55 protein-coding genes and 1 tRNA gene (2 of these 56 running past the window's edge) are annotated in these 56303 nt (G+C 57.2%); 30 read left to right on the forward strand and 26 right to left on the reverse strand.

Features of this window, described 5'->3' with window-relative positions; all coding sequences use genetic code 11:
- On the reverse strand, positions 1-1666 hold the 5' portion of the coding sequence (locus tag QMP16_RS01415) for a glycosyltransferase (RefSeq protein WP_282150954.1). 203 nt of this gene lie to the left of the window's left edge; the window shows 1666 of its 1869 coding nt (coding positions 1-1666); the start codon lies at positions 1664-1666; its stop codon lies beyond the left edge, outside the window.
- An 80-nt stretch (positions 1667-1746) separates the two neighbouring features.
- Positions 1747-2913, reverse strand: coding sequence for a glutamine-hydrolyzing carbamoyl-phosphate synthase small subunit (gene carA / locus QMP16_RS01420; RefSeq protein ID WP_282150955.1), 1167 nt, complete (start codon positions 2911-2913; stop codon positions 1747-1749).
- Positions 2914-3096: 183 nt separating this feature from the next.
- Here carA and QMP16_RS01425 point away from each other — a divergent pair, with 183 nt between their 5' ends.
- Complete coding sequence (locus tag QMP16_RS01425; protein WP_108859105.1) at positions 3097-3582, forward strand: GatB/YqeY domain-containing protein; 486 nt, start codon at positions 3097-3099, stop codon at positions 3580-3582.
- 21 nt (positions 3583-3603) lie between these two features.
- Here QMP16_RS01425 and QMP16_RS01430 read toward each other — a convergent pair whose 3' ends face one another.
- The 4 genes from QMP16_RS01430 to ctaD all read right to left on the reverse strand — a co-directional run bounded on the left by QMP16_RS01430 (position 3604) and on the right by ctaD (position 7697).
- A complete protein-coding gene (locus tag QMP16_RS01430; RefSeq protein ID WP_282118866.1) occupies positions 3604-4098 on the reverse strand; it encodes a DUF2244 domain-containing protein in 495 nt (164 codons plus the stop codon).
- Between the two features lie 44 nt (positions 4099-4142).
- Positions 4143-4742, reverse strand: a complete 600-nt coding sequence (locus tag QMP16_RS01435; protein WP_058273903.1) for a 2-hydroxychromene-2-carboxylate isomerase — start codon at positions 4740-4742, stop codon at positions 4143-4145.
- A gap of 105 nt (positions 4743-4847) precedes the next feature.
- Positions 4848-5876: a bestrophin family protein gene (locus QMP16_RS01440; protein WP_282150956.1), complete on the reverse strand. Its 1029-nt coding sequence runs from the start codon at positions 5874-5876 to the stop codon at positions 4848-4850.
- 147 nt (positions 5877-6023) lie between these two features.
- Complete coding sequence (ctaD, locus tag QMP16_RS01445) at positions 6024-7697, reverse strand: cytochrome c oxidase subunit I (protein WP_058277640.1); 1674 nt, start codon at positions 7695-7697, stop codon at positions 6024-6026.
- 289 nt (positions 7698-7986) lie between these two features.
- Here ctaD and QMP16_RS01450 point away from each other — a divergent pair, with 289 nt between their 5' ends.
- Positions 7987-8406, forward strand: coding sequence for an HIT family protein (locus QMP16_RS01450; protein ID WP_282150957.1), 420 nt, complete (start codon positions 7987-7989; stop codon positions 8404-8406).
- An 11-nt stretch (positions 8407-8417) separates the two neighbouring features.
- Here the strand turns inward: QMP16_RS01450 and QMP16_RS01455 are convergent, their stop codons facing one another.
- Entirely contained in the window at positions 8418-8843 is a 426-nt protein-coding gene (locus tag QMP16_RS01455; RefSeq protein WP_282150958.1) for a MerR family transcriptional regulator, read from the reverse strand.
- Positions 8844-8927: 84 nt separating this feature from the next.
- Between QMP16_RS01455 and QMP16_RS01460 the strand changes: the two genes are divergently transcribed.
- Positions 8928-9875 carry a cation diffusion facilitator family transporter gene (locus tag QMP16_RS01460; protein ID WP_282150959.1) on the forward strand — a complete coding sequence of 316 codons (948 nt, stop codon included), beginning with the start codon at positions 8928-8930 and terminating at the stop codon, positions 9873-9875.
- Positions 9876-10173: 298 nt separating this feature from the next.
- On the opposite strand, the gene lipB is transcribed toward QMP16_RS01460, so the two are convergent.
- Both lipB and QMP16_RS01470 read right to left on the reverse strand, forming a co-directional pair.
- Positions 10174-10833, reverse strand: a complete 660-nt coding sequence (lipB, locus tag QMP16_RS01465; protein ID WP_282150960.1) for a lipoyl(octanoyl) transferase LipB — start codon at positions 10831-10833, stop codon at positions 10174-10176.
- Between the two features lie 39 nt (positions 10834-10872).
- Positions 10873-11532 (reverse strand): DsbA family oxidoreductase, encoded by a 660-nt coding sequence (locus tag QMP16_RS01470; protein ID WP_282150961.1) that lies wholly within the window; start codon positions 11530-11532, stop codon positions 10873-10875.
- Between the two features lie 144 nt (positions 11533-11676).
- On the opposite strand from QMP16_RS01470, the gene QMP16_RS01475 reads away from it, so the two are divergent.
- The 6 genes from QMP16_RS01475 to QMP16_RS01500 all read left to right on the forward strand — a co-directional run bounded on the left by QMP16_RS01475 (position 11677) and on the right by QMP16_RS01500 (position 17960).
- Positions 11677-11763, forward strand: a tRNA-Leu gene (locus QMP16_RS01475).
- A 146-nt stretch (positions 11764-11909) separates the two neighbouring features.
- A complete protein-coding gene (locus QMP16_RS01480; protein WP_282118697.1) occupies positions 11910-12893 on the forward strand; it encodes a glycosyltransferase family 2 protein in 984 nt (327 codons plus the stop codon).
- A 5-nt stretch (positions 12894-12898) separates the two neighbouring features.
- Complete coding sequence (locus QMP16_RS01485) at positions 12899-13843, forward strand: hypothetical protein (protein ID WP_282150962.1); 945 nt, start codon at positions 12899-12901, stop codon at positions 13841-13843.
- Entirely contained in the window at positions 13840-15837 is a 1998-nt protein-coding gene (locus QMP16_RS01490; protein WP_282150963.1) for a hypothetical protein, read from the forward strand. The genes QMP16_RS01485 and QMP16_RS01490 overlap by 4 nt, the downstream gene beginning before the upstream one ends.
- Positions 15838-15946: 109 nt before the next feature.
- Positions 15947-16945: a glycosyltransferase family 2 protein gene (locus tag QMP16_RS01495; protein ID WP_282150964.1), complete on the forward strand. Its 999-nt coding sequence runs from the start codon at positions 15947-15949 to the stop codon at positions 16943-16945.
- A 31-nt stretch (positions 16946-16976) separates the two neighbouring features.
- The gene (locus tag QMP16_RS01500; protein ID WP_282150965.1) at positions 16977-17960 is read left to right on the forward strand and encodes a hypothetical protein; all 984 of its coding nucleotides are present in this window, start codon (positions 16977-16979) and stop codon (positions 17958-17960) included.
- Positions 17961-17963: 3 nt separating this feature from the next.
- On the opposite strand, the gene QMP16_RS01505 is transcribed toward QMP16_RS01500, so the two are convergent.
- Positions 17964-18269, reverse strand: a complete 306-nt coding sequence (locus QMP16_RS01505; RefSeq protein ID WP_282150966.1) for a DUF6476 family protein — start codon at positions 18267-18269, stop codon at positions 17964-17966.
- On the opposite strand from QMP16_RS01505, the gene QMP16_RS01510 reads away from it, so the two are divergent.
- Together QMP16_RS01510 and rpoH are read left to right on the forward strand one after the other, a co-directional pair.
- On the forward strand, positions 18268-19302 hold the full coding sequence (locus QMP16_RS01510; RefSeq protein ID WP_282150967.1) for an RluA family pseudouridine synthase: 1035 nt from the start codon (positions 18268-18270) through the stop codon (positions 19300-19302). The genes QMP16_RS01505 and QMP16_RS01510 overlap by 2 nt on opposite strands.
- A 146-nt stretch (positions 19303-19448) precedes the next feature.
- On the forward strand, positions 19449-20345 hold the full coding sequence (rpoH, locus tag QMP16_RS01515) for an RNA polymerase sigma factor RpoH (RefSeq protein WP_058273882.1): 897 nt from the start codon (positions 19449-19451) through the stop codon (positions 20343-20345).
- A 41-nt stretch (positions 20346-20386) separates the two neighbouring features.
- On the opposite strand, the gene QMP16_RS01520 is transcribed toward rpoH, so the two are convergent.
- Positions 20387-21457, reverse strand: coding sequence for a fasciclin domain-containing protein (locus tag QMP16_RS01520; RefSeq protein ID WP_282150968.1), 1071 nt, complete (start codon positions 21455-21457; stop codon positions 20387-20389).
- A 224-nt stretch (positions 21458-21681) separates the two neighbouring features.
- On the opposite strand from QMP16_RS01520, the gene QMP16_RS01525 reads away from it, so the two are divergent.
- The 3 genes from QMP16_RS01525 to QMP16_RS01535 all read left to right on the forward strand — a co-directional run bounded on the left by QMP16_RS01525 (position 21682) and on the right by QMP16_RS01535 (position 23895).
- On the forward strand, positions 21682-22656 hold the full coding sequence (locus tag QMP16_RS01525) for a Gfo/Idh/MocA family protein (protein WP_282150969.1): 975 nt from the start codon (positions 21682-21684) through the stop codon (positions 22654-22656).
- A 68-nt stretch (positions 22657-22724) separates the two neighbouring features.
- Positions 22725-22994 (forward strand): DksA/TraR family C4-type zinc finger protein, encoded by a 270-nt coding sequence (locus QMP16_RS01530; protein ID WP_108858884.1) that lies wholly within the window; start codon positions 22725-22727, stop codon positions 22992-22994.
- Positions 22995-23007: 13 nt separating this feature from the next.
- Positions 23008-23895, forward strand: coding sequence for a DMT family transporter (locus QMP16_RS01535; RefSeq protein WP_282150970.1), 888 nt, complete (start codon positions 23008-23010; stop codon positions 23893-23895).
- On the opposite strand, the gene QMP16_RS01540 is transcribed toward QMP16_RS01535, so the two are convergent.
- The 3 genes from QMP16_RS01540 to QMP16_RS01550 form a co-directional block, all read right to left on the reverse strand.
- Entirely contained in the window at positions 23896-25716 is a 1821-nt protein-coding gene (locus QMP16_RS01540) for a M3 family oligoendopeptidase (RefSeq protein WP_282150971.1), read from the reverse strand.
- Between the two features lie 74 nt (positions 25717-25790).
- Complete coding sequence (locus QMP16_RS01545; RefSeq protein WP_282150972.1) at positions 25791-26768, reverse strand: alpha/beta hydrolase; 978 nt, start codon at positions 26766-26768, stop codon at positions 25791-25793.
- A complete protein-coding gene (locus QMP16_RS01550) occupies positions 26768-27058 on the reverse strand; it encodes an SCP2 sterol-binding domain-containing protein (protein WP_058273875.1) in 291 nt (96 codons plus the stop codon). Before QMP16_RS01550 ends, QMP16_RS01545 begins: the two co-directional genes overlap by 1 nt.
- Before the next feature lie 69 nt (positions 27059-27127).
- Between QMP16_RS01550 and QMP16_RS01555 the strand changes: the two genes are divergently transcribed.
- From QMP16_RS01555 to QMP16_RS01580, 6 genes are all read left to right on the forward strand, one after another.
- Positions 27128-27697, forward strand: a complete 570-nt coding sequence (locus QMP16_RS01555; RefSeq protein ID WP_233494683.1) for a tetratricopeptide repeat protein — start codon at positions 27128-27130, stop codon at positions 27695-27697.
- 22 nt (positions 27698-27719) lie between these two features.
- Positions 27720-30551: a helicase-related protein gene (locus QMP16_RS01560; RefSeq protein WP_282150973.1), complete on the forward strand. Its 2832-nt coding sequence runs from the start codon at positions 27720-27722 to the stop codon at positions 30549-30551.
- 6 nt (positions 30552-30557) lie between these two features.
- The gene (locus QMP16_RS01565) at positions 30558-30923 is read left to right on the forward strand and encodes an RNA-binding S4 domain-containing protein (protein ID WP_109312058.1); all 366 of its coding nucleotides are present in this window, start codon (positions 30558-30560) and stop codon (positions 30921-30923) included.
- Between the two features lie 66 nt (positions 30924-30989).
- On the forward strand, positions 30990-31328 hold the full coding sequence (fdxA, locus tag QMP16_RS01570; protein WP_058273871.1) for a ferredoxin FdxA: 339 nt from the start codon (positions 30990-30992) through the stop codon (positions 31326-31328).
- 285 nt (positions 31329-31613) lie between these two features.
- Positions 31614-32132: a CarD family transcriptional regulator gene (locus QMP16_RS01575; protein ID WP_058277666.1), complete on the forward strand. Its 519-nt coding sequence runs from the start codon at positions 31614-31616 to the stop codon at positions 32130-32132.
- Positions 32133-32248: 116 nt separating this feature from the next.
- Positions 32249-33016 carry a potassium channel family protein gene (locus QMP16_RS01580; protein WP_058277667.1) on the forward strand — a complete coding sequence of 256 codons (768 nt, stop codon included), beginning with the start codon at positions 32249-32251 and terminating at the stop codon, positions 33014-33016.
- On the opposite strand, the gene cobS is transcribed toward QMP16_RS01580, so the two are convergent.
- Positions 33013-33777 (reverse strand): adenosylcobinamide-GDP ribazoletransferase, encoded by a 765-nt coding sequence (gene cobS / locus QMP16_RS01585; protein WP_282150974.1) that lies wholly within the window; start codon positions 33775-33777, stop codon positions 33013-33015. The genes QMP16_RS01580 and cobS overlap by 4 nt on opposite strands.
- A gap of 79 nt (positions 33778-33856) precedes the next feature.
- On the opposite strand from cobS, the gene cobT reads away from it, so the two are divergent.
- The gene (cobT, locus tag QMP16_RS01590) at positions 33857-34870 is read left to right on the forward strand and encodes a nicotinate-nucleotide--dimethylbenzimidazole phosphoribosyltransferase (RefSeq protein WP_282150975.1); all 1014 of its coding nucleotides are present in this window, start codon (positions 33857-33859) and stop codon (positions 34868-34870) included.
- A gap of 28 nt (positions 34871-34898) precedes the next feature.
- On the opposite strand, the gene QMP16_RS01595 is transcribed toward cobT, so the two are convergent.
- The gene (locus QMP16_RS01595) at positions 34899-36779 is read right to left on the reverse strand and encodes a monovalent cation:proton antiporter-2 (CPA2) family protein (protein WP_282150976.1); all 1881 of its coding nucleotides are present in this window, start codon (positions 36777-36779) and stop codon (positions 34899-34901) included.
- 19 nt (positions 36780-36798) lie between these two features.
- On the reverse strand, positions 36799-37254 hold the full coding sequence (locus QMP16_RS01600) for an Lrp/AsnC family transcriptional regulator (RefSeq protein ID WP_058273865.1): 456 nt from the start codon (positions 37252-37254) through the stop codon (positions 36799-36801).
- 146 nt (positions 37255-37400) lie between these two features.
- On the opposite strand from QMP16_RS01600, the gene hppD reads away from it, so the two are divergent.
- Entirely contained in the window at positions 37401-38498 is a 1098-nt protein-coding gene (gene hppD / locus QMP16_RS01605) for a 4-hydroxyphenylpyruvate dioxygenase (protein WP_282150977.1), read from the forward strand.
- A gap of 66 nt (positions 38499-38564) precedes the next feature.
- Here the strand turns inward: hppD and QMP16_RS01610 are convergent, their stop codons facing one another.
- On the reverse strand, positions 38565-40721 hold the full coding sequence (locus QMP16_RS01610) for a hypothetical protein (protein WP_282150978.1): 2157 nt from the start codon (positions 40719-40721) through the stop codon (positions 38565-38567).
- Between the two features lie 164 nt (positions 40722-40885).
- On the opposite strand from QMP16_RS01610, the gene QMP16_RS01615 reads away from it, so the two are divergent.
- Complete coding sequence (locus QMP16_RS01615) at positions 40886-41581, forward strand: SIMPL domain-containing protein (protein WP_282150979.1); 696 nt, start codon at positions 40886-40888, stop codon at positions 41579-41581.
- Positions 41582-41583: 2 nt separating this feature from the next.
- Here the strand turns inward: QMP16_RS01615 and QMP16_RS01620 are convergent, their stop codons facing one another.
- The 3 genes from QMP16_RS01620 to QMP16_RS01630 all read right to left on the reverse strand — a co-directional run bounded on the left by QMP16_RS01620 (position 41584) and on the right by QMP16_RS01630 (position 44658).
- The gene (locus QMP16_RS01620; RefSeq protein WP_282150980.1) at positions 41584-42294 is read right to left on the reverse strand and encodes a GNAT family N-acetyltransferase; all 711 of its coding nucleotides are present in this window, start codon (positions 42292-42294) and stop codon (positions 41584-41586) included.
- 3 nt (positions 42295-42297) lie between these two features.
- Entirely contained in the window at positions 42298-43590 is a 1293-nt protein-coding gene (locus tag QMP16_RS01625) for an O-acetylhomoserine aminocarboxypropyltransferase/cysteine synthase family protein (protein WP_282150981.1), read from the reverse strand.
- Between the two features lie 72 nt (positions 43591-43662).
- Positions 43663-44658: a hypothetical protein gene (locus tag QMP16_RS01630; RefSeq protein WP_282151569.1), complete on the reverse strand. Its 996-nt coding sequence runs from the start codon at positions 44656-44658 to the stop codon at positions 43663-43665.
- A gap of 167 nt (positions 44659-44825) precedes the next feature.
- Here QMP16_RS01630 and QMP16_RS01635 point away from each other — a divergent pair, with 167 nt between their 5' ends.
- From QMP16_RS01635 to preA, 4 genes are all read left to right on the forward strand, one after another.
- On the forward strand, positions 44826-45458 hold the full coding sequence (locus QMP16_RS01635) for a cupin domain-containing protein (protein ID WP_282150982.1): 633 nt from the start codon (positions 44826-44828) through the stop codon (positions 45456-45458).
- A 159-nt stretch (positions 45459-45617) separates the two neighbouring features.
- Positions 45618-46952 (forward strand): NAD(P)-dependent oxidoreductase, encoded by a 1335-nt coding sequence (locus QMP16_RS01640; RefSeq protein WP_282150983.1) that lies wholly within the window; start codon positions 45618-45620, stop codon positions 46950-46952.
- A 46-nt stretch (positions 46953-46998) separates the two neighbouring features.
- Positions 46999-47835 carry a class I SAM-dependent methyltransferase gene (locus QMP16_RS01645; RefSeq protein ID WP_282150984.1) on the forward strand — a complete coding sequence of 279 codons (837 nt, stop codon included), beginning with the start codon at positions 46999-47001 and terminating at the stop codon, positions 47833-47835.
- 18 nt (positions 47836-47853) lie between these two features.
- Positions 47854-49158, forward strand: a complete 1305-nt coding sequence (preA, locus tag QMP16_RS01650) for an NAD-dependent dihydropyrimidine dehydrogenase subunit PreA (protein ID WP_058277679.1) — start codon at positions 47854-47856, stop codon at positions 49156-49158.
- Between the two features lie 102 nt (positions 49159-49260).
- On the opposite strand, the gene QMP16_RS01655 is transcribed toward preA, so the two are convergent.
- From QMP16_RS01655 to QMP16_RS01675, 5 genes are all read right to left on the reverse strand, one after another.
- Complete coding sequence (locus QMP16_RS01655) at positions 49261-50520, reverse strand: TRAP transporter large permease (protein WP_282150985.1); 1260 nt, start codon at positions 50518-50520, stop codon at positions 49261-49263.
- Positions 50517-51050, reverse strand: a complete 534-nt coding sequence (locus tag QMP16_RS01660; RefSeq protein ID WP_282150986.1) for a TRAP transporter small permease — start codon at positions 51048-51050, stop codon at positions 50517-50519. Before QMP16_RS01660 ends, QMP16_RS01655 begins: the two co-directional genes overlap by 4 nt.
- Before the next feature lie 63 nt (positions 51051-51113).
- Complete coding sequence (locus tag QMP16_RS01665) at positions 51114-52088, reverse strand: TRAP transporter substrate-binding protein (protein WP_058273853.1); 975 nt, start codon at positions 52086-52088, stop codon at positions 51114-51116.
- A 24-nt stretch (positions 52089-52112) separates the two neighbouring features.
- Positions 52113-52655, reverse strand: a complete 543-nt coding sequence (locus QMP16_RS01670) for a 3-hydroxyanthranilate 3,4-dioxygenase (RefSeq protein ID WP_282150987.1) — start codon at positions 52653-52655, stop codon at positions 52113-52115.
- 95 nt (positions 52656-52750) lie between these two features.
- A complete protein-coding gene (locus tag QMP16_RS01675; RefSeq protein WP_282150988.1) occupies positions 52751-53704 on the reverse strand; it encodes a dihydrodipicolinate synthase family protein in 954 nt (317 codons plus the stop codon).
- Between the two features lie 158 nt (positions 53705-53862).
- Between QMP16_RS01675 and QMP16_RS01680 the strand changes: the two genes are divergently transcribed.
- From QMP16_RS01680 to QMP16_RS01690, 3 genes are all read left to right on the forward strand, one after another.
- Positions 53863-54636 (forward strand): aspartate dehydrogenase, encoded by a 774-nt coding sequence (locus QMP16_RS01680; RefSeq protein WP_282150989.1) that lies wholly within the window; start codon positions 53863-53865, stop codon positions 54634-54636.
- A gap of 2 nt (positions 54637-54638) precedes the next feature.
- Positions 54639-55583: a LysR substrate-binding domain-containing protein gene (locus QMP16_RS01685; RefSeq protein ID WP_282151570.1), complete on the forward strand. Its 945-nt coding sequence runs from the start codon at positions 54639-54641 to the stop codon at positions 55581-55583.
- Between the two features lie 103 nt (positions 55584-55686).
- Positions 55687-56303 carry the start of an NAD-dependent succinate-semialdehyde dehydrogenase gene (locus QMP16_RS01690; RefSeq protein ID WP_282150990.1) on the forward strand. The gene runs 814 nt beyond the window's last position, so only the first 617 of its 1431 coding nucleotides appear in the window; it begins with the start codon at positions 55687-55689; the stop codon falls past the right edge of the window.

The following is a 56303-nucleotide window of genomic DNA, read 5'->3' on the forward strand; positions in this document are numbered from 1 at the left end:
CGGCCACCAGAAACAGGCTGATGAGTGCGTAGAAGGCCCAATCAGACAAAAGCGGATCGAACGGGCCAGGCAAGCCCAGTGTCGCCAACCAGAACAGCCATAGGACCGGTGCCAGTAGAAACTGGCCAATAGTGCCCAAGAAGAACGCCTGAACGCCAAGAAATCGCTTGAACCCGATGTCACCCAGCAGACGCCGCGGCGCACGCATGTGCACCAGATAGGTCACCATGAACCCCTTCAGCCAGCGCGAGCGCTGTTTGACCCAGGGCCAGGCGCGAAAGTTTGCCTCTTCATAGGTGGTGGTATCAACCATCTCGGTTCGATAGCCCGCGCGGCTGAGGCGCACACCCAGATCCGCATCCTCGGTTACGTTGTGAGCATCCCAGCCGCCAAGCTCCAGCAGCTTGTCCCTGCGGAAAAAGAATGTTGTGCCCCCAAGCGGGACGACCAGACCTAGATTCGCAATGCCTTGCAGGATGATCCGAAACCAGCTGTTGTATTCGATGGTAAAGCAGCGTGACCGCCAATTTGTGCGCGGGTTGTAATAATCCAGAACACCTTGCAGGCAGACGACATCTTCGCCAGCCCGCGCAAAATGCCGGACCACGCGTTCGATCTGATCCGGCTGCGGGGCGTCCTCGGCATCCCACACACCCAGAATGTCCCCACGACAAAAATCCAGCGCGTAGTTCATCGCTCGGGGCTTTGTCGTCAGTCCGTTCAGTTCCGGGACTTCCACTGTTCTGATCCAGCTGGGTAGATCCACTCGGCTTAATGTAGTGCGCGTGACCTCATCTGAGGCCTCCAGCACCAGAATGATGTCCAACAACGCCTTTGGGTAGCTCAGGCGTTGCAGCCGCTTTATTAAAGCGCCTGCTATTTCTCGTTCTTTGTAAAGGGGCACCATCATCGATACGCGTGGCAATCGCAGTGGGACAGGCTCGGGCGCTGGGCACACTTGGCGGCATCTCATAAGATATGAGACCAAGCCCGCCATGCGCAAAACCATGAACAAAAGCAGTGAAACTGTGGCCGTGGTCAAAAGAGCAGCCAGACCAACCAGAGGAAAGGCTGAAAAACAGAAAAGAAGTCCCGCAATGGCCGCGATCGGACCCGCGCGCTTTGTCGGCGTCCATGATCGACAGCTCTGATCCTTGTCGACCCGGGTTTCCGCGCCTTTTGCCAAAGTGTCGGAAAACGCGCTGGCAATCGCATGATCAATCTGACTAGCCGATGCAAGTACTGGTGCAATCGTGTGTTCGGTGTGGGACAGGGCGGCGCGCACCGCGGCAAAGCGGTTCGGATCCGCGGTCGCGATCAGCAGGATTGGGCCGATGCGTTGCCATGGGATTACATTATGCTTCAGCCAGAACTCGGCCGGTTTGATGTCACATAAAGTCGGGGAAGGGGGCGTGTCTTTCAGATCGGCAATTTGCAAGTTGGTCTGCTCGGACAAAGCATCCATGACTTCCTGACGGCTGATCCAGCCCTCTCCGACAAGGATCTCGCCCAGCGGGGCCTGTTGTCTGGACTGTAGATGCAGCGCCATTTCCAGCTGCGCGGTGGTGATGCAACCACGTTCGACCAAGCAGGTGCCCAGGGGTTTCCGCGACCGATTAGAAATCGGCGCGGCGCGCGTGAATTGCTGCAGGTTATGTTCAACCATAAAAAACCCCTGACACGGTGACCCGCGTCAGGGTGGCTCAATCAAGGTTAACAGCGCGTTAACACTATACGATGAAGTGGTTAAGCCTGTGCTTTCTTGTCTGCCATAGCTTCGGCAAAGCGTTCGAACAGATAGTAGCTGTCCTGTGGGCCGGGCGAGGCTTCGGGGTGGTGCTGCACTGAATAGACAGGGCGATCGGTCATGCGGATGCCGCAGTTGGACCCATCAAACAACGAGCGGTGGGTTTCCACAACGCCGTCAGGCAGGGACTGGGCGTCCACCGCGAAGCCATGGTTCATCGAAGTGATCTCGACCTTGCCGGTATCCAGGTCTTTGACCGGATGGTTGGCCCCGTGGTGGCCGTGGTTCATCTTGACGGTATGGCCGCCCAAAGCCAGCGCCAGCATCTGGTGGCCCAGACAAATGCCAAAAACGGGCAGGTCGGTGGCGTTCAGAACGTCTTTGATCATCGGCACGGCGTATTCACCGGTGGCTGCCGGGTCTCCGGGGCCGTTAGACAGGAACACGCCATCGGGATTATGAGCCAGCACCTCGGCGGCCGTCGCCGTTGCAGGCAGAACCGTGACGTCGCAACCAGCCGAGGCGAGGCAACGCAGGATATTGCGCTTTGCTCCAAAGTCCACGGCAACAACTTTATGCACCGGAGCTTCCTGACGTTTGTACCCGTCCGGCCAGGCCCACCGCATTTCGTCCCAGCGATAGCTTTGGGCGCAGGTGACCTCTTTGGCCAGATCCATGCCTTCCAAACCGGCAAAGCCACGCGCGGCAGCAACCAGGGCCTCGATGTCAAAGTTACCGTCGGGATCATGCGCCAACGCGACATGAGGTGCGCCTTGCTGGCGGATGGCGCGGGTCAGGCGGCGGGTGTCCACACCGCCGATGGCAATGCGGCCACGGCGGGCCAGCCAGGTTTTCAATTCTTCGGCCGAGCGCCAGTTCGATGGCTCGGTCGGGTCCCATTTGACCACCATCCCGGCGGCAACCGGATCGCCGGTCTCGTCATCCTCGGGGTTCACGCCGACATTGCCGATATGAGGGAAGGTGAAGGTCACAATCTGTCCCGCATAAGAGGGGTCGGTCATGATTTCCTGATATCCGGTCATGGCGGTGTTAAAGCACAGTTCAGCCACGGTTTGGCCGGTGGCGCCGAAGCCCATTCCGTAGAACAATGTACCGTCGGCCAATGCCAGACATGCGGTGGGCTTGGACGGGGCGTTCTGGGCCATGGCGCGACTCTCCTGCAAGGTAAACCGGCGCATACCTAAGGGGGTTGTACGCTCGGGTCAAGTCTGTTCAATTTTTAGGCTATTGTTTAAAATCAATAAGTTAACCATATGAACCCCCTGTTGTATCGCGCTTTTTGTTTCGATATGGTCGGGGTTCCTTTGCCATGGGGATGGACAGAACATATGGATATGCGATCAAGGGTGAACACTGCCCTGAAGCAAGCAATGAAAGACAAGGATGCCGAGCGTCTGTCGACGCTGCGCCTGATTAATGCTGCGATCAAGGACCGTGACATCGCCTCGCGCGCGTCTGACAATGAAGAAGCCAAAGGCTGCGGCGACGCAGAGGTGCTTGAAATTCTTGGCAAAATGACCAAGCAGCGCAAAGAAAGCGCCCGCGCTTATGAAGAGGGCAGCCGGTTGGATCTTGCCGAACGGGAACTGCGCGAGGTCGAGGTCATCGAGGAATTCTTGCCCAAGCAATTGGACGATGACGAGGTGAGCAAGGCCATTCAGACCGCAATCACGGCCACCGGCGCCGGGTCGATCCGCGACATGGGCAAAGTGATGGGTGAGCTGAAAACCCGTTACACCGGCCAGATGGATTTCGGCAAGGTTGGCCCGATGGTCAAAGATCAGCTCTGCGCTGCGCCAGGCGGCAGCTGCTAGGCATTATTGTTTGCTAAGATGCTAAGGCTGCGCGACAGGTTCGCGCAGTTTTTTTGTGAGCTCATCAAACAGCGAAATCCGCTCTTCCTCAGACAGAAAGGCACCAATTTCAACTTCGCGGCCGTCACCGGTCAGTGTTACATAATTCGGGACCGGGCCGCCGCGCTCATGCATTTCGGGACGCGCCCAATAGCGGTTGCAGGACCACTCCTGCTGCCCCCGTTGTGGGTGATGCTGCACCAGACGGGCCTGCGAGCCGGTCAAGGTCAACACCTCGAAAACGCTGCGTGCACGGTAATTGGACTGGATCGCGAACCACAGTCCCAGAACGGTCAACAGCATGAATGGCAGCAAACCCCACAGCAAAACCGACCCAAGAACAGCCATCAGGGGAATCAAGCCAAACAGGAAGACCGCCAACACCACACGCATCGCCCAGCGTGGGGGCAGAGAGTTATGCGGCCACAGGCGCAACTCTTGCTCGGAACTTGAGGTTTGATTCCATCGATACGGCATGGTGCAAAAATAGCGCAACACCTGCCGGTGTCTAACAGGAAAGATCAGATGACGTGCCCAACTCTGGCCCACGACAACGCGTCGTCCAGCCGGTCATCGCCCCAGAAAACCTCGCCGCGAACGACCAGGCTGGGGGCGCCAAAAACGCCCAGCTTTGTGGCCTGTTCGGTTTCGGTTTCAAGGGCCGAGATCGTGTCCGGGCTGCGGGCACGGGCAAGGGTCAGGCGTGGGTCCTGCTGACACCGATGCAGCGCTTCTGACAGCGCCGTTTCGCTGCCCGCCTCAATCCCTTCTTCGAACCAGATGCGGTACAGGTTTTGGGTAAAGGACTTGCCCCAGCCATCCGACATACCCAGCACAGCGACCTGATTGGCCAGCGCAAGATCCGAGATCGGGTAGGGTGCAGGAAGCGTCGCGTGCAGGTGGTACTTTGCGGCGCGCCGCTCGATATCACGCCACATATATGCGGATTTGGCCGGTTTGCCCGCAAAGGGAATGTTCTGTTGTTCGGACATCACGGTGCGCACATTGAACGGTCGCCAATTGACGGTCGCGTCATGCTCATCACACCAATCATCCAGGCGCATGATCGTCAGGAAGCTGTATGTGCTGCCGATGGAAAACCAAAAATCTATTTCGGGCATCTGATGGCTCCGATCCCAGGGTTTCTGGATACATGATACCCTAATTTGGGCAGATTATCGAACGCACCCTGAAATGGCGTTGGGAACGCGCCAAATCGAGTCGCTCTAAAACAGAACTTTTTTGATGGGTTGCGCGGGTTGAGGGGCAATACCGCAGTCGGTCATCTGCCGCAGGTCGATCTCGATGCTGCGACACAGGGCCGAGATCGGAACATCGGTCACATCCCCTTCGAATGGATCCTCCATCGAGGCGCTGACGCGTTCGGTGACAAAGAAGATCCAGCAGACCAGCGCCCCAACCGGCGCGAATGTCAGCCAGTCGAAGATAACAAGCTGCCATACAGAGATATCTGCTCCGGGGATAATTGATCGCTCGTCGTTGAACGCCAGTGGCAGCATGAAGATGAAGATCCAACTGAAGACGCGACCGACTTCGGCAACCTGTCTTGGGAAAGGTGTGTTTTTGATCCGCTCACACTGGCCTTGCGTCGTCGTAAACCGGGCGAGGCGGTCCATCAGGGCGACGTGCCAATAGGGGGCAATGCCACGGCTGCGCGCCAGCTCAGCAAGCTTTTCGCCCTGAAGAAACATCAGATAGGCGGCGCGATTGCTCTTGCCTTCAAGCCTGGGCAAGTCGCTTTCCAATTGGCGTTCACGCCAGCATTCGGGCTTTTGATGCAGCTCGGTGCGGTCTGAAATAGGTTTGTGTCCAAACATCCATGGACGTCGGCTGCGTCCTGTCGGCGAGGGCTGGCGCAGCTGAAAGGCAAGCATATTGAGCCATGCGATGTGACGTTCGATCAGTTCGTCGCGCAGCGCGGGATCAATCGGTGTGCCGTCGGGCAGCACCAGGTTGCTAATAGTGTTGCCCCAGTCCCTGCTGGCATTGACGATCTCGCCCCAGATGCAGCGCGCTTCGGACCAGCGCGCAAAGGCCGATGTGTTTTTGAAGCCCAGAAAGAACGCCACTGCCAGCCCGAGCATGGTGACGGGCGGGCTGGGGTTCGAGATCAGCTCGATTGTCGTGAGCTCGTCCGCGAGTACGACCAGCAGCGTCCATGTCAGCACGATACAGATAAAGCCAAAGGAGCCTTTGACCATCTGTCGTACAGTAATTCCGTCGTGAAGGATCATGACCGACCGGGTCCTGCGCAATTGGCGATTGCAGATCAGTCTAACGGCTTATTCTCGGGCAAGTCTATGCTAGCGCTGTTTAATTCTTGAGGTCCGAAAGTGAAAAGCCCCGCATCTGCGGGGCTTTGTCAGTCTATGTTGCCGGGATTAGTGGGCGTGGCCTTTATCCCAGTCTTCCTGCTTTGGCAGCTGCTCGAACGTGTGCTCGGGCGGCGGGGTCGGCAGGGTCCATTCCAGCGTATCCGCGTATTCGTTCCAGGGGTTCGGTCGGGTCTCACGCTTGCCACGCAGCAGGGCGTAGATCACGATGCCGAAGAACAGCAGGAACGAGGCGAACGAGATGAACGCGCCAATCGACGATACATAGTTCCACTGGGCGAATGCCTCGGGGTAGTCGATGTAGCGGCGCGGCATGCCCTGACGGCCCAGGAAGTGCTGCGGGAAAAAGGTCAGGTTTGCGCCAATGAAGAACATCCAGAAGTGAACCTTGCCCCAGAATTCCGAGTACTGGCGACCTGTCATCTTGGAGAAGTAGAAGTACATTCCCGCAAAGATCGCAAACACGGCACCCAAGCTCATCACGTAATGGAAGTGCGCAACCACGTAATAGGTGTCGTGATACGCACGGTCCACACCGGCCTGGGACAGAACCACACCGGTCACACCGCCAACGGTGAACAGGAACAGGAAGCCGAAGGCAAACAGCATCGGTGTCTTGAACTCGATCGAACCGCCCCACATGGTCGCGATCCACGAGAAGACCTTAACCCCGGTTGGCACCGCAATGACCATCGTGGCCAGCATGAAGTACGCCTGCTGACGCAGTGACAGGCCAACGGTGTACATGTGGTGCGCCCACACGACAAAGCCCAGCACGCCGATCGCGATGATCGCCCAAACCATCGGCAGGTAACCGAAGACGGGCTTGCGCGAGAACGTCGCGATGACGTGGCTGATGATGCCGAAACCGGGCAGGATCACGATATACACTTCCGGGTGGCCAAAGAACCACAGGATGTGCTGATACAGAATCGGATCGCCGCCACCGGCGGGATCAAAGAAGGTGAAGCCAAAGTTGCGATCCATCAGCAACATGGTGATCGCACCCGCCAGAACCGGCAGGGACAACAGAATCAGCCACGAGGTGACAAAGATCGACCAGCTGAACAGCGGCACCTTGAACAGGGTCATGCCCGGGGCACGCATGTTCAGGAAGGTGGTGATCATGTTGATCGCGCCGAGGATCGAGGAGGCGCCCGATACGTGCACGGCAAAGATCGCAAGGTCCATGGACATGCCGCCTTCGGTTGTCGACAGCGGCGGGTACAGAACCCAGCCTACGCCCGAACCGAGCTGATCGTTACCACCGGGGCTCAGCAACGAGGCCACACCCAGCGACGTACCAGCGACATAAAGCCAGAAAGACAGGTTGTTCATCCGCGGGAAGGCCATGTCCGGTGCACCGATCTGCAACGGCATGAAATAGTTGCCAAATCCGCCGAAAAGCGCTGGGATGACCACGAAGAACATCATCAGAACACCGTGATAGGTGATCATAACGTTCCACAGGTGTCCGTTAGGGGTGCAGAGCTCGGCTCCGCTACCGAACAGTCGGAAGCCTTCCAGGCACATATGCTGCACCCCGGGTTCCATCAATTCGATCCGCATGACAACAGTCATCAGAACTGAAATCAGACCGGCAAGTGCCGAGACGACCAGGTATAGAATCCCGATGTCCTTGTGGTTGGTCGACATGAACCAGCGCTGGAAAAATGTGCGCTGGTCTTCATGGTCGTGACCATGAATGGCTGCGTCTGCCATTATAGGTGCCTCCTGTTGCAACTGCACCGCGCAGTTGGACCTCTCCAACGCGCGGGATTCCTGCTGGTTTTAGATTGCGGGGGGACGACCTTCAATGGTCGAGTTTGATCTGGATCAAGATTAATTGTCGCGGGCAGGAGGGCGACCCGCGAAATTTTCACCAAATTCTGCATTCATCTGGGTATCAGCGCTCCGAATTCAAGGGGGCGGCTGGGAATTGCGTTCCCCGCTTGACCCGGGGCGGGGTGCGCCGCAGAACTGTCGGCAACACGTCAATCGGAGAATTGAAATGACCGCCTATGATCCCGAGAATATTTTTGCCAAGATTTTGCGCGCAGAGATACCTTCGAGCCGAGTATACGAAGATGACGATACGGTGGCCTTCATGGATATCATGCCGCGCTCGGACGGGCATCTGCTGGTGATCCCCAAAACCCCTTGCCGCAACATTCTGGACGCAACGCCTGCACAACTGGCGGCTGTGACCGCAACGGTCCAGAAGATGGCCAAGGCTGTCGTAGCAGCGTTCGATGCGGACGGGGTCACGATCCAGCAATTCAACGAGGCCGCCGGCGGGCAGGAGGTTTTCCACCTGCATTTCCATATTCTGCCGCGCCATGATGGTGTTGCTGTACGGGCGCCGGGAACGATGGGCGATTTCGACCTGATCGCGCAGCATGCCGAAAAGATCAAAGCCGCGCTGAGTTGACTGGGAGGCAGTTACTTCGAGTGCACGTGTGGCCCCGCACACTCACTGTGATCGCCAAATGCGTGAAGCACGGCGCAGACATGGTCGTGCTTGCCATCGCAGGCTTTGGAAATTCGGGTCAGTTCCGCCTCAAGGCTGCGCAGGCGGGAAATACGGTCCCGTAGGTCGGCCAGCTGCCTTTCGGCAATTTCATGCGCTTGGTTAAGGTCGCCGCCAGACGCGCCTTCCAGGGACAGTAAACCCTCGACATCGGTCAGCGGTAAACCAAGATCGCGGCAATGGCGAATAAAAAGCAGCCGTTTCAATGCAGTGTCGTCGTACCGGCGCTGATTACCCGCTGTTCGATCCGGGCGCGGCAACAGCCCCTTGTCTTCGTAAAACCGGATGGTCGGAACCTTGACCCGCGTGTGACGCGACAGATACCCAATTGAATACATCTTTTTTCCTCAGGGCTCTTGAACCTCTAGTCACTAGAGGAATTACATGCAATGTGCAGCCGTAACAAGGGACACACATTTCAGATGGCACATGATCATTCTCATAAGGGGAACAGCCACGCGCACCATCACATAGACCCGGAGGCAGGGGACGCGCGCGTTGCTTGGGCCATTGCCGTCAACATGTTCCTGACGCTGGCACAGGTTATTGGGGGCATTTTTTCAGGGTCGCTGGCGTTGATCGCCGACGCCCTGCACAATTTCTCTGACGCTATCGCGTTGGTCATCGCCTTTTTTGCCCGCAAAATCGCCCGCAGACCTGCCGATCCACGCATGAGCTTCGGCTATGGCCGGGCCGAGGTCGTCGCCGCGCTTGTCAACTATACCACTCTGGTCGTGCTGTCGGTGTACTTGTTCTACGAAGGCGTGATGCGGTTTTTTGAGCCTGAGCCGGTTAACGGCTGGATGGTCGTCTGGATCGCGGCACTGGCTTTGATTGTGGATCTTGTCACGGCTGCGCTGACTTACTCAATGGCCAAGGATAGCATGAACATCCGGGCGGCCTTTCTGCACAACGTGGCGGACGCCTTGGGATCGGTGGCTGTGATCATTGCCGGTACCGCGGTGATCCTGTTCAACTGGACATGGGTAGACCCCGCCGTCACGATACTGATTTCGCTCTACATACTGTGGCATGTCAAAAGTGAAATTGGCGAAACGATCCGCGTTCTGATGATGGCAGCGCCCCCCGAACTGGACCCGGAAGAGGTCGCCTCGGCCATCGAGGACATACCGGGTGTGTCCGAGGTTCACCATGTCCACTTGTGGAGCATGCAGGAGCGAGTGCCTGCGTTGACGGCCCACCTGGTCGTGGACGCGGCGGCCTGGGCCGATGCGGAAGGGGTGAGGGCCAGCGTCAGACAATCGCTCCGCGACCGGTTTGCCATTGGTCACGCCACGCTTGAGCTTGAGCAGATCGACCGCGCGTGTGTCGGGTCGTCACGTTTTGGGCATACAGAAGAGAAACTATAGAGTGGGATGTGAATTGCCGCTCCGATTTGGGGTCGGAACGGCAGACTCGTTAACAAATACCTTTCCGATTACTCAGGATGACCCAAGATCACCGGTTAACACACCACTCACTCTAAGAACGGTAAGTCTATATTACCCTCAAACACGCGGGATGTATCTATTTGAGTGAGTTTTTCACCCATTTGCCCTATTGGTACGGTAGCCATTGGGAAATTTCGGCTCAGTATGGAAACAGCGGGGTCAAAATTTGCGGGATTGTTAACGGCGCATTGATTCTGATTGATTCGCGGGTATCGATTCAGGCCCTGTCGAGGTCAAAAAAAATCTCTGAAAAGGTTTTCCGCAGGGCCGTGTCCACGTCCACCAGGGTGACCGGCAACCCCAGATCGACAAGCGACGTAACCCCATGTTCGGTGATGCCGCAGGGGACGATGCCTGAAAAATGCTCAAGGTCAGGTTCGACATTGATCGAGATGCCGTGGAAACTGACCCATTTGCGCAAGCGCAATCCGATCGCCGCCACTTTATCCTCGGCAGGTTGGCCCGAAGCGGTCAGTGGTTCGTCATTGCGCCGCACCCAAACACCGACGCGACCGTCACGGATTTCACCATGCACGTTGAACTCGGCAAGCGCTGCGATCACCCATTCTTCCAGTTGCTTGACGAAACGGCGCACATCCTTACCGCGTTTGTTCAGGTCCAGCATCACATAGGCCACGCGCTGGCCGGGGCCATGATAGGTGTATTCACCTCCACGCTTGGCCTCAAAGACCGGAAAGCGATCCGGGTCGGTCAGGTCTTCGATCCGGGCTGAGGTGCCGGCGGTGTAAAGCGGCGGATGCTCCAGCAGCCACACACACTCATCCGCTTCTCCGGCCGCAATTGCAGCCACACGCGCCTCCATGAAGGCGACGGCGTCATTGTAATCGGTCAGCCCGTCTGTGATCTTCCATTCCATAAGTGCTCCTTACCGCCGGGGCAGGGCGAATAAAAGAGGTCACGCAGCCTCGGTCAGGCACCGCTGCAACAGGTCCGAATAAGTTTCGGCCCCTTGCGCACCGGTCGCCAGGTACTTGCCCTCAAACACCATTGACGGGACACCTGAAACACCACGGCTGGTCCAGAACTGTTGCTTTTCGCGAACCGGCGCAATGTGATCGCCCGAAGTCAGAGCCGCACGGGCAGCGCCCCGGTCCAGACCCGCCGCTTGGGCCGCATCAAGCAGGACCTCGGACTGGGATACGTCCTTTTGATTGGTAAAGTAAGCCTCGAACAGGGCCATCTTCAACGGATGCTGGCGGCCTTGCGTTTCGGCCCAGTCCAACAGTTGATGTGCTGCAAAAGTGTTCACCATCCGGCTGTCGTCATTGAAGTTGAACGTAAAGCCAAGCTCGGCGCCGATCTGGGTCAGCCGATCGCGGGCCTGCTGGCTCTGCTCAGCCGTTGAGCCATACTTCTCAATGATATGTTTGCGCAGGTTCTGGCCCTCTGGCGGCATATTGGGGTTCAGCTCAAAAGGATGCCATCTGAGATTAGCCAGCACGTTTTGTTCTTTCAAAGCCAGGTCCAGTTGGTGAAACCCCACGATGCACCAGGGGCACACAACGTCTGAGACGATATCAATCTGGACAATTGGGCGGGGATCTTGCGCGGTCATGGGCGGGCTCCGGGGAAGGGGGGAATAAACTCTGTCTGCAGTACAGATAAGGATGGCACCACGGAATTCAAATCGGCTTGTTTTTTGCCTCTTCACATCCTGTTCGCCACCGTCTATATGCCCCTCAACCAAGTCATTGGCAGTGCGGTCGTGGCGGAATTGGTAGACGCGCAGCGTTGAGGTCGCTGTGGGGTAACACCCGTGGAAGTTCGAGTCTTCTCGACCGCACCATTATACTCCCGAAACACACGAATTTCAGCGCCTTTGTCGTGTAGAGTTGCACCAGTTTGCATTGGAATGACCACTTCACTATTTCCTGTCTCGCCCACGTGGATTGGGATGTGTATGAGTGGGCAAGACTTTTTGGGAAGGATAATATGTCTCAGTCCATCACCGTGTTCACAACGATGAAGAACGAAGGCCCGTATATGCTGGAATGGGTTGCGTTTCACAAAACACTGGGCGTCGACCATTTTGTGATTTTCACCAACGACTGTGATGACGGAACGGACAAAATTGCTGCAAGGTTGCAAGAGCTTGGCTTGGCCACTCATGTCAGCAATGAAGTGAAAGAAGGAGGCAATCCCCAGCACCAGATGCTGCGCCGCGCGCGCCGCCAACCCAAGGTCAAAGAGGCCGACTGGCTGCTGTGTCTGGATGTAGATGAGTTTTGGAATATCCGCTGCGGCGACAACGGATTTCATGACCTTATTGCCGAGGTCGAGCAAAAAGCAGGGCAGCCGGCCGATGCGATATCTTTTGCGTGGAAGTTGTTTGGAAGTTCGGGAAACATCAGCTTCGAAGACAGACCGGTGACCGAGGTTTTCTCGATGGGGGATCAAGAGTTCTCCTATCATTCAAGCCGCGCTTTTGGGCTGAAAACGCTGTTCCGAAATAATGGCAAGTTCACCCGGTTTGGTCCGCATCGCCCAAAGGGCTTTGACGAAGAGGTAGCGCCTGACATCGCTTGGTCAGATGCTGGCGGAAAGCTGTTTCCAGCCGATAAAGTCGGTTGGCGGGCGTGGCGCGGGTTCGACCATTCCTTGGGACGCATCCACCACTATTCAGTCCGGTCCATGGACGGGTTTCTGGTCAAGCGCGACCGGGGACGCACAAACCACATCAAGGTGGATCAGGGACAAGCCTACTGGCAGGACATGAATGCCAACAAAGAGGCCGATCAATCCATCTTGCCTGCCGCACGCCGCGCCGCACCTCTGCTGGCCGATCTGAAGGCGGATGAAGAGTTGAACGAATTGCACGCGCAGGCCTGCGACTGGCACCGAGCCAAGGTGTCCGAAATCAAGATGCGCCCGGAATGGGTAGAGTTTCGCGTCTGGCTCGCCGATAACCTGATTTGATCATTATGGCCGAAGACCTATCGAAAGAGCAGCTGAAACCGGAACACCCTGATCGCAAGACAGGGTATGAGCGTATCCTGACGGATCCCGCTCCGCCTTGGTTTGTCGAGCTGTACCCTGGCGGCGACGGCACTGGGTACTTTCAAAAGCTGGAACGCCACTCGATCCTGTTCCATCAGCGCTACCCGAAGCGTCTGGTAGTCAGCTTCGACAATATCGCCAACGCCAATGACCTGTCCTTCGCGCGCGAGCCGTGGGGCTGGAAATTCTTTCGGGACGAAGGGTGGTCCCACATGGGCGTCTTCGCGCGCACCAAGGCATGGTATCGCGACCCCGAGATCATTTCTTATTTTGAAAACAAGGTCGCCGAGGGGTTCTTTGACCGGTTCGATCAGGTGGTTTTTGCAGGCGCATCGATGGGCGGTTTTGGGGCACTGACCTTTTCGGCGCATGTACCCGGCGCGCATGTGATCGCGTTCAACCCTCAGACAACATTGGATGAACGGCTGGTGCCTTGGGAAACCCGCTATAGGTTCGGCCGCGTACAGGATTGGGATCTGCCGATGAGCGATGCGGCTCAAACTGTTCTGACAGCTGGTAAGGCTTACGTCTTTTACGACCCATTCTTTGATCTGGACCGGCAGCAGGTTCAGCGTCTGCAGGGCGACAACGTGATGTTGCTCAAGACCTGGTTTTCAAACCATTTCGCGGCGCCCATGCTGCGCAAGCTGGATATCCTCAAGCCAGTGATGCTGGGGGCGATGGACGGCTCACTGGATACGGTTGGGTATTACAAGATGATGCGCGCCCGACGTCGCCTGCCTATGTATATTCGGGGGATTGAGGCCATCGGCGCCGAGCGGCACCCTGACTTGGCGGCAAAAGCCCGGCAGCGGTTCCGCCGACTGCGCCGGCAGGCCATGGCCGAGAAGGAAAGGGACGCCTCGTGACCGCCGCCAAAGGCGTGTTTGTCGGTCAGCGCAAGGACCGCATGGGCGCGCGGTTGCTGATGATGCTGACCTGCATCCGGCTGGCCGAAGATTTCGGCACGACCTACCGGGTGAATTGGTTCCCGCAGGGCGCGGACGCGCCCGAACTTGACCACCCACAAGAGTTGTTCGCGCAGGATTGGATGTATGAACATTTCCTTACTCCTAAGGAGTTCGGAGCTCTTTCGCAGAATGCCTTGCCGATCTGGTCCTTCCAAAACGACACCTCGCCCGACCGTCTGATTGCGCATCTCAACGCCGGACGGTCGGTGCTGGTAGAGGAAGGTTTCGAGGTGCTGGCCTTCCCGTGGGAGGACGTCGAGACCATCCGGCCAAGGTATCGCGACTTCATTCACCGGGTCGGGTTCACGGAAGAAATACGCGAAATTATGGATCGCGCGGATGCCAGGCTGTCAGGGCAGGGTGTATCTGCCTATCACATCCGCCGCGGTGATATTTTGAATGGGTTGCCGTGGAAGCACACGACCTGGCCCGCAAAGATCGAACCCGAAGAACTGTATGAGGCGCATCTGGCGAAGAATGCCGATAAAGCGGCCATAATGTTCTCGGACCAGCCGGAACTGATTGCCCGGTTTCAGTCAAAGTTTCCGCACCTGCTGCAGATGCCAGACATTGCCGATGTGTCCGGGATGACACGGGCGAAACGCGATTTTCTAGAGCTCTATACGATGTCGCGTGCTGATCAGGTGATTGCACCGGTCATCTCAGCCTTTTCCATGGCAGCAGCCCGAATATCGGGACAGCAGCGAAAAGTGTTTCGGGATGTTCTGACAGAAGAAGAGATTTCTCAGGCGAATGAGAGCGCAATTCGGCGCCTACAGGCTGGGTTTGATGGCTTTTTGAACACGTCCGAGGCCGCGCATATTTATGGCAAGGTTCTGTTCCATATGAACCGGCTGCATTCAGACGATCGAACCGAAGAGGCCAGCGATATCGCTTCAAGGTTGCTGGACGAGGGGGCGGACAACGCGTTTCTGCCGCTTCTTCAAGCGCTCAACTTGTTTTACGCAAACAAGTGGGATGAATCTGCAGAGATGGTCGAGACGGCTTTGTTGGACCCCCATACATGGCCCGAAGACTATGCGGTTTGTGGTGCCTTGAAGGCAGCAGCGTTGGGGGAAAAGAGAAAGCGTTGGCAAGCAGCCCAGGCATTCAGCCGTGCATTTTGGGCCAAACCGATCCGACCTGACGTGTTGGTGTTTGGGTCGCGCGTTGTCTACCGGGATCAGATATCATTGCGGCTGTTTCCACCTACCGACTGGTCGCTGCAAAAGGTTATCCGCAGGCCCTGGTTCAATTTCAACTCCCATGTCGCACAGCGCAAAGTGTTGGTGAGATTGCCGTGCAATTTCGACTTTCTTCTGTTGGATTGGTCGATCCTTTCTCTGGATCAAAAAGCCCGCAGGCTTTTGGAAAACAAACCCCGTTTGAAGCAGCTGCATGACGGTCTTATTCGGATGACCGATATGCCTGACGAGGATCCGCGCGTACGGAGTTTTAGCGCCAAACTGGGGGCACGTATTGGGAGTATTTCCAATGCTGAGGCCATTGATATCACACGTAAGGTTCTGTCGGATGTGCCCGACAATCCACTCTATCACAAACGATTGGCCGAACTGTACCAAGCAGAAGGCGAGGGAACAGCATCGCGGATAACCATGGCGGATGCCTTGGCCTGCGATCCGGGTAACGCCTTTTTAATCTTTGCTATGGGACAGATGCTGGAAATGAACGGTGCCGTTGAACAGGGCCAGAGGCAGATCATTCAGGCCGCAGAGATCGACGACGACACCGCCGCTATTCAGGGCGAGGCCGGGCGAATATTGTTACAACAGGGCAAAAAGGAAGCTGCCCGTGCGTTTCTTCAAAAAGCCCGAGATTTGTGCCCGACGTACAAGCGGTTCTCAAACCAACTTAAACGGGCGGGCGGGTGAATTGCGTGGATTTCCCCTTGGTAGTTCCACCAATTCAACGTAATTTACGGGCAAATTCCGAATGATCCCGATAAGTTCCGGGCAAGAACAACGAACAGGGCAGTCAAGTATGGCCGATCAGGACCCACGATATATCAGTGTCACCCCGATGAAGAACGAAGGCCCGTTTGTGCTAGAGTGGGTGGCCCATAACCGTGCGATTGGTATCGACCAGATGGTTGTGATGACCAATGACTGCACCGATGGCACCGATGCCTTGCTGCAACGGTTGGATGAAAAGGGCATTCTGATCCACGTCGACAACAACTCGCGTCGCAAGACCAGTCCCCAAAAACGTGCCTATAGGACTTTTTTGAAGATGGAAGTCGCACGCTCGCAGGATTGGGTCGTGGTGATCGACGCCGACGAACATATCAATGTCAAGACCGGTGATCACACGCTGCGGGCTTTGACCGATGCCATCCCGGATGCCAAGACGATCTCAATGACGTGGCGGTTGTTTGGAAACGCAGGCGTTGTGCGGTATGAAGACCGGTTCTTGTCGGATCAGTTCCGACAGGCTGCCCGTGAACAGACTTACCGGCCGCCGCAGGCATGGGGCTTCAAGACAATGTTTCAGCGAGAGATTTGGGATGGGTTGGGTGTTCACCGCCCCAAAAAGCCGACCGTTGAAACCATCGAAGAATGTCATTGGTACAACGGATCAGGCCAACTGATGCCTGAACGATACTATGAAAAAAGCTGGCGATCAGCCCGTGACTCGGTCGGGTATGAGTTCGTGCAGGTCAACCATTACGCACTGAAGTCCTGCGAAAGCTATCTGGTCAAAAAGATGCGCGGTCGGGCCCACCATTTGGGGGAAAGCCTTGGTCTGGAATACTGGAACATGATGAACCAGAACGCCGAGACGAATACCTCGATAGACGTGGTTTTGGATCGCAAACGTGGTTTCTATTACGAAATGCTCTCTGACCCCGAGGTTGCGCGCCTTCATCATGCGTCTTGCGATCTGCACCGCCAACAGATCGCGCAATTGTGTGACCTGCCCGAGATGCAGGACCTCATGCAGCAGATGACCGCAGGTTTCACGGCCAGCCAGCAGGCATGACGCAGCACAGTTCGGGGACAGGAGCTAGGTAATGCTTTGGCTGCACATGGGGATGCCCAAAACCGGCACGACTGCCTTGCAGGGATTTCTGCGCCGGAAACATTCGGTCATGAACGAGATCGGCCTGCATTATATGGAAACCGGCCGACGCCGGCTGGATGGCGGCACACGTCTGGCGATAAGTCACAACATCGTCGCCTTTCACATCAACCAGAGCGCTGATCCGATGGACCCGTTTCGGTCTGCCATGACCACTGAATACGACGCGCATGCGGATCAGACCTGTGTTGTTTCTTCCGAGATGTTCTATGGCTGCAATCTGAACCGGCTGGCCGAGGTTTTTGCTGATATCCCCTCGCGTGCATTGACGATCACTTACTATTGCCGCCGGTATTCCGATTTCTTCGAGGCTGATTACAAACAGCGGGCCAAGGCAGGACGGCTGTCCAACGGCGGGACAGAATACATCCGCCAGCAACTTGATCTTATCCGCAATCACCCGGAACGGTTGAGCTTTTCTGCCAAGCTGGCCGAAATCCGCACTGCCTTTCCCGGCGTCACCGTTGCTCCGCTTTTGTATGAACGCTCAGGCATGGTGCGGGGCAACGTCGTTGATGATTTCCTGTCGCGGATCGGTACGCCATTGGCTGAGGAAGTTTCAGCAGGAGCCGTGTCCAACCCCTCGCAATCCCGCGCGGCGAGCGAAGCTTTTGGTGTCATCTCCCGTGCGCTGGGGCGTAAGAAGAGCCGCCAGTTACGCCGGATATTTGTCGATGATCCTGTCATGGTGCGCCGCAATGATGTGCTGGAACCCGATGAGCGCGCTTGGCTAGACGAATTCGTGGCCAAGCAGGATACCGCCTTTCAGCAAGAGTTCTTTCCCGACCGGCCCGAACTGTTCACCCCGACAACGCTAAGCGATGAGGACAAGACGTTCCGCCGGGATACGCCCGAAGAGTATGAGGCTTTGCGTAAAGCTTCTGAGATTGTGTTTCGGTTGGCTTTGGACGTCTGATCGTTATTCCTGAACGACGATTTCCTGACGCTGTTTTCCGGTCGTCTTGTCAAAAATTAGGATGCGGTTGTCATCGGTCACGACCGCGTACCAGTTGCTGCCGATGGTCACGGCCTGAGCTTTGGCCCCGTCCGGCAGTTCGATTTGATCGGGCAGGGTAGGGGTTCTGTCCGATAGTCGGATGACAATCAGTGCGAATGTCACTAGAACCCCGCCAATCATCACCGCGGTCAGCAGCATGACCATGCGCCGCAGCAAGCGAAGTTGCGGTGTTTCCTGCGGTACTTGGGGTTCGGAAGGGACAGTCATGGGCACCCGCCAGATTGAATTTCAGATCGCGGCCGATCCGCCGCCACGCCTTGATAAGGCGCTTTCACGGGATGTACCAGCGGATGAAAACCTGTCGCGCACTCGCCTGACCCGTCTTATCGAAAACGGCGAGGTGACCATCGACGGTGTCGAAGTTCGGGACCCAAAGGCCAAGGTGGCCGAAGGCGCCTTGGTGTCGATCTCCGTCGCCGAAGCAGAAGAGAGCCACATAGGTCCCGAAGATATCCCGCTGAATGTCGTCTATGAGGACGCGGACCTGATCGTCATCAACAAACCGGCAGGCATGGTTGTTCACCCCGCGCCGGGCTCGCCCAACGGAACACTGGTCAATGCCTTGCTGCATCATTGCGGTAAGGACCTGTCGGGCGTTGGGGGCGTCAAACGCCCCGGCATCGTGCACCGCATCGACAAAGAGACCAGCGGCTTGCTGGTGGTCGCCAAGTCTGACGCGGCCCATCACGGGCTGGCGGCGCAGTTCGAGGCGCATAGCGTCGAACGCTATTACCGCGCGATTTGCTACGGCGTACCGGATGCGAATGATCCGCGACTGCGCGGAATCAAGGGTGTCAGCTTTGAACCGGGCAATATCATGCGCCTGACAACGCAATTGGCGCGGCACAAAAATGACCGGCAGAAACAAGCGGTTCTGTTCCATGGTGGTCGGCATGCGGTAACTCGGGCGCGGCTGGTCGAGACATTTGGCAACCCGGCAGGCATCGCGCTGATTGAATGTTGGCTGGAAACCGGCAGGACGCACCAAATTCGTGTTCATATGGCCCATGCCGGGCATGGGCTGGTTGGCGATCCGGTATATGGGGGTAAACGCAAGCTTGCGGCAAAAGCCTTCAATCTGGCCGCTGCTGAGGCTGTGCGCAGTTTTCCGCGACAGGCGCTGCATGCCGCAGTTTTGGGCTTTGAGCACCCTGTGACAGGCGAGAACCTTCGGTTTGAGGCCGATTTGCCAAAAGATATGGAATTTCTGATTGAACAACTGCGCGCACCGCTGACATAATACGCAAACATACGTGAGTAACGCGTTCTTAGCTTTCCTTTATCAATCGTTAATTTCAAACTGTTAACGGTACCTCTTGAATGGATCGGGACTTATTCCCATATCCCATGTTAACGAAGTAAACATTTGTCGGAGGGACATGAATCATGGCAAATTACGCAAATCTCCCCGCGCCGACGCCCGAGGGCGGCCTGAACCGCTATATGCAGGAAATTCGCAAATTTCCGCTGCTTGAGCCGGAAGAAGAGTACATGCTCGCCAAGCGTTGGGTCGAAGAGCAAGACACTGAAGCTGCACATAAAATGGTCACGTCGCATCTGCGATTGGCGGCCAAGATTGCTATGGGCTATCGCGGCTATGGCCTGCCACAAGCCGAGGTGATTTCCGAGGCCAATGTGGGCCTGATGCAGGCGGTCAAAAAGTTTGATCCGGAAAAAGGTTTCCGTTTGGCGACCTATGCAATGTGGTGGATTCGTGCCTCGATCCAGGAATACGTTCTTCGGTCGTGGTCGATGGTCAAGCTGGGCACTACATCGGCGCAGAAAAAGCTGTTCTTTAACCTTCGCAAGGCCAAGGCCCGTATTGGTGCGCTGGAAGAAGGCGACCTGCGTCCTGAAAACGTCAAGCGGATCGCTACTGATCTGGGCGTGACCGAAGCTGAAGTCATCAGCATGAACCGCCGGATGTCTGGTGGTGATGCCTCGCTGAACGCGACCGTCGGGTCCGAGGGCGAAGGCACCATGCAATGGCAGGACTGGCTTGAGGACGAAGATGCCGATCAGGCGGGCGATTACGAAGCCCGCGACGAGCTTGACGCCCGCCGCGAGCTTCTGGCGGCTGCGCTGGATGTCCTGAATGACCGGGAAAAGGACATCCTGACTCAGCGCCGTCTGATGGATCAGCCCGTCACGCTGGAAGAGCTCAGCACGCAGTACAATGTCAGCCGCGAGCGCATTCGACAGATCGAGGTTCGTGCCTTCGAGAAGCTGCAGAAAAAGATGCGCGAACTCGCCCGTGAAAAGGGCATGCTGGGTACTGTCTGACCCAATTGGTTCAGCCCGCCACAATGGCGGGCTGATTTTCTTTAGACGAAGATAAAGCTGTCTTCGGTCAGATGTCCGGCCCCAACGCCCGCCAGGACAATACTGTCCCCGTCACCTAGATCGATCGTGGTCAGGAAGAAGCCACCCGATATATCATCTTCGATATCTTCGAACCCGGCGATGCCTTCGTAGCCGGACAAGTCAATCTTGTCCTTGCCGACCCGGAAGTCGACGATCCAATCATCGCCATCCCCGTTTTCAATGACAAACATGTCTTTGCCACGTCCACCGAACATGATGTCATCATCGGCTCCACCGTCGATCACATCGGCCCCTCTGCCGCCGAATATCGTATCTTCGCCTTCATCACCGCGCAGAATGTCTTTGCCACGACCGCCAAAGATCACGTCGTGTCCAGCGCCTCCAAGCGCGACATCATTGCCTCGGCCAGTATTGATGACATCATTTCCGCCACCACCATGAACGAAGTCCTGACCGCGCCCGGTAAAGTAGAACTCGTCCGAGTCGTCGCCGAGGATGAAATCGGTGTTCTTCTGACCCAGAATGTCCGTAACCGATACAGGCAGAAGGACTCCGTTTAGGGCGTGAATGATCCCGTTTGTGGCTTCAATATCGGTTTGGATGATACCCGGATCGGCGATGCCGTCATCCGCATCGCCCAGACTTGGTGGGGCGCTTTGAAGGTTCAATTCAACTGACGAACCCTGCAACGTTTCGATCTGCGCGCCGTCGCCCAAGCCGGCAACGGCAGCCAGGTCGAATTCCCCGTTCACCACGTGGTATTTCAGAACCTCTGTCAGCAGGGGGATGGGATCCCCTCCGCCCAACAGGGTAAGCGCCTTGACGATGTGCCCCAACGCGCCTGCTTCGTCCGAACCTGCATAGCCCAATGCCTGGGCAAGTCCGATAAAGGCGGCGTCGGTCGGGGCGAATACCGTAAGGCTGGCCTCGGGGTCATCCAGTACCCCAGCAAGGCCGGCGGCAACAACGGCCTCGCGCAGGATGTCAAAATCTCCGTTGTTGTCATCGAACGAGCCGACGGCTCCGCTCATCAACACGGTTCCGGTAATTGTCTCTGTCGGTGTTGGCATGTCTGGCAATCTCCCACCCAGTTGGTCACAACATCAATCCCGGGTGCTTTGAACGGACAATGCCGACTACCCGGTGACATAGTTGCTACGGCGCAGACAATGAAACGGATCAAGAAATTCTCAGGTTTGCGTGCGTTAATGGGCGGAAAACACCACGAACCCCCTGACTTTAAAGCGATTCCCTGATAGAGACGGCACAAGCTAACAAAGGATGAGGCGGCGGTATGCAGCAACCTGTTCAATGGGGCGTTCTGGGCGCCGCAAAATTCGCACGACAGTTCATGTCGCCGGCAATTCACGCGGCGGACGGGGCCCGGTTGGCAGGTCTTGCCACGTCGGACGCAGCCAAGGCTGAGCCGTTCCAGCAGTACTGCCCTGATCTGACGGTTTATGGCAGCTATGACGCCCTTTTGGCCGATCCCAAAATCGACGCGGTCTATATCCCGCTGCCCAACCATCTGCATGTCGAATGGAGCCTCAAGGCACTGGATGCCGGTAAGCATGTTCTGTGTGAAAAGCCCATAACCATGTCCGCGCCCGAGTTTGATGCGCTGATCGAAAAGAGGGATCAGACCGGTTTGCTGGCGGCCGAAGCGTACATGATCGTGCACCACCCGCAGTGGCAATTCGTACGGCAACTGATCGCGGATGGGGCGATCGGAAAGCTTGTGCATGTGACCGGGGCGTTCAGCTTTGACAATCGGGCGGACACCGGCAACATCCGAAACCGGGCCGAAACCGGCGGCGGTGGGCTGCGCGATATCGGCGTCTACGTGATTGGCAGCGCCCGGTTCGCCACTGGGCAAGAACCAGTTTCGGTGCAATCCGCGATCCGCTGGGAAGATGGCATTGATGCCTTCACCGAGATACGCGCGCAATTCCCCGATTTTACCTATTCCAGCTACGTCTCGATCCGGATGCACCCGCATCAGGAAATGGTGTTCCATGGCGAGGGTGGCGTGATCCGCCTGACCGCGCCTTTCAATGCGCGTGTTTTTGGTGAGGCACGGGTGGAACTACACCGTCCGGGTCTTGAGGTTCAGGTCACGCGGTTCCCGGGCGACGATCACTACAAGCTTCAGGTCGAGGCATTTTGCCGGTCGGTTCGTGATGGGGCTGACTATCCATGCCCGCTGGAATTCTCGAAGGGTACGCAGGCAATGATTGACCAAGTGTTTGAGGGCGCGGTCGCCCTCTGACTTGCCACGACTTGCCACGCCGCGCTTGGCTGGACTAGTCTGTTCGTCACCTGATCAGGAGGGAGACCATGGCAGGCGGTTGGGCGCGTGATGGCGCGGTGAGCGAACAGATTGAAGCGTCCATTACGGACGAACTGGCCCGGATGCAGGCGCAAAAGCGGCCTGTCGGGGAAAGCCGGACCCATTGCGCCGAATGTGAAGAGCCGATTCCAGAAAAGCGGCGAGCTGCCATTCCCGGTGTTAAACTCTGCCTGGATTGCCAGCAGGATCGGGACGGGGCCTTCAAGGGCCGTTCCGGCATCAATCGGCGCGGTTCTAAAGACAGTCAGTTGAAGTAAGCGGGGCACAAGGATGCCCGACACCAAAGAGAAGCAGCCACTCTTGCAAAACGGGCTGGTTCTTGGATTTCTTGCGGCTTTCCTGTGGGGCACGCACAGCGTCATAGTCCGCTACCTGACCAGCGATCTGGGAGGGCTGCAAATTGCGGTAACGCGCCTGTTCATCGCAGCCATCGCCATCTATTGCATGCTGCGCGTGATGCGGGTCGCTGTTTCAATCCGGTTGAATGACTGGAACTTTCGGCTGGCCGTTCTGTCCACTGTGGTCAACTACATCCTGTTCCACATCGGGCTTGAACATACCGGTGCAGCCAATGCCATGGTTCTTGAGAACACGGCGCCATTCTTTGTGCTGATCTTTTTGTATTTCTTTGCCGACACGCCCGTTACGCGCACAGACATACTTGCTACGGGGTTGGCGATTTTCGGCGTCTTCCTAACGGTTTATCAGGATTTCCAAGGCGGTGGAGAGCCCCTGTTCGGGGACCTGCTTGAAATCGGCGCAGGGCTAAGCTGGGCGGTTTTCCTAATCTCGAGCAGCCGGGCGATGCGAAATTCTGAAACGACCGGAGAACGTCTGAACTTCCTATTTGGGATATTCTTGTGCTCGGGTGTGCTTTTGGTCCCGCTGGCCGCATTTTCACTGCAAATACCAACAGCCAACGATGTCGTGTTCCTGACTTTGTTGGGAGTGCTGCCGACCGCTTTGGCCTACTACCTGTGGTACGAGGCCGCCGCGCGGGTCTCGACGTTGACCGCGACCTTGATGTTCGCCGCATCCGTGGTGTTCACGTTCATCAACTCAGCCCTGTTTTTGGGGGCCGCAATCACGCCGGTCGCGGCCCTAGGGGCTGTGTTGATTGTGGTCGCCATTTTCCTGACGACCAAAAGCCAGAAGTGACTAGTTTTCCATCGCTTCCAGCTCGTCGATAAAGCCGGAAATCATCGACAGACCCTTGTCCCAGAATTTGGGATCGCTTGCATCCAATCCGAACGGTGCCAGCAGTTCCTTGTGGTGTTTGGACCCACCAGCGCGCAACATTTCGAAATACTTGTCTTCGAACCCGTCCGCACCGCTTTCGTAGACCGAGTATAGCGCGTTCACCAAACCGTCACCGAACGCATAGGCGTAGACGTAGAACGGTGAATGGACGAAGTGCGGGATATAAGCCCAGAAGGTCTCGTACCCATCCATGAATTCAAATGCGGGCCCAAGGCTTTCGGCCTGAACGCTCATCCACAAAGCGTTGATGTCATCCGGGGTCAGCTCGCCCTCGCGTCGGGCCGCATGCAGCTTGCATTCAAAGTCGTAAAAGGCGATTTGGCGGACGACCGTGTTGATCATGTCTTCGACCTTTCCGGCCAGCAGCACCTTGCGCTGTTCGGGGGTTTCGGCCTTGTCCAGCATCTTGCGGAAGGTCAGCATTTCTCCGAACACGGACGCCGTTTCGGCCAGCGTAAGCGGCGTTGACGACAGCATCTCGCCCTGATCAGCAGCCAGCACCTGATGGACACCGTGGCCAAGCTCATGAGCCAGTGTCATCACGTCGCGCGGCTTGCCCAGATAGTTAAGCATCACATAAGGGTGCACCTCGGTGACGGTTGGATGCGCAAACGCGCCCGGAGCTTTACCGGGCTTCACGGCCGCGTCGATCCAACCCTTTGAGAAAAACGGAGCCGCGATTTCACCCATTCGGGGATCGAAGGCAGTATAGGCGTCCATGACCGTCTTCTCGGCTTCATCCCAGTCAACAATGCGCGTGTCTTCCATCGGCAGGGGTGCGTTGCGGTCCCAAACCTGCATTACGTCCAGGCCCAGCCATTTGCGTTTCAGCTCGTAGTAGCGATGGCTGAGCTTGGGGTAGGCGGCCACGACCGCCTCGCGCAGAGCCTCAACGACCTCGGGTTCCACGTCATTGGACAGGTGGCGACCGGTTTGCGCGGTCGGCATGTTGCGCCAGCGGTCGACAATTTCCTTTTCCTTGGCCTGTGTGTTGTGGACACGAGCGAAGGTTTTGACGTTGTCCTGAAACACAGCGGCCAACTCGCGCGCGGCTGCTTCGCGTTTGGCACGGTCCTGCTCTGTCAGAAAGTTCAGGGTGCCTTCAATGTTCAGTTCTTCGCCATCAACAGTGAAGGACAACCCGGCAATGGTTTCGTCAAAAAGACGCTCCCACGCGTCGCCAACAACGCCGAGGTCGTGCAGGAATTTCTCAAGCTCGTCAGACAGTTGGTAGGGTTTCATCGCGCGGATGCGGCGGAAGACTGGCTCGTACCGCGCCAGATCGGCATTCACATCGAAATGCGCCTTCAGGACATCATCGTCGATGCGGTTGATCTCAAGCGTGAAGAACACCAGCGGGGTGGTGAAGATGGTGATCTTTTCCTGCATGTCGGACAGGAACTTGGCACGCTCGGCATCTGTGGTCAGCTGATAGTACCGCAAACCTGCAAACGACATGATGCGCCCGGCGATTGAATTGATTTTCTCATTGCGCTCGACGCAATTCAACAGACCCGTCGCATCCAGATCGGCCAGCTTGCCCTCGTAATCTTCGGCAAACGAGGCGCATTCCTTTTCCAGCCAGTCCAGATCGCGGGAAAGTTCGGTTGCTTCCTCTGACGAGTAAAGATCGGTCAGATCCCATTCCGGCAGATTGCCCAGATTGTCAGCACCGCCGATTGCATTTGCGTCACGGACGGGAAAGGGAAGGTCGCGCATGGATCACCTCGAAAATAGCTTTGGCCAACATCTAGGCGCGCGAGGCGGGGATCACAAGCGGTGCGTGATCGGACTTAGGATGACAGAACCGGTTCCGGCACCGCGTCAGTTTGCGCGGCTTTGAAATGAGCGGCCAGCTGGTCAAAGACCGGCCCGCGCACATCGGGCGCCTCCATCAGAACTTCGTGCTCACCGTCGGGGATTTCGACCAGAGTGCCACTGGGCCAGTTCGCCATGCGGGTGCGGATAGCCTTGCGATCGACAATCTGTTCATGGCTGCCCAGAAAGGTCAGGCATGGCGTATCCGGAGCGGCCTGGTCCATCAACCAGGCGCATTCATCCAAGGCTTCGCGCAGCCAGATGGTCGAAGGCGCACCAAGCGCCAGTTCGGGCTGTGAAGCCAGTTGATCCTTCATCATCTGGAACATGTCCGGATCGCGGGTCAGTACATTCCCCTCGAACGGTTGGGAGGCCACATAGCTTTCCAAGGACGTCGTCGGCGGGGTTCTTTCCCCCAATCCTATCCGTGGTCCCCAATAGGCGGTCAGACGGCTGAGCGGTTTCATGATCGGGGTAAAGAAAATGCCCCACATCGGCCCGGTAAAGGCACAGGCGGCAAAGCAGTTCTTTTCCAAAGCCGCGCGCATACCAATAGCCCCGCCCATGGAATGTCCGATCACGAACCAAGGCTTCGGCAGGTTCAGTTCGGTTGCCAGGTCCAGCGTGGCCTGAACGTCTTGTTGATAGTCCGTGAACTGCTCGACATGCCCGACGCGCGGGTCATCCAGTAACCGGTCGGCCAGGCCCTGACCGCGCCAGTCGACAGCCAGAAACGCAAAGCCGCGATCCGTAAACTCGGCCGCGCAATTGCCGTACTTTTCGATATATTCGGTGCGGCCGGGAAACATCATTACCGTGCCGCAGGTATCGCCTTCGGGCAGCCAGTGGCCCACCCGAATGCGTGTGTTGTCCGCTGTGTTCAGCCAATGAGCCTGACCACCGGCGGGGACGCCGGCCATGTCTGCAAAGAAAGGGGCCGGCGACAGGTCCATCAGGCCAGTGCCGATGCCAGTTGCATGGCAACGCCCATGTCACCGTCCACGGTCAGCTTGCCTGACATGAACGCGCCGGTGGGGTTCAATTCACCGCTGAGTATTTGTTCGAACGTGTCCGCATCGGCGTTCATGGTGACGTCTGTTTCTTCGTCACTGACTCGCGCGCCGCTTGCGTCCAGAACGATTGAGCCCAGATCTGCGATGGCAAATTTTGCCGACGCGGTAAAATCGCCGCCCGACAGTTTTTCGTTCAATGCGGCTGCCGCTTTTTCCAGAGTGTCGCTCATGTTTCTCCTCACTATGTTTGTGCGCCGGGAATGGACATCCGCGGGCGCAGCGCTACACTGAACGTTGTTATGAGCATTGCAAGCACCAATCTCAAAGGTATCGTCGCGGCAACAGCGCTTCTAGTCACGTTTTCCATTCCTTCTTTCGCCCAAACGGCGGATTCCAAGGATGAGGAACAACTATTGCTGCAACTGTCGGAGGCAACCCCCGAACAGGCGATGAACATAGATCGTCAACTCAAGGCGCTGTGGGCGCAGTCTGGATCGGCTTCAGCAGACCTGTTGCTTGAGCGCGGGCGCGAGGCATTGGAGGACGGCGACTCGCTGGCCGCGATCCAGCATCTGACTGCGCTGACTGATCACGCGCCGCAATTCGCCGAAGCCTGGCACGTGCGGGCATCGGCCTTTTTCGGGATCGAACGTTTCGGTATGGCTGCGGCTGATCTGGAATACGCCCTGACGCTGAACCCGAACAACTACGAGGCTATCTACGGATTGGGGCTGATTTTTGAGATCGTCGATCGACCCGACAAAGCGCTGGACGCTTATGAGCGTGCTTTAGCTATACATCCCCATCACGAAGAAGTAACCAATGCCGTGAATCGACTGAAGCCCCGGGTCGAGGGCTCGGCCCTCTAACAAGCTGGGGCAGGGGGCAAAGGTGAGCGGGTCATCCCGAATCGTGGCCGTACTGGGCCCGACCAACACAGGCAAAACCCATTACGCGATTGAGCGGATGCTGGGGCACCGGACAGGTGTGATCGGCCTGCCGCTGCGTCTGCTGGCGCGCGAAGTCTATGACAAGATCGTCGCGATCCGCGGACCGTCGGTCGTTGCCCTTGTAACGGGTGAAGAGCGGATCGTTCCGCCGCGTGCTAAGTATTGGGTCTGCACTGTTGAGGCGATGCCGGAAGGCATGGGCGCAGATTTCGTAGCCATCGACGAAATCCAGCTGTGTGCAGATCCCGAGCGTGGACATGTTTTCACCGACCGTCTGCTGCGTTCGCGCGGAACGAGTGAGACGTTGTTTCTGGGCTCTGACACTTTGCGCGGTCCGATTGCGGCGCTGGTGCCCGAAGTGCAGTTCATTCGCCGTGAACGAATGTCTCAGCTGGTTTATTCCGGCTCGAAAAAGATAAGCCGCATGCCCGCACGTAGTGCCATTGTCGGGTTTTCGATCGATAACGTCTACGCCATTGCCGAGCTGCTGCGCCGCCAAAAGGGCGGTGCCGCCGTCGTTATGGGCGCGCTCAGCCCGCGCACACGGAATGCGCAGGTCGAGCTGTATCAGAATGGTGAGGTGGACTACCTCGTTGCAACTGACGCCATTGGGATGGGTTTGAATCTTGATGTGAACCACGTGGCGTTTTCGTCGCTGACCAAATTCGACGGTCGCAGGATGCGCCACCTGGCCCCCAATGAACTGGCCCAGATCGCAGGCCGGGCAGGGCGCGGGATGTCCGATGGTACATTTGGCGTGACGGGTGAGGCCCCTCCGCTGGACGACGGGGTCGCGCAGGCGATCATGGACAGCCGGTTCACGCCGATGAAAAAGCTGAATTGGCGGAATGCCGCTTTGCGGTTTGGCTCGGTTGAGGCCCTCATCGACTCGTTGGAAGTCAGTCCAGACAGCGAACATCTGATCAAGGCCCGCCCCGCAGACGACCTGAACGCTCTGAAATCGCTGTCTCAGGAGGCCGAGGTCATCGCCCGCGCCAGCGATGGGCCGTCCGTCCGATTGCTGTGGGATGTGTGTCGAATCCCCGATTTTCGCGGTATCAGCCACGCAGAACACGCCAGCCTGCTTGAGGTGATCTATGGTCATCTGCATGAACGCGGCGCTATCCCTGACGAGTTCATGGCGCGGCAAATCCGCCGCATCGACAAAACAGATGGGGATATTGATGCACTGTCCAAAAGGTTGGCATATATTCGCACCTGGACATATGTTGCGCAACGAAACGGATGGGTGCGTGACGAATCACATTGGCGCGCGGAAACGCGCATTGTAGAAGACAGGCTGTCGGACGCTCTGCATGATCGTTTGACTCAGAGATTTGTGGACCGGCGCACGTCAGTGTTGTTGCGCCGGCTCAAACAGAAGGAGGCCCTTTTGGCCGAAGTAAATGATAAGGGTGAAGTGACCGTCGAAGGAGAATTCGTCGGTCGTCTGGAAGGGTTCCGGTTTACCCCGGACAAAAGCGCACAGGGAACCGAGGCGAAAGCTCTCAAATCGGCCTCTCTGCAAGCGCTCGCACCGCAATTCCATCTGCGTGCAGACCGCTTCTATAACGCGCCCGATACCGAAATTGATTTTACCGATCAGGGTGGCCTGATGTGGGGCGAGTATGCTGTTGGCAAGTTGGTTGCCGGGGCAGAACCTCTCAAGCCGATGGTCGAGGTTTTTGTGGATGAGGCCGCAGGCCCGGATGTCGAACAGAAAGTGCAGCGCCGTTTGCAGCACTTCATCGACCGCAAGGTTGCGGCGTTGTTCGAGCCGCTGCTGAACCTGTCGCGCGACGAAGAGCTGTCAGGCCTGGCCAAAGGGTTCGCCTTCCGCATGGTTGAAGGGCTGGGCGTTCTGCCCCGCGCAGGTGTTGCGCAAGAGGTCAAAGATCTGGATCAGGACGCCCGTGGAGCCCTGCGCAAGCACGGCATCCGGTTTGGTCAGTTCACAATCTTCATGCCGCTGCTGCTGAAACCCGCGCCTACGCGTCTGCGCCTGGTTCTTTGGGCGCTGGCCGGTGGATTGCAGGAATTCCCTGACGCGCCGCCTCCGGGTCTGGTCACTGTTCCAGTCGCCAAAGGTGCGCCCGAGGGCTACGATACCATGTGCGGTTACCGCGATGCCGGCGAGCGTTCGATCCGCATCGACATGCTGGAACGTCTGGCAGACATGCTGCGTGCCGAAGACAGCCGGGGTGGTTTCGAGGCCAAGCCCGATATGCTGTCGATCACAGGCATGACGCTTGAGCAGTTCGCGGATCTGATGCAAGGGCTGGGCTATAAGGCCGAGCGCGGTGAGCGTGAAAAAGTGAAAGCCGCACCGGTCGAAGCCGAAAAGCCCGCGACTGACGTGGCGGAACAGCCTGCTGCCGAAGAAACCCCGGCGCCCGAGGCAGAAGCCGAAGAGGTCGTCGCGACCGCCGAGGCGCCAGCCGAGGCCACCGAAAGCACCGAGGCGGTAGCCGAGGCTCCGGCAACCGAACCCGCCTCAGATGAGACCGAAGTTGAGGTGTTCTACACTTTCACCTGGGGTCGCCAGCGTCCAGCCAATCGCGCTCCGCGTCGTGAACAGCGGCAAGGGCAGGGGCCGGGCAAAGGCAAACCGCGCGGTAAACCGCAGGATGGTCGCGGCAAGCCGCAAGGTAAGAAGGGTGGCAAACCGCAAGGTGGCAAGACGTTCTCATCCCGTCCGCCCCGGAAGGAAAAGGCGATCGATCCCGATAACCCGTTTGCAGCAGCGCTTATGGGTTTGAAGGACGGCAACTGATCTGCGATGGCCGAGGCCAAGCTGCGGATCGACAAGTGGTTGTGGCAGGCGCGGTTCTTCAAGACCCGCAGCCTGGCCGCCAAACAGGTCAGTGGCGGCCATGTCCGATTGAATGGAAACCGGGTTCTGAAACCGGCGCAGGCCGTCGGACCCGGTGACGTTCTGACCTTCCCCCAAGGCCGTATCGTGCGCGTAGTACGCGTCGAAGCACTGGGGGAAAGGCGTGGTCCGGCGACCGAGGCACAAACGTTGTACTTCGATATGACGGAAAAGAAGGACGTGCCTCCTAAGAATCCGGGATTTGAGGGAAAGGGTCGTCCAACAAAGAAAGATAGGCGCGCGCTTGATCTTTCTCGCCCCCGGGATGGTTGATCCTACCTTGAAGAGAAGGCCAGACTGAATTAGCTAGACGCCCAAACCGAGAATGGGAATCCCACAATGACCTATGTCGTCACCGAAAACTGCATTGGCTGCAAATACACCGACTGCGTCGAAGTGTGTCCGGTGGATTGTTTTTACGAAGGTGAGAACACATTGGTCATTCACCCGGACGAATGCATCGACTGTGGTGTGTGTGAACCCGAATGCCCTGCGGACGCCATTCGTCCCGACACTGAGCCTGGAATGGAACAGTGGGTCGAGTTCAACCGAAAATTCTCGGAACAGTGGCCCGTTATCGTGACCAAGAAAGACCCCTTGCCTGAAGCGGAAGAGCGTGACGGCGAAGAGGGCAAAATGGAGAAGTATTTCTCCGAAGCACCCGGCGAAGGCGGTTAAGCGATTCGGTAACTGAACCGGGTGGTTTGAATAGCGGTCTTCTGCTGTATCGATTTGAAAAGTCTGGGGTTTCTTCACCATTGTGGGGGGCGGACTTTCGGGTGTCGCAATTTTGTGATATACTCAGAAACTGAATGATGAATGAGATGGGGATGACTCCGTAAGTATGTACGCTTTGGAGTTCTGATTTTTTGACAAACTTACCGCCTGACTGGGCCAGATAGTGGCACGGTTTGGGGTCTTTTGTTGTCTCTGCCTCTCTCTCGTAACCAAGGATGAACCTGTATGTCTAAGTCGAAAAAGCTTGAGTTCCGCCCGAACGATTATGTTGTCTACCCCGCCCATGGTGTGGGCCAGATCATCTCGATCGAAGAGCAGGAAGTCGCGGGATACTCGCTCGAGCTGTTCGTCATTTCTTTTGAAAAAGACAAGATGACCCTGCGGGTGCCGACCAACAAGGTTACCGAATCCGGCCTGCGGTCCCTTAGCTCTCCTGACGTTATCAGCCAGGCGATGAGAACCCTGAAGGGTAAGGCCAAGGTGAAACGTGCAATGTGGTCGCGCCGGGCGCAGGAATATGAACAAAAGATCAATTCCGGTGATCTGATCTCGATCGCCGAGGTTGTGCGCGACCTGCACCGCACTGATGACCAGCGCGAGCAGAGTTATTCTGAACGTCAGCTCTACGAAGCTGCGCTGGAACGTCTGACCCGCGAAGTCGCGGCTGTGTCTGGCGCAGGTGAAGTGTCGGCGGCCAAGCAGATTGATGAGGTTCTGACCTCGCGCGCGGCCGCGGCTGCCTGATCGCTTCCCCAGTCAATTTTCTGGCCGCTCCCGAAAGGGGGCGGCTTTTTTGCGTTGATGGCTTGGTGAAAGCGCCGTTTACGGCTAATTTTCCTGCAAGAAGAGGCGCGTAGACAGTGAACCTAAAACAGACAGTTAAATATCTATATATCGGCCACGACCCCATTTCCGTCTGGTTTCGCTATGGCTTGATCTTGTTTGACGCGATCACCATCGTTTTCTTTGTCGCTACGGCAAATGGTGAACACGGCACGGGATTCACCGTTGCCAGCCTGATCATTGGGTTCTTCATTGTGCTGGATTTCTCGGCGCGGATGTGGATTTCGAAGGATCGTTGGAAGCTGCTGCGCCAAGTCTACACGATGGCCGACATTGTTGTGATCGTCTCGCTGTTTCTTGACCTGTTTCTACCGTGGAATCTGGCGTTCCTGCGTATCTTACGAGCGCTACGCCTGATCCATTCCTATCACCTGCTAAGGGATCTGCGGCGGGACAGCGATTTTTTCCGGACGCATGAGGACGCAGTGATCGCGGCGATTAACCTGTTGGTGTTCGTGTTCGCCACGTCCACCGCAGTTCTGGTCTTCTTCATCCCGGAAAACAGCCCGCACGCCTATATCGATGCGCTTTACTTCACCATGGCAACCCTGACGACCACCGGGTTCGGGGACATCACGCTGGCGACCCCGGGGGGCAAACTGTTTTCGGTCTTCATCATGATCGTCGGCGTGGCGTTGTTCGTCCGGTTGGCGCAGGCGATTTTCATGCCGCAGAAAGTGCGTCACAAATGCTCAAACTGTGGCCTGTATCGTCACGATCCAGACGCAGTTCACTGCAAGCATTGCGGCGAAACCCTGAGGATCGAAACAGGCGGGACGACTTAGATCGCTGCAACCAATGCCAATAGGAACGCAAGCTCTGCCAGTTGTTGCGAGGCGCCAAGGACGTCCCCCGTTTGTCCATTGATTTTGGCCTTGGCGACGAGTGCCAGGATTCCAACAATCAGCGCTGAAAAAACCGTTGCCATCAGTGTGCTTGGTCCAATCAGCAGCAGCGATAAGATGACTGCAAGGCCAAAGCCTGTCGCCGCAGTTTCGGCCTTTGGGCCGCCGACCGAATGGCTCAACCCGCTGTTTCTGGCGTTGGGTAAGGCTGCCATGAGGATAGGCATGACTGCGCGTGAGACGATGCAGGCCGCCAGAATACCCGCAAATGCGTTGGCCGACAGAAGCGCCGCGATCAGCGCGACGCGCAGCAGTTGGGTAAAGATCAGAGTTAGAACGCCGTAAGCACCAATATGGCTGTCCTTCATGATTTCCAGGCGGCGTTCGGTGGTGAACCCGCCCCAGAACCCGTCGACCGTGTCCGCAAGCCCGTCTTCGTGCATCGCGCCTGTGGCGATCACTAGCACCGCCGCAAGTATTACGGCGCTGGCGAATGCGGGTAGGCCGAATGCACCGGCCGTCCAACCGACGGCACAGGCCAACGCCCCGACGACCAGCCCCACCAAGGGAAAAGCCCAGGCCGCATTGGCCTGCCGCGCAAACAGGTATTCCGGCAGGCGCGGCATCGGCAGACGCGTCAACAGGACCAGCGACAGCGGAAAATCCCACGCGGAAAACAGTTTGGTGTCGTTTTTGTTCACTCCCGCGCCTTTCGGGGTCTTGTTGGATCGGACGCTTCGGTTAAACACACAGGACCACTCTGATGCAACGAGGCTTTGGATGCTGCCGGAATTAAAAGACCTGAATACCCTTCGCGAGGCCCTGAGTAACGCTCCGGGACCGGATGGCAATGCGCTGCAAGGTGCTGCTGAGCGTAACGGACAACTGACTAAACCTCCCGGCGCATTGGGCCGGCTTGAGGATTTGGCAATTTGGTATGCGAGCTGGCGTGGGGATGCCCGGCCGCAGATCTCTGCCCCTCAGGTCATCGTATTTGCGGGCAATCATGGCGTCACAGCGCAAGGCGTGTCGGCCTTTCCGCCCGAGGTGACCGTTCAGATGGTCATGAACTTTGAACATGGCGGCGCGGCGATCAATCAGCTGGCCAAAGCCGCTGGTGCGACCATGAATGTGCACGCGTTGGATTTGGATCGACCGACCGCGGATTTCACCGCTGGTCCCGCGATGTCCGAAGAAGAATTGCTTGAGGCCCTGCGCGTGGGCTGGACCGCCGTGGACCACAATGCCGATTTGCTTGTGGTTGGAGAGATGGGCATCGGCAACACGACCCCGGCGGCTGCCATCGCATGCGCTTTGTTCGGTGGCGACGCCGCAGACTGGACTGGGCGTGGCACTGGGGTAGACGATGCCGGTTTGGCCAACAAAACGCGCGTCGTGGCCGAAGGCATCGCCTTGCATGGCGGGTCGGGTGACGGGCTGGAAATCCTGCGCCGTCTGGGCGGGCGTGAAATCGCGGCCATGGCCGGGGCCATCGCCGCTGCGCGTGCCTTGCGTATCCCGGTTATTCTTGACGGCTTTATATGCTCGGCGGCTGCGGCCTGTCTGGCAAACATGTCCGAGGGCGCATTGGATCACACGATTGCAGGCCACCAAAGTGCAGAAGGCGCGCACGCAGCGGTATTGGCCAAGTTAGGCAAAGAGCCATTGTTGAGCCTTGGATTGCGTTTGGGCGAAGGCTCGGGCGGGGCGCTGGCGATCAACATACTTAAATGCGCGGTCGCGTGTCATTCCGGCATGGCGACATTCGCCGAAGCGGGTGTTTCGGACGGCTGATCAAACCGCCTGATCCGGCAGGGCCGGGTCAGGCTGACTTCTTTGCGTGTTTCTCGGCCAGTTCCAGCAGTTCGGTTTCCAGGTCTTTCTCAAGCTGCCGCGCCCGTTCGATGTATTTCTTGTTGTCACCGGTAGGCATACCGGGGATCCACAATTCTGCCAGATCACGCACAGAGGCCCTGTCGTGATGATAGAACGTCTGTTCGGCCTGAGCCGCCTCGTATTCGCTCAGACCAACGTTTTCCAGGACATAGCGACCCGCCCGCAGCGATCCGTCAAACATCTCTCGGACAATGTCGTTCGCCCCGGCCTGATACAATTGGTAGACATGGGTGCGATCACGCGCGCGGGCCACAATGTGCAAATCCGGGCGTTGACGCCGGGCAAAGCCGACCAAACGTGTGACTTGCTTGGGGTCATCCATCGCAGCCACAAGCACGGTTGCCTTTTCAAGCCCCGCAGCGCGCAGCAATTCTGGCCGCGTGGGATCACCCAGAAATCCTTTGACGCCAAAACGACGCATCAACTGGATTGTCTCAATATCGTGGTCCAGTACGACAGTCTTGAACCCGCTCGCGCGGACCAACCGGTTCACGATCTGACCAAAACGCCCAATTCCAGCGATAATGACCGGGCCTTTTTCGTCGATCTCATCGGGCTCGGCCTCGGGGACGCCATCACCCATACGGCGCGACAGCAGATCGAAGATGATGAACAGCAGCGGGGTGATCAGCATTGTAAGGGCAATAATCATCAACAGTTTTTGCGATAAATCAGGTGGGATGACGTTTTGTTGCGTTGAAAAGGCCAACAGCACAAAGCCGAATTCGCCTGCCTGCGCCAAACCCAATGTGAACAACCAGTGATCCCGACCGCGCAGCCGGAACGCGCGACCGACCAGATACAGGATGATCCCTTTAGCCAGTATGACCAGTAGTGCCAGACCGATCAGGTCCAGTGGGTCGTTGAAGAAATAGCCAACGTCAATCCCGGCGCCGACCGTGATAAAGAACAGCCCTAGGAAAAGTCCCTTGAACGGTTCTAGGTCGCTTTCCATTTCGTGCCGGAATTCTGAGCTTGCCAGAACAACACCCGCCAGAAACGCACCCAGAGCTGGGGAGAGCCCGACAAGCGTCATCAGGAAGGAAATGCCCACGACGATCATCAGCGCTAGCGCCGTATACATTTCGCGCAGCCTAGTGGCGTGGATGAACCTGAACAGTGGACGCGTCAGGTAGATGCCAGCCAGAATGACGAAGGCAACTGCGCCGATAGTGACCAGCGTAACGGCCCAGCCGGGCAGGCCCTCGACAAGTGACAAGCTATGATGTCCGGCCTCATGCAGCGCATCCGCGCCACGGTCGATTGAGCCGTCGCTTTCGATATGAGGCATTGCAGGCAACGCCAAAAGCGGCAGCATCGCCAAAATGGGAATGACCGCGATGTCCTGCGTCAGAAGCACTGAGAACGTCGCCCGACCTCCATTTGTCTGCATCAACCCCTTTTCCGACAACGTTTGCAGCACAATCGCTGTGGATGACAGAGATAAGGTTAACCCGACGGCTAGTGCGACCGACCAAGGGTGACTTGCATATATGGCAACTGCGGCGATGACTGCGGTGGACAGCAACACCTGCAGACCGCCCAGTCCAAGAAGCCTGTCGCGCATGTCCCACAAGGCGCGCGGCTCAAGCTCGAGCCCGATCAGAAACAGCATCATGACCACACCGAATTCAGCCACGTGCTGCAGGCTTTCGGTCTCGGCCCCCACAAGCCCGAAGACTGGGCCAATGACAATGCCAGCGGCCAGATAACCAAGAACGGAACCCAACCCCAGACGTGCCGACAAGGGCACTGCTATCACGGCGGCGGCCAGATAGATTGAAGCCTGGTAAAGGAAATCGTCCATGTTTGTCCTCTCGGTCCGGTCAGGTGGGCAATGGCGCGTCGCGTTTGAGTTGGTCCATCACGATCTGGCTGTGCACCCGTGCCACTGCAGGATGCGGCAGTATCACCTGGTGAAGCAAGCGGTTGAGCGCGGAAAGATCGTCGCAATAGACGTGCAGCAGGTAATCTGCCTCTCCGGTCATCGTCCAGGCGCTGGTGATCTCGGGGCGGGTGTCGACCATGCGGGCAAAACTCGCAGATTGTTCCGGGCCATGTGTGCCCAAATGCACCTGAATGAACCCTTGGACCTGCAGGCCAAGTTTTAGGGGATCCAGCCGTGCCGCATATCCGGTGATATAGCCTTCGGCCTCAAGCCGCTGACGGCGGCGCCCGGCCTGGCTTGGTGACAGGTTCAGCATTTCACCCAATTGATGCGCGGTTAGATGTGCGTCCTTTTGCAGGGCAGACAACAGCCGCGTATCGGTGGAATCCAGCATATGCGGAGTTTCTCCAATTTTACCTAAATTCGTGCGTGATTTACGCATATGTTTGTAGTTTACACAAAAACTATGCGCAGAAACAGCGCCTGGTAAGGCGTATTTTGGAATCAGCAAAGAAATTCCTGTTTTTACGGAGACGCGCCATGGGTCCTTTCCCGCACAACGCCCCGAAATCTGTCATCAGCCCTGAAAATCCAGCCGGAACCGATGGGTTTGAATTTGTCGAATTCGCCCACCCCGAGCCGCAGGAACTGCGCGATCTTTTCGCCAAAATGGGGTTCGAGTTGGTCGGACACCACACGGACAAGCCCCTGGTTGAGCTGTGGCAGCAGGGGGACGTGACCTACATCCTGAATGCCGACCCGGAAAGCTTTGCCGCTAAGTTCGTGGCAGAACACGGCCCCTGCGCCCCTGCGATGGGATGGCGTGTCGTGGACGCGCAGAAAGCCTATGAACACGCGGTGTCAAAAGGGGCTGAGCCTTATGACGCGGCAGACAGGACCATGAATGCCCCAGCGATCAAGGGTATTGGCGGTTCGCTGATCTATTTCATCGATCAGTATTATGAAACATCGCCTTACAATCAGGAATTCACCTGGGACAAACAGTCCAAACCGCGCGGCGACGGGTTCTATTACCTCGATCACCTGACGCACAACGTCTACAAGGGCAACATGGACAAGTGGTTCAAGTTCTACGAGAGTCTGTTCAACTTCCGCGAAATCCGCTTTTTTGATATTCAGGGTAAATTCACAGGCTTGTTTAGCCGCGCGTTGACCTCGCCATGTGGTCGTATCCGCATTCCGATCAATGAGGATCGTGGCGAAACCGGGCAGATCGTATCTTATCTCAAGAAGTACAAGGGTGAGGGTATTCAGCATATCGCGGTGGGTAGTGAAGACATCTATGCCTCGACCGACGCGATTGCGGAAAAGGGCCTGAAGTTCATGCCGGGGCCCAACCAGGCCTATTACGACATGTCTAAGGAACGTGTTGTGGATCACGATGAGCCTCTGGACCGGATGATCAAGCACGGTATCCTGATCGATGGCGAGGGAGTGCTGGATGGTGGTGAGACCCGGATCTTGCTGCAAATCTTCTCGAAAACAGTGATCGGCCCGATCTTCTTCGAGTTCATTCAGCGCAAAGGCGATGATGGGTTTGGTGAAGGGAACTTTAAGGCTCTGTTCGAATCCATTGAACGCGAACAGATCGAAAGCGGCGAAATTTCAGCTGCTTAACGGCGTAAGTTAAGTCACCAAAGGGCGGTCGGGGATATCCCTCGGCCGCCTTTGTTTTTTGAACCGTCAGCTCCGCGGCATTTTCAATGTGAGGTTTCTTCCGCGCTTTTGGTAGCGCAATTCGCCGTCGCCAATGGCGATAACATTTCCGCCGTCCAGTCTGTCTCCGACTTTCAGTTTTTTGTACCGACCGCTGGGCAACCGGACCAGCGCGCGCCGATTGGCCGGGGTCCCGTAAACCCCAATCAGGTTCAGCTTGCGCAAGTTAAGCGCATTGTCGATGGTCGCCTGCCGCGCCACCGAGGCGATCGACGGGATTTTCGGTGCCACGGCCTTTGGTTGGAAAGAACCAGCTTCGTCCGAGCTTTGATCGACCGCTGCAGTCGATCCAAGATTGGCGGTGCTTGTGTTTGTACTGGCCGGGCGGGCAAGTCCGGCTGGTCGTGTTTTGGGGCGCGGAACGCGAACGACTGCCAAAGCCGTCGGCGTTTCGTCGATTTGAGGGCTGCTTTGCAGGGACTTGGGGCGCAGTTTAGGACGCAGAACCGCCAGTTCTTCGCGTGTGCGTCCGCCAAGTTGTTGCCGCTCAAAGCTTTCCAGCAAATTGGCGGGACGTGGATTTGGCCGTTTCTGCGCTAAGCGGGCTGTAGGATCTTCCTCAATCGGCTCCTGTTCGAACCGAACCGGAACTGCCGGGGGAACCTTGGCGGGCCGGCCAAGGTAAACGACCACTCCGTCAGGGTTCAGGGTCCCTTCGGCTGAGGGAGTAACGAGGCCGCGTTCGTCCAGATCAAACTGGACCCCGGCCTGTGCGGGCAGGGCGTTTTGTTCAAACGGCAGGTCAGTTTCAAAGCTACTGACGGGAGGCAGCGCCACTGCGTCCTGCGACAAATCAGTGCTGTCCAGGGATGCCAGATACAGGTCCTCTGGCGACTCCAGGACCGGATCGGGCAAAGGTTCGGGGGCGAAGATCTCGATGTCTGCTTGTGACGAGATTTCCGCTGGTGCGGGCTCTTGTCCCACCGGTTCGACCTGGGTCGGTGCCACGTTCAGCGCTTCGAGGATTGCAGCATCGGTCGCGCTGAGATCAGCGGCGGTTTCTTCAACAGGTTCGGTTTGCGGCTCTTCCTCTGGCGCGGTTGCGACCGCCTCGGGTTCGAATTCAAGCTCCGGATCGCCGTCAACCTCCTGTGTCTCGGCGATTTGCTCGTCAGATGCGAGGTTTGGCACAGTTTCTTCAATCGAAACCGCCTCGGCCACTGAGGATTCGGTGTCGTCAGATCCAGTCAACGACCACACGGTCAGAGCAATACCAGCAACGAGAGCGGCCGCCGCCGCTGGAACGGCGTAGCGGTTGATCGGGGGGGTGGCTTTCGTTTTGCCAGCAATATTCGCGTTGGGCGCCGAACGAAATTCCGTCGGGGTCTCAGTATCTGCGATCGCGTGAATGGTAGGGCCATCATCTTCGTTGGTAGGTTCTTTACCCTCAGCGGGTTCCTCTGCTGCGGTCGCATCGGGCGCGGAAGGAAACTCCGTTTGGTCCTCGGTTTCAGCGATCGCCCGATCGGCGGCAGATTCACTTTCTTTTTCGGATTCTTCTACCTCAACCGTTTCTACTGCGCCGGTCGTGTCGGAGGCTGAAGAAAACTCTGTCGGGGTCTCGGAATCTGCAATCGTGTCTGCGATTGGGCCTTCATCAGTTTTGGCAGAATCCTCAACCTCGAACGGTTCCGCAGCAATGACCGTGTCTTGGGTATCGATCTCGAACCGAGGTTCAGACGGATATTCCTGACCCTCGATCGGGGTTGAATACTGTACCGGAACAAACCCGTGCTCGGCTGCAAATGTCCGGGCCTCATTCAGGGTTTGCCTGGCGACAGCAGCAATATGGGTTGTCGGACCGACGGTTGCGGTATCGAAGGCGAGCTCATCCAGCGCATAGGGAGTTGCCTCGGTCAGTTCCGCTCGCACTTTTTCAGCGCTTTCCTCGGGGCTTAGGCCCTCTGTTGATACGGACAAAAATCGCACCTGATCCGCTGGTATCACCAGCTTGCAGTTCAGGTCGTTTTCAAGGGCAAAGCCCTGATCCCGCAATGCGATGATCTGCGTACTCAGGTCGGGCGCATCCAGAGCAACCTCGCCTATGCAGAACCAGTCACCATCCGAATGGTGGTGCAAGGATATTCCGGTCGAAGAAAAAGACAGCGCAAAGGCGGGTTTCATAATCCGGAAAAACCATAATTGTCAGCATCTGTGCAAACGATCATTCGTCCGCAGATTGACATTAAAGCAGGATCCCGCCGAGGGAAAGAAAAAGCCGGTCTTTCCCCTTGTTCGGCAGACCCTCGCCACCCCATGTTGGGAGAAAGAAAATTGGAGGGAAGACCTTGAATAAAATCGCTTTTCTAGCCGCAGTTCTGACGATGTCAGTTGCTGGCATGACCCATGCGGAAGAACGTCGCATCACCGTTGACGCGGCGGGAACTGTGCAGGCCGCGCCTGATATGGCGACTATTACTCTGGGCGTGACCAATGAAGACGCACAGGCCTCGAACGCGATGAAGGCCACTTCGGAATCGGTGTCTCAGGTCCTGAGCCGGTTGCAGGAGCTTGGCATCGAAACGCGTGATGTGCAGACCCGCGACGTGTCTTTGTCGCCGGTCTGGAACAATCGTAACAGCGCAAGCGGCGACCGGCCCGAAATTTCGGGATTTGTCGCCTCGAACCGAGTGGTGGTGCGTGTGCGTGACCTGACACAGCTTGGTACAATCATGGACGCAGTCATCCAGGACGGGGCCAATGACTTTGGCGGGCTAAGCTTTGGCGTACAGGATCCGAAACCGCTGCAAGCGCAGGCGCGCGCAAACGCCGTAGCCGAAGCGACCACCAAGGCCGAGCAGTTGGCACAGGCGGCTAACGTGACACTCGGACCAGTTCAAGAGATCAGCGAACAGGTCGGTGGCGCGCGCCCCGTGGCCATGATGCGGGAATTCAGCGCTGCGGATGCAGGTGGTGTACCGGTCGCAGGTGGCGAGGTGTCCGTTTCGGTCACCGTCACAATGGAATTCGAAATCTCTGAGTAACCTCAGACGCTTGCGCGGGCCTTCAAAGGTTGCCTTTGTTGGCCCGTCTGGTCAAAGTTGTCCGGCGATAGCCAATCCTCAAAGGCGCTGCGGATGCGGGGCCATTCGCTGTCGAGGATGGAATACCACGCCGTATCCCGGTTGCGACCTTTGTAATGGGTGGCCTGTCGGAAAATACCTTCAAAGGTAAAGCCCAAACGCTCGGCCGCGCGACAGGACGGCGCGTTCAGCGCGTCGCACTTCCATTCGTAACGGCGATAGCCCAACTCATCGAACACGCGCTGCATCATCAGGAACATAGTCTCGGTCGATTGCGGGCTACGCTGCAACAAGGGTGAGAAGTGGATGTGTCCCACCTCGATCGCACCCGCCGCCGGGTCAATCCGCAGAAATGAAGCCATACCCACCGGCGTTTCGTTACTGTCCAGTACCGTGTGGAACATCGGATCGGAATCCATGCAGGTCTCACGGGTCCAATCCTCAAACTCACGCTCGCCGTCGAACGGCCCGTAGGGAAGATAGGTCCAGTTGTGGCCATCCGTGTCGTTGGCAAACGCCCGGAATAACCCGGGCGCATGCCTATTCACATCAAGCGGGACAACGGAACAATATCGGCCCTCCATCGGCGTGCAAGGTGGTGTCGGGCGAGGGAAATCGCCCGTAACCGGCAATCCGATGGGTTGGCCCAGATCATTGGTGTTGTGCCCGCTCATGGATCAGGCCGACGCTTTGGCCAGCGCCTGATCAAGATCGGCGATCAGGTCATCTGCGTCTTCGATACCAATGGACACCCGCACAACGCCGGGGCCAGCGCCTGCGGCCTCTTGCTGTTCTGGGGTCAGCTGCCGGTGCGTGGTCGAAGCCGAGTGAATGATCAGCGAGCGTGCATCGCCCAGGTTTGCTACGTGGCTGAAAATCTCAAGCGCGTTGACCAGCTTGATACAGGCGTCATAGCCGCCTTTGACCGCGAAGGTGAAAAGGGCACCCGCGCCCTTCTTGTAGTGCGCTTTGACCCTGTCACTGTAGGGCGAAGACGGCAGCCCGGCATAAGTGACGTATTCCACGCGGTCATCCGCCTCGAGCCATGCGGCGATTTTTTGTGCGTTTTCGACGTGACGCTCCATCCGCAGGGACAGGGTCTCGATTCCCATCAGCGTGTAATGCGCAGCCTGCGGGTTCATGGTCATGCCCAGATCACGCAGGCCAATAGCGATGCCGTGGAAGGTGAAGGCCAGTGGGCCAAACGTCTCATGGAATTTAAGCCCGTGATACGCCTGCTCCGGTTCGCTGAGCGAGGGGAACTTATCATTTGCGGACCAGTCGAATTTGCCCGAATCCACGATGCAGCCGCCGGTGACGGTGCCGTTGCCGGTCAGGTATTTGGTAGTCGAGTGCACCACCAGCGTCGCGCCATGCTCGATCGGGCGGCACAGGTATGGCGTGGCCGAGGTGTTGTCGACGATCAGCGGAATGCCCGCCGCATCGGACACATCCGCCAGCGCGCGGATGTCAGTGACATAGCCGCCGGGGTTGGCAATGGATTCGCAGAACACCGCACGGGTGTTTTCGTCGATAGCGTCTTTGACGGCGTCCAGATCGTCGGTGTCGACAAACTTGGCGGACCAGCCAAAGCGTTTGATGGTCTGGCTGAACTGCGTGACCGTACCGCCATACAGACGGGTCGAGGCGACTACGTTGCAACCGGGGCCCATCAGCGGGAATAGCGCCATGATCTGTGCCGCGTGGCCTGATGAGCAGCACACGGCACCGACGCCGCCTTCCAGCGTGGCGACACGTTCCTGCAGAACGGCCACGGTGGGGTTTGTCAGGCGGGAATAGATGAAACCAACCTCTTGCAGGTTGAACAGGGCAGCCGCGTGATCCGCGTCGCGGAACACATAGGCTGTCGTCTGATAGATCGGTGTCTGACGCGCGCCAGTTGCGGGATCGGGCCGGGCGCCCGCGTGAATTTGAAGCGTATCAAAACCGTAGGTGGGGCCGTCAGACATCTTGGAAATCTCCTGTTGGAAAGTGCGTTGCTGAATCTCTAGGCGATTGGGCGCGCGCAGACAACATTCCTGTCAGCGCATCCAAAGACCATTCTTGCGTATCGTGTTGCGAATAACCTGCTCGCGTTTGGGAAGGTTCTCGCGGTCAAACATGTCCCTGATTTTGTGACCCTTGCGCTGCAGCACCAGCTTCTTGATCGGGTCGTACCCCTTGAGGACCTTCTTGACCCGGTTTGGCGCAACCACGGTTTCCAGCACCTCGACGGCGTGATCGCTTTCACGGGCGTAGAGTAGGGGGAACAGGCGGTAATGACAGCTGACCGATCCGTCCAGAAGGCCCGCAGGCAGGGCATCGCGACAGCCGCCGAACGAATGGATAACCAGCGGCAGTGCAGCCTGATCCAGCCAGGGGTCAAAATTTTGTCCAGCCATCTCGGGGATCTCGCCGTCGCGGATCGTGCGGGCATAGTCCAGAAAGCGCTTTCCGAAGGTGTGAGGGCAGGAATGAAAGAAATACCCGGCATTGAAGTACAGATAGCGCCGCCAGTAATCCACAGGTTGGCTGGTATCCAGCGAGCTGTCGAAATCCAGTCCGAACCTTTGATAAAGCGCCTTCCAGATCCCATCCAGTCCAGGACCATACAAGGTTGGTTTGGGCCAGGTTCCTTCGACCCTTAGCGATGCGCCGGGGCGGTCAAAGTCGAAGGGGACGCTGGTCAGATCGCCGGTGATCAGTGTGTCACTGTCAAAAAACACAAAGGGCTCACCCTCGGGCATGGCCAGCAAAGCTTCGATCTTGTTGCCATAAGGGTAGCTGGCGCCAAATACTTTGTTTTCGAACGGCAGGATCTCGGCATCCAACTGACGGAGTGCCTTCAGAAGATCCTCGTCCTGGATGGTAGGGTCCTGCGGCCAGCGTGGACCGGGTTGCGGAACAGCCACGAACAGTCGACCGGAAAAATCAGGGCTGCTGTGCCGCAACGAGGCGGCAAACAAAAGGGCTTCGTATTGCAGACGGTTGTTTTGCCCGATGATAACGATGTTGAATTTCGGGGCGCTGGCCTGCATCCGGTTACTTTCAGTACTTGTGGGTGCCGTGGTCCGGCGCTGCTCGGGTTTCTTGTCGGACGTACAGTATGCAGGCGCGCCCGTCAAAACCAGATGCGATGCGCGCAATTTGAAAAATGTCGGCGCAATCCCATGTTAGGGACACGTCCCCGTTCAGGAGTGCCCCCATGAGGATCAACGCAGATTTCACCAAACGTGTTGCAGTTCATTTCGACCAGAATGAATGGATCGCGTCCCCCGCCGTCGGTGTCGAACGCAAGATGCTGGATCGCATCGGTGAGGAGGTTGCCCGCGCAACGACAATCGTACGTTTTGCTCCGGGCAGCGCTTTTTCGGCCCACACACATGACGGGGGCGAAGAGTATCTGGTTCTGGACGGCGTTTTTCAGGACGAAACCGGAGATTTCCCGGTCGGCAGTTATGTGAGAAACCCTCCGAACTCGTCGCACACACCTTCGGCAAAACAGGGGGCGACGATCTTGGTGAAGCTGCATCAGTTTGACCCGGATGATCGGACAGAGGTACGACGCTCGATCAATGGTCAGGGGAATACTCAACTGTTCAAAGACGCGCATGAAGATGTCCGCGTGTTCAATCTTGCGGCGGGCGAGGCGTTGGATCTGGACGCGTCGCACGGAATGGAGCTGTTTGTGATCGAAGGCTCGCTGAGGGAATCTGACGAGGATTTCACGACTTGGGACTGGCTAAGGTTGCCTCCGGGCGCGCGATCTTCCGCCGTGGCAGGGGCTTCGGGGGCGCGTGTTTGGACGAAAACAGGGCATTTGGCTCAGATGGTCTGATACGTCCGCTGCAAGAAAAACAGGCAGAAACAAAGGAAAACCGGGTCGATTGGTCCGGTTTTTTCATTTTTTGACCATTTGGCAAATTTTACCATTTGATAAAAAATTACTTTGTGGCAAGCTGAGGCCACAACATACATATCTACAGGGAGTAGAGTGATGGCACAGGGCCAGATTGCCCCCGGCATTGTCTCCGGGCGGCTGTCCAGCGATGAGCTGACCTCGAATTTCACGGATTTGCATCCGCCACTGGCCCCCCATGAGGCCGCCGTGGCAGCGGATCGGTGCTATTTTTGTTACGACGCGCCATGCGTCACAGCCTGTCCGACAGACATCGACATTCCGCTGTTCATGCGCCAGATTCAGGCTGGTCAGCCCGAAGCGGCGGGTGAGACCATTTTGGCTCAGAACATTCTGGGCGGCATGTGCGCCCGCGTTTGCCCGACTGAAACGCTGTGCGAAGAAGTCTGCGTGCGCGAAACCGCCGAAGGTTCACCGGTCGAAATCGGTCGTCTTCAGCGCTACGCAACAGACAGCGTGATGGTTGGCGGAAGTCATCCGTTCCAACGGGCCGCACCCACCGGTAAAACAGTTGCCGTAATCGGGGCAGGACCTGCGGGTCTGGCCTGTGCGCACCGGCTGGCGATGTTTGGGCATGACGTGGTGATCCACGAAAGCCGCCCCAAACCGGGTGGGCTGAACGAATACGGGATAGCAGCGTATAAATCGACAAACGATTTTGCTCAGGCCGAAGTCGACTGGCTGCTGAAAATCGGCGGTATTTCTATCGAGACCGGGTCCGTGTTGGGCGAGGGCGTCTCGCTGGACGGTCTGGTTGAGAATTACGACGCAGTATTCCTGTCTATCGGCCTTGCCGGGGTGAATGCCTTGCGTGCACAGGGTGCTGATCTGGACGGTGTCCGTCACGCGGTCGATTTCATCTCGGACGTTCGTCAGGCCTCGGACTTGTCGCATCTGCCGGTGGGTCGCAATGTCGTGGTGATCGGCGGTGGCATGACCGCTGTGGACGCTGCGGTGAAATCGAAACTGTTGGGTGCCGAACACGTCACCATTGCATACCGCCGTGGTCGTGATGCGATGGGCGCCAGCCGGTATGAGCAGGACCTCGCGTCCTCGCACGGCGTCAAGATCATGACCAATGTGCAGCCCGTGGCTGTGCACGGAAACGGGGCAGCGGCAGAAATCGAATTGGAGTATACGTCCAGTCACGACGGTAAGCTCTCGGGCACCGGAGAGATGATCCGCATACCCGCTGATCAAGTCCTCAAGGCGATTGGTCAAAACTTGGACGGCGCGCCGGAAGGGCTGAAGCTGGATGGCAACAAGATCGCTGTGTCTGGTGCCGGGCGTACCTCGATAGGTGGTGTCTGGGCCGGGGGCGATTGCGCGGCGGGTGGCGAAGACCTGACCGTGACCGCCGTGGCCGAGGGTCGAGACGCGGCGATGGACATCCACGCAACGCTCGTTTCGTGATAGGATGGGGCATTCACCCCATCCCATTCGCTGCTGAGGTATTCTCATGTCCCAGATCGAACAAGCCGTTGCCCAACACTATACAACTGGTGCTCTTACGGAACGCATGCGTAAGGCGCTAAAAGCCAGCGGCATTGATCCCAATGCGGCCACGGTTGCCGACCTAAAGGCAGGTGATGAGTTCCACACCGGCGGTGTTCTTGCGACGGACAACCTGTTTGCCCAGCTTTCGCCGACCCACGCGACCCGTGTGCTGGATGTCGGCTGCGGCATCGGTGGGACGTCGCGGTACATCGTGGATCGTTATGACTCAACGGTGACCGGGGTCGACCTGACGCCGGAGTTTGTCGAAACGGCCACTGCTTTGAGCCAGATTGTTGGTCATTCCCAAAAGACCAGTTTTCTGGTGGGTAGTGCACTGGACATGCCGGTACCGGATGCGGGCTTCGATCTTGCCGTCATGATGCATGTCGGGATGAACATCGAAGACAAAGCAGGTCTGTTCGCGGAAGTTTCGCGAGCATTGGCCAGAGATGGTATCTTTGCCCTGTTTGACGTGATGGGAGGGGACGTGGAGGAACCGCTGACCTTTCCTCTGCCATGGTCAACCGTTGCCGGGACATCCTTTGTTGATGCGCCGGATGTTTACAAGAATGCCGCAGCAGCCGCAGGCCTTGAACTGGTAGCCGAGGCAGACCGGACCGAGTTCGCGCTTACCTTTTTCGAAGAGGTGTTCGCGCGCATCGCCGAAAGCGGCCCGCCGCCCTTGGGCATCCACCTGATGATGGGCGAGACGGCGCCCGAAAAGTTTCAAAACTACGTCACGAACCTCAAGGCCGGGCGCATTCGTCCGACCGAAATGATATTCAAGAAAACCGGCTGAGCCGGGAAGGGAGAAGCCATGGCCGATCTGACAACAAACTTTCTGGGCATTTCCAGCCCCAATCCTTACTGGCTGGCCTCGGCGCCGCCGACAGATAAGGAATACAACGTGCGCCGCGCTTTCGAGGCCGGGTGGGGCGGTGTCGTCTGGAAAACGCTCGGCTCCGAGGGGCCACCGGTCGTAAACGTGAACGGGCCGCGCTACGGCGCGATCTACGGTGCAGATCGCCGCCTATTGGGTTTGAACAACATCGAACTGATCACGGACCGACCGCTTGAGGTGAACCTCGAGGAAATGGCGCGGGTCAAGGCCGACTATCCGGACCGCGCGCTGATCGCCTCGATCATGGTGCCGTGCGAGGAAGAAGCCTGGAAGGCCATCCTGCCGCGCGTTGAAGAGACCGGTGCAGACGGGATCGAACTGAACTTTGGCTGCCCGCACGGGATGAGCGAACGCGGAATGGGCGCAGCAGTAGGGCAGGTGCCGGAATATATCGAGATGGTCACCCGCTGGTGTAAGAAATACTATGACCGACCCGTGATCGTGAAGCTGACGCCAAACATCACTGATGTTCGCAAGCCTGCCGAGGCGGCAAAAAACGGCGGCGCGGATGCAGTGTCACTGATCAACACGATCAATTCGATCACCAGCGTCGATCTGGACACGTTCAGCCCGGAACCGTCGATTGATGGCAAGGGCAGTCACGGCGGGTATTGTGGCCCGGCGGTGAAGCCAATTGCCCTGTCGATGGTATCCGAGATCGCGCGCGCCGAAGCCACCCATGGCCTGCCGATTTCCGGCATTGGCGGCGTGACCACATGGCGCGATGCGGCAGAGTTCATTTCGCTGGGCTGTGGTAACGTTCAGGTGTGCACGGCTGCTATGACCTACGGCTTTAAGATCATCGACGAACTGACCGCAGGTCTGTCCAAGTGGATGGATGAAAAAGGGTACACAAACGTGTCCGAGATTGTCGGTCGTGCGGTTCCAAACGTGACCGATTGGCAATACCTGAACCTGAACTACGTGGCCAAGGCCAAGATCGATCAGGACGAGTGCATCAAATGCGGTCGCTGCTATGCCGCGTGCGAAGACACCAGCCACCAGGCAATTTCCATGTCCGATGATCGGGTGTTCGAGGTCATGGATGACGAATGCGTCGCCTGTAATCTGTGCGTGGATGTTTGCCCGGTCGACGGCTGCATCTCAATGGTGCCAATGACGGCCGGAGAGGTTGATCCGCGGACCGGTCTGGAAGTTCAGCGTGATTATGCCAACTGGACGACGCATCCAAACAATCCGATGGCCAAAGCTGCCGAGTAAATCGGGTGCTGAAAACATGAAAGGGCCCGAAAGCGCGGGCCTCTTACCAGATACTGCCCCCCATATGGGGCGTTCAAAGCCGCGTGGCGACATCACGTTTTGCTAGATCAAGTAGGTCGACAGGCTTGGGACATAGCTTAGCAGGATCAAGACGGCGGCCACCGCAATCAGGAATGGCCAAAGTGATTTCAGAATTGCTCCGGGGGTCGTGCCGCTCATGGATGAGGCGATATAGAGGCCAATTCCGACGGGTGGAGTAAGCAGGCCAAGAACAAGGTTCAGGCATACGACAACTCCGAACTGGTAGGGGCTGATGTCGTAGGATCCAGTGGCAATCGGTAACAAAATGGGCGTGATCAGGATGATGGCGGCAATACCATCGATCACCATCCCTACCAAAAGCAGTGCAGCATTTACGATAAGTAAAAACATGAACGGATTAGATGTGATCGACGTGATCAGCCCCGCCAGCTGCTGTGGTATTTCTTCGTAAATGATCACCCACCCAAAAACGCTGGCCGCCGCAATCATGAACAGGATCATCGATGCGTTTGCGGCTGTTCGCTTGAACATCTCGCCCAGATGTTGCGGCTTTAGCTCTCCGTAAATGAGCCACCCGACCAGAAATGCGATCAGCGAAGCGATGGCTGCGGATTCTGTCGGCGTAGCGATGCCAAACAGAATACCACCGATGATCGAAACCGGGATCAGCATGGCAGGAAGGGCGGCGATCAGGGCCTGCAGGGCATCGCGGCGGGACATCCAGACGCCCTTTGGGAATTGCTGAAACCACCCGACAAGCGTGATCACCAAAGCAAAGGCTCCGGCTAGCAGCAGGCCGGGTATGATCCCGGCGATGAACATGTCGCCGATGGGAATCTGAGCTAAAACGCCAAAGATAACGAACATCATTGACGGCGGGATGACCGGTGCCAACAGGCCCCCGGCTGCTGTCGTGGCAGCGGCGAAGCCCTTGCTATAGCCTTCTTCTTCCATCGCGGGGACCATGGCGCGCGACATAACGGCGATCTGCGCAGTGGCCGAACCGATGATGGCGGCCATGAACATATTGGCCAGCAGATTAATATAGGCGAGCCCGCCCCGGAATCCGCCCACGAATACACGCGCCAAGGCGACCAGCCGGCGCGTCATGCCGCCTTCATTCATCAGCTCTCCGGTCAGCATGAACAGCGGGATTGCCAGCAGGCCGTAGTTTTCCAACCCGCCAAACATTTTCTGTGCAAAACTGTCATAGAGAACGGTGTTCCCGCTTTCCCAGATGTACCAGATTGCGGTGATCGCCAACACGATGGCAACAGGCACCGACAGCAACAGGGTGGCCAGAAAGACAAAAGGGCTCATGCCTGAGACCCTCGTCCGGGTCGCGTCAGAAGATGCATCGTTGAATGCAGCGTGGCCCCCAATGCAAACAGCCACATCACGAGCCAAAACAGAAACTTCGGAAGCCCAAGGGTTGACGTCGGTTCGGCATAGATGAAGTTGAACGTATTGCCTTGAAACGCCACGGCATCGAACCCTGTACGAGCGATGTCCAGTGGCAGAAACCAACGCCAGCAGAACCACAGCATCGCGATTGCAAAAGCGAAGACAACGATGTCGACTACTTTTTGGATGATTGTCCGGACATGAGGCGGAACCAGATCGGCAAGGATCGTAATCGAGACCGAATTGCGGTGGTGCAACGCGGCTGATGCGCCAAGGAATGTCATCCAAACCATGGCATAGATCGCCAGTTCATCCACCCAGAACAGGGCGTTGCCAGCGGTTCTGGTCACGACATTCAACAAAATCAACAAGGTGACGCAAACGGCCAGTGCTGCGGCACACCATAACTCAACCCACGCCCACGCTGCAGACAGCCGGTATAACATCGCCGATCCCCTATGAAAAAGGGCGCAGGATTGACCTGCGCCCTTTCCTTGAAACGTTCAACTTTATTTGGTTTCTGCCGCAGTCTCGCGCAGCGCGTCAAGGGACGAGGTTTTTTCAGACCAGATGCCGTTCCATTCCTCAATCGCATCGCCAAAGAATGAGGCATCGACTTTCTTGTAGGCCTTGCCGGTTCCCTCGATCTGTTCCAGCCACTTCGCTTCGTTGGCAACATAGGCGTCGATGGTGCTGTCGACATGCTTGGCCATCAGTTCACCGATCATCGCGCGGTCTTCTTCGGACAGTCCCGCCCAGACTTTGGCCGAGACCAGCCCGACCATCGGGAACATCATATGATCAGACTGAACAATCGTGTCGGCGTGATCATAGTATTTCAGCACCCAGATCAGTTCAGCATCCATATCAATGGCATCGACCTGCCCATTGGCCAGCGCGTCATAGACAGCAGGCAGCGGCATCGGTGTTGGTGCAGCTCCGACAGCGTTGTAGAAATCCAAAATCGGCGTGAACGGCGTGATCCGCAGTTTCAGACCAGACAGGTCCTCTGCCGAAGACACATCGCCCCGGCTGACGATCTGGCGCAGCCCAGCCATACCGTAACCTAGGCCTACAACGCCAACCTGACCGGGCAGGGGTTCCAGCATCGATTTTGCGGTATCCGAACGCAGGATGCGCCCCGCGTGGCCGATATCATCCGCGAGATACGGCGCATAAAACGCACCCAGCTCAGGTGCGCGGTTCGACACTTCGGCCACGGTCATGAAAGCCATATCCAGCGCGCCAGTCTGCAATTGTTGCAGCATCTCTGCCTCGTTGCCCAACTGACGGGCAGGGAATACAGATACGGTATGGGCACCACCGCTGGCTTCGTTCAGCTCGGCCCCAAAGGACTCGGCCGCCTTGGTCCAGATATGCGGAGGTGGCGTGATCAGGCCCAGACGGAATTCATCTGCATGGGCAGCTAGCGATGTCACAGCAAGCGCTGCAGCCGAAGCGGCAATCTTAGCAAAATGTTTCATGTTCTTCCCTGTTGTTTGTTCATCTCAGAGTTTGACCCAGCCCTCTGGTGGCTCTTTTCCCGGATGCACGGTCTGGCAGTTCGGGCATGTTCGGTCTTCTTCTGATGAATAGAATTTTTCGTAGACCGGCGGCAAGTCCTTGACGATAGACTGCAATTGCATCTCGGCCCGATGAACGCGGGTGCCGCATTCAAAGCAATACCATTCGATCGCGTCCAACTCGCCTGTTTGCCGTTTGGGTTCGATGACTAATCCGATTGAGCCTTCCTGCGGTCTTTGAGGTGAATGGCGCACATGCGGCGGCAGCAAGAAGATCTCACCTTCGCGGATCGGAACGTCATAGAATTCCTCTCCGTCATACAGCTTCAGCACCATGTCACCTTCCAGCTGATAGAAGAACTCTTCGACAGGGTCGTCGTGGTAATCTGTCCGTTTGTTCGGCCCGCCGACGACGGTAACCATCAGGTCTGCGTCCTCCCAGACCTGTTGATTACCAACCGGCGGTTTCAGCAGGTGACGGTGTTCGTCGATCCATTTCTGAAAGTTGAATGCACTTAACTTCGACATGTCCCACTCCCTGTTAGTAGAAGTTTGGCCGGTTTTTTCATAACCGCAAAGAAATTATCCGCATCTAGATATCCGATTTGCTTATATCGATGTGGCTATGGCTTCAGGCCGCATTCCGCGAACCCTTTGCGGATGATCTCTTTTTCCGCCTCGGTCAGTTCCAGCATTGGGGGTCGCGCACGCCCTCCGACCTGTCCCAGCAGCTCTTGCCAGTATTTTCCAAAAGCGGTGGGCTTGCCTGCAGGTTTGGTTCGCTTCATCGCGTCCCGCACCGGGTTCAGGCTGTCAAACACCTTGCGCGCCTCATCTGCTTTGCCGGCAAAAGCCAGCCGCGTGTATTCGTTCATGCGCTGATCATTCTTGGTCTGTAACTGGTAAGGCGGCGACGAACACAGATACAATTTCCAATCCAGTTCCAGAATATTGTCCAGCCATTCATGTTCAGCCGATGTCGAGACATGAATTTTGTCGCCCACCATATGCGTCAGTTTCACATACATCTCACGCGGGACGGAGTATTTGATGGCCACGATGTTAGGCAAATCAGCAATCCGTGCGCATTCTTCAGGCTGCATCAGGTATCCGCTGTCCGGGTGGCTCCACATCGCGATCCCGATATCCAGCTCATCGCAGAACCGTTTGTAGTACTGGTACAAAACCTCTCCACGATCCTGAACAAAGCTTAGAACAGGGGCATGCAAGACGATGTAATCGGCCCCACAATTCTGCGCATGGCGGGCCAGTTCCAGCGCCGTGTCCATGTTCTGATCCGAGACCGAGACAATCACACCGGCTTTGCCCGCGCATTCGTCAACCGCAATCTCAAAGTTGCGCTTGCGCTCATCAAGGCTCATCGAAAAGAACTCGCCCTGCTTGCCTGCCACGAACAGTCCCTGGATATCCAGATCGTCAATCCAGTGGCGAATGTTTGACCGCAGCCCGGCCTCATCCAGTGACAAATCATCGTTGAAGGGGTTCAGGGCTGCGGCCCAGATGCCGGTCATGTTCTCGCGCGCATAGGCTTTGGCGTCGCGCTTGGAGTAGTTCATTTTAACGGGCCTTCCGATTAACGCGCAATTCTGGCGTCGCCATCAAAGCCTGATCACCCCACTTGATCCAATGCGAAAGCCGGGAATTGGGTATCTGAAATTAGAATACCCAAAGAATACCAATTTAGAATTCTTTGGCGCTGGTTTAGGTTTGCCACATGAAAATAGGATTGATCGGTAAAGGCGCGATTGCGCAGCATGTCATGGGCGCGGTTCAGGCGCGAGGCCATATGGTACATGCGGTTCTGGTGCGACCAGGCAGCATTTCACAAAACCCGAACCTGTTTGTGGGTTCGGTGCCAGAGCTCATCGCAGAGGCGGATCTAGTGATCGAATGCGCCGGCCATCAGGCACTGGCGGCCTATGGCCCTCAGGTTCTGGGGCAGGGTACGGACATGATCACGGTGTCCGTCGGTGCATTGGCGGATCAAACGATTGCAGACGAGATGGAAAGCGCGGCCAGCGTGGGGCAGGCGAAACTGCACCTGGCCAGCGGCGCAATCGGTGCCCTTGATTGCCTGAGCGCTGCGGCGACCGGCAAATTAGACAAGGTTATCTATGTCGGGCGCAAGCCGCCGCTAGGTTGGAAAGGCTCTGCCGCAGAGGACAGGCTGGATCTTGAGGGGCTGACACAGGTTGAAACGCACTTCACTGGGACCGCCCGAGAGGCGGCGTTGGCCTATCCCAAAAACGCAAATGTTGCGGCAGCCGTAGCCTTGGCTGGGATTGGATTTGATGAGACGCAGGTTAAACTCATCGCTGATCCGTCGATTGCGCAAAACATTCATGAGGTTGAGGCCGAAGGGGAATTCGGGCAGTTCCATTTCCGGATAAGCGGCAATTCCCTGCCGGACAATCCACGCAGCTCGGCCTTGGCCGCGATGAGTGTGGTGGCCAAGCTCGAACAGCTTTCAGAACCGATTGTGCTGTGACCATGGTGGGACGTCATTCACGTATCGTCGACCGCGCCCTGACCCGGCTGAAGTTACGCCAACTGCGTTTGCTGGTAGCGGTGGGAGCGCACGGTAACATCCAGAACGCCGCACGCGAGCTGGGCATCTCGCAACCCGCCGCCACCAAGATGATTCAGGATCTTGAACTGGATTTTGAGGTCAAGCTGTTCAGCCGGACCAATCGGGGTGTGATTCCGACCGTGTTCGGAGAAACTTTGATACGTCACGGCAAGCTGATCTTTGCACAGGTCTCGAACGCTGCGCAGGAACTGGATGACTTGAACGAAGGCAATGCAGGCCGTGTGGTGGTGGGCACTTTGTTGGCCGCCTCAACCAGCCTGCTGCCGGCAGCCATTGAAATCCTTCTGGCCGACCGTCCGAATGTAACGATCAAGATCAACGAGGGCACGAACGAAGTCCTGATGCCGAGGTTGCTTTCGGGCGAAATCGACATGGTAGTCGGGCGGCTTCCCTCTCATAGGCACCGTGACAAGATCAGGCAGGAAAAGCTGTTTGAAGACCGCATTCTGGCAATCGTTGGAAATCAGCATCCTCTTGCGGGTCGCCCGGATGTTTCGTTCGCTCAGACCAAACCCTTTGGCTGGATCGTGCCACCTCTGGAAACCACACTACGGCGTCAGCTGGATCATTTCTTTGTTGGTCAGCAGCAATACGTTCCGCTCGTGACGATCGAATCCGTGTCCTATCTGACCAACCGTGCTCTGTTGCAGTCGCGCGATCTGATCGGGCTCATGCCGGCCGAGGTCGTTTCACAGGACATCGCCCACGGCTACTTGTCGCCATTGGATTGGGATGTTCCATTTGGGCAAGGCCCGATTGGTGTCTCATTCCGGGCGGATGATGATCTTTCCCCCGCTGGTCGTGCCTTTAAGTCGGCGCTGCATCAGGCGGTGAAACAGAAATGAGGTCAGGTATTCGTCAAATTGATATCAGTATTCACCCAATTCACTTGAAGTAATGCCAGCCATTGCGTGATTTGAAATAATCAAAGTCGGAGGCACCGGTTTCATGTATCCTGAGCTTAAGCTGTTCATCGCAGGCAAGTGGCGCACAGCCAACCGGGACATACCGGTCGTGAATCCCGCGACCGAGGGCGAAATCGGGCGTCTTCCCTGCGCGTCGAAGCAGGATCTGGATGACGCTCTGGAGGCCGCAGTCCGAGGGTTTCGCGTATGGAGCCGCACCTCACCGCGCGAACGTTCCGACACAATCCTGCGCGCTGCTGCGCTGATGCGGGAACGTCAGGAAGAGATTGCCAATGCTATCACCATGGAACACGGCAAGCCGCTGAAGCAGGCCAGGCTTGAGGTTATCCGAGGGGCAGAGTTCTTTGAATGGGACGCGGGCGAGGCGATGCGGACCTATGGGCGGGTCATCCCTGCGGCTCCGGGTCACAAGTTCTCCATTCATCACCAGCCTATCGGTGTCGTCGCGGCCTTTTCACCCTGGAACTTCCCGATGAGCCAACCAGCACGCAAAATCGCTGGCGCGCTGGCCTCGGGCTGCTCGATCATCCTGAAAGCGGCCGAGGAAACGCCAGCGGGGGCAATACATATTGCAAAAGCCTTTGAAGATGCCGGTCTTCCTGCAGGCGTCCTGAACCTGGTGTTCGGAGAGCCGGCAGA

It is taken from the genome of Ruegeria atlantica, from assembly GCF_947495585.1.
GTDB classification, from domain to species: domain Bacteria; phylum Pseudomonadota; class Alphaproteobacteria; order Rhodobacterales; family Rhodobacteraceae; genus Ruegeria; species Ruegeria atlantica_G.

Coding starts and splice junctions, on each gene's coding strand:
- carA (WP_282150955.1), bottom strand. CDS start 2,913: ATGGCCCAGAACGCCCCGTCCAAGCCCACCGCATGTCTGGCATTGGCC.
- QMP16_RS01425 (WP_108859105.1), top strand. CDS start 3,097: ATGGATATGCGATCAAGGGTGAACACTGCCCTGAAGCAAGCAATGAAA.
- QMP16_RS01430 (WP_282118866.1), bottom strand. CDS start 4,098: ATGCCGTATCGATGGAATCAAACCTCAAGTTCCGAGCAAGAGTTGCGC.
- QMP16_RS01435 (WP_058273903.1), bottom strand. CDS start 4,742: ATGCCCGAAATAGATTTTTGGTTTTCCATCGGCAGCACATACAGCTTC.
- QMP16_RS01440 (WP_282150956.1), bottom strand. CDS start 5,876: ATGATCCTTCACGACGGAATTACTGTACGACAGATGGTCAAAGGCTCC.
- ctaD (WP_058277640.1), bottom strand. CDS start 7,697: ATGGCAGACGCAGCCATTCATGGTCACGACCATGAAGACCAGCGCACA.
- QMP16_RS01450 (WP_282150957.1), top strand. CDS start 7,987: ATGACCGCCTATGATCCCGAGAATATTTTTGCCAAGATTTTGCGCGCA.
- QMP16_RS01455 (WP_282150958.1), bottom strand. CDS start 8,843: ATGTATTCAATTGGGTATCTGTCGCGTCACACGCGGGTCAAGGTTCCG.
- QMP16_RS01460 (WP_282150959.1), top strand. CDS start 8,928: ATGGCACATGATCATTCTCATAAGGGGAACAGCCACGCGCACCATCAC.
- lipB (WP_282150960.1), bottom strand. CDS start 10,833: ATGGAATGGAAGATCACAGACGGGCTGACCGATTACAATGACGCCGTC.
- QMP16_RS01470 (WP_282150961.1), bottom strand. CDS start 11,532: ATGACCGCGCAAGATCCCCGCCCAATTGTCCAGATTGATATCGTCTCA.
- QMP16_RS01480 (WP_282118697.1), top strand. CDS start 11,910: ATGTCTCAGTCCATCACCGTGTTCACAACGATGAAGAACGAAGGCCCG.
- QMP16_RS01485 (WP_282150962.1), top strand. CDS start 12,899: ATGGCCGAAGACCTATCGAAAGAGCAGCTGAAACCGGAACACCCTGAT.
- QMP16_RS01495 (WP_282150964.1), top strand. CDS start 15,947: ATGGCCGATCAGGACCCACGATATATCAGTGTCACCCCGATGAAGAAC.
- QMP16_RS01500 (WP_282150965.1), top strand. CDS start 16,977: ATGCTTTGGCTGCACATGGGGATGCCCAAAACCGGCACGACTGCCTTG.
- QMP16_RS01510 (WP_282150967.1), top strand. CDS start 18,268: ATGGGCACCCGCCAGATTGAATTTCAGATCGCGGCCGATCCGCCGCCA.
- QMP16_RS01505 (WP_282150966.1), bottom strand. CDS start 18,269: ATGACTGTCCCTTCCGAACCCCAAGTACCGCAGGAAACACCGCAACTT.
- rpoH (WP_058273882.1), top strand. CDS start 19,449: ATGGCAAATTACGCAAATCTCCCCGCGCCGACGCCCGAGGGCGGCCTG.
- QMP16_RS01520 (WP_282150968.1), bottom strand. CDS start 21,457: ATGCCAACACCGACAGAGACAATTACCGGAACCGTGTTGATGAGCGGA.
- QMP16_RS01525 (WP_282150969.1), top strand. CDS start 21,682: ATGCAGCAACCTGTTCAATGGGGCGTTCTGGGCGCCGCAAAATTCGCA.
- QMP16_RS01530 (WP_108858884.1), top strand. CDS start 22,725: ATGGCAGGCGGTTGGGCGCGTGATGGCGCGGTGAGCGAACAGATTGAA.
- QMP16_RS01535 (WP_282150970.1), top strand. CDS start 23,008: ATGCCCGACACCAAAGAGAAGCAGCCACTCTTGCAAAACGGGCTGGTT.
- QMP16_RS01540 (WP_282150971.1), bottom strand. CDS start 25,716: ATGCGCGACCTTCCCTTTCCCGTCCGTGACGCAAATGCAATCGGCGGT.
- QMP16_RS01545 (WP_282150972.1), bottom strand. CDS start 26,768: ATGGACCTGTCGCCGGCCCCTTTCTTTGCAGACATGGCCGGCGTCCCC.
- QMP16_RS01550 (WP_058273875.1), bottom strand. CDS start 27,058: ATGAGCGACACTCTGGAAAAAGCGGCAGCCGCATTGAACGAAAAACTG.
- QMP16_RS01555 (WP_233494683.1), top strand. CDS start 27,128: ATGAGCATTGCAAGCACCAATCTCAAAGGTATCGTCGCGGCAACAGCG.
- QMP16_RS01565 (WP_109312058.1), top strand. CDS start 30,558: ATGGCCGAGGCCAAGCTGCGGATCGACAAGTGGTTGTGGCAGGCGCGG.
- fdxA (WP_058273871.1), top strand. CDS start 30,990: ATGACCTATGTCGTCACCGAAAACTGCATTGGCTGCAAATACACCGAC.
- QMP16_RS01575 (WP_058277666.1), top strand. CDS start 31,614: ATGTCTAAGTCGAAAAAGCTTGAGTTCCGCCCGAACGATTATGTTGTC.
- cobT (WP_282150975.1), top strand. CDS start 33,857: ATGCTGCCGGAATTAAAAGACCTGAATACCCTTCGCGAGGCCCTGAGT.
- QMP16_RS01595 (WP_282150976.1), bottom strand. CDS start 36,779: ATGGACGATTTCCTTTACCAGGCTTCAATCTATCTGGCCGCCGCCGTG.
- QMP16_RS01600 (WP_058273865.1), bottom strand. CDS start 37,254: ATGCTGGATTCCACCGATACGCGGCTGTTGTCTGCCCTGCAAAAGGAC.
- hppD (WP_282150977.1), top strand. CDS start 37,401: ATGGGTCCTTTCCCGCACAACGCCCCGAAATCTGTCATCAGCCCTGAA.
- QMP16_RS01610 (WP_282150978.1), bottom strand. CDS start 40,721: ATGAAACCCGCCTTTGCGCTGTCTTTTTCTTCGACCGGAATATCCTTG.
- QMP16_RS01620 (WP_282150980.1), bottom strand. CDS start 42,294: ATGAGCGGGCACAACACCAATGATCTGGGCCAACCCATCGGATTGCCG.
- QMP16_RS01625 (WP_282150981.1), bottom strand. CDS start 43,590: ATGTCTGACGGCCCCACCTACGGTTTTGATACGCTTCAAATTCACGCG.
- QMP16_RS01630 (WP_282151569.1), bottom strand. CDS start 44,658: ATGCAGGCCAGCGCCCCGAAATTCAACATCGTTATCATCGGGCAAAAC.
- QMP16_RS01635 (WP_282150982.1), top strand. CDS start 44,826: ATGAGGATCAACGCAGATTTCACCAAACGTGTTGCAGTTCATTTCGAC.
- QMP16_RS01640 (WP_282150983.1), top strand. CDS start 45,618: ATGGCACAGGGCCAGATTGCCCCCGGCATTGTCTCCGGGCGGCTGTCC.
- QMP16_RS01645 (WP_282150984.1), top strand. CDS start 46,999: ATGTCCCAGATCGAACAAGCCGTTGCCCAACACTATACAACTGGTGCT.
- preA (WP_058277679.1), top strand. CDS start 47,854: ATGGCCGATCTGACAACAAACTTTCTGGGCATTTCCAGCCCCAATCCT.
- QMP16_RS01655 (WP_282150985.1), bottom strand. CDS start 50,520: ATGAGCCCTTTTGTCTTTCTGGCCACCCTGTTGCTGTCGGTGCCTGTT.
- QMP16_RS01660 (WP_282150986.1), bottom strand. CDS start 51,050: ATGTTATACCGGCTGTCTGCAGCGTGGGCGTGGGTTGAGTTATGGTGT.
- QMP16_RS01665 (WP_058273853.1), bottom strand. CDS start 52,088: ATGAAACATTTTGCTAAGATTGCCGCTTCGGCTGCAGCGCTTGCTGTG.
- QMP16_RS01670 (WP_282150987.1), bottom strand. CDS start 52,655: ATGTCGAAGTTAAGTGCATTCAACTTTCAGAAATGGATCGACGAACAC.
- QMP16_RS01675 (WP_282150988.1), bottom strand. CDS start 53,704: ATGAACTACTCCAAGCGCGACGCCAAAGCCTATGCGCGCGAGAACATG.
- QMP16_RS01680 (WP_282150989.1), top strand. CDS start 53,863: ATGAAAATAGGATTGATCGGTAAAGGCGCGATTGCGCAGCATGTCATG.
- QMP16_RS01685 (WP_282151570.1), top strand. CDS start 54,639: ATGGTGGGACGTCATTCACGTATCGTCGACCGCGCCCTGACCCGGCTG.